This is a genomic window from Clostridium sp. (genome assembly GCF_036569345.1).
Lineage (GTDB): Bacteria > Bacillota > Clostridia > Clostridiales > Clostridiaceae > Clostridium_AD.
The window spans coordinates 1-42,671 of sequence record NZ_DATCQT010000162.1; the positions used below are offsets into that span (position 1 = coordinate 1).

Sequence of the window (42,671 nt, forward strand, 5' to 3'; positions counted from 1 at the left end):
TTTTCCATTATTAGAACCAACTATTAATGTTAGTTTGTTCTATAGGTGATTCAAATATGATGTGAAGAGCCGTATGCCTTAATAGGGCAAGTACGGTTCCGTCGAGGAGCATGGGCGGTAACGCCTGTGTTTACTTAAGAATTAAGTGTATTGGATATCATATAATACATTAATGGGAAAATAATAAAGGTGGAAAAATAAAATTGAAAACACAGAATAAAAAAATTAAAAGGAGCGACTATTTATGAATAAATTACTAGTTGCAAAAAAAGAGATTGAGATTAATGCTGATGTTTCTAAGGTTTGGAAAGCCCTAATAAATCCAGAATTAATAAAACAATATTTATTTGGCACTGAAGCTGTTTCGCAGTGGAAAATTGGAAGTTCTATAATCTTTAAAGGATCATGGGAAGGTAATCCATATGAGGATAAAGGTTTAATTTTAAAATTAGAAAAGAATAAAACTTTTAAGTATTCTTACTGGACTTCTTTTTCTGGTTTGGAAGATAAACCTGAAAATTATGCTAATATTACTTATGATTTAATTGTAAAAGGGAGAAATACTTTACTATCAATCACACAAGACAACATTGAGACTCAAGAAGAATTTAAAGGGGCTTCCTCAAATTGGGAAACTATCCTAAAACGGTTAAAAAAAATAGTAGAAGAGAATACTATTAATGATTAAGTATAGATTTTAATTAATAGGAGGTAAACTAACATGAAAATATTTGGCAATATATTCTCTGGTCAACCTAAATCAATTTATAGATTTATTGATGAAGGTAACATAGATGAAATCAAAAACTATTTGAATGTAACTAAGGATTTAAATTCTAACTTAAAACTTGATATACTTTATTACGCTATTGATAATTGTCAAAATAATTATTTTAAAACAATTGAACTTTTAATAAATACCGGTGTTGATATTAACAATCATCATAGTGAATTCTTAGAGACCCCTCTTCATAAACTTTGTGCAAGAATAAAACCTCAGCTAGATGTAATAACTTTGTTACTTAAAAAAGGTGCGCAGGTTAATGCAATCAATATTTCTGGTAAGACTCCTGTATTTTACTGCAGCTTTAATTATTCTGTGGAGCTTTTGAATCTTCTTGTAAAATATGGAGCGGATATAAATATAGTGGATAAATATACAAATACACTCCTTCACGATGATTATATCAACTGTTATGATGAACATTTTGAAGATTTTTTAAAAGTTCTTTTAAGTTTAGGCTTTGACATAAACTCAACAAATTCTTCAGGATTAACCCCTTTAGATTTTTGTGAAAACAAAAAAATTAAAGATATTTTAATAAAATACGGTGGAAATAAATAAACCCTCCTCCGTATCTTTATTATATTCTTTGCGCTTATATAATGTTTTGTAAGTTTGGATCTATTCCCACAAATCTTCAGTTAATTTTTCAATATCTATACGTCTTTTTTTAGTTTTCTCTAAATCAATAGTAATATTACCATTATCAATACACAGTATATCTCCCTCCTTAGCTTCATTAGGTAATTTACTTCTTTCAATATCAATTGAAACTCTATCTTCTTTTTCACATACTGCATAATTTCCTTCAAATCTATCAATTATTACATTCATTTAATTACCTCCAGCTTTAGTATTAAATGTTATGTTTTTACCATCTGATGTTGCAACAATTGTACCGTTCTCATCTGTTCTGTACACTTTAATACCTTTAGCTTTCAGTTTTACCATTGTAGACTTATGAGGATGCCCATAACTATTATCTTTTCCCACTGAAATAACAGCATATTTTGGATTCACTTTATCTAAAAAAGCATCAGTAGTTGAAGAGCTAGACCCATGATGCCCGATCTTAAGCACATCAGCACTTACATCAAAACCCTTTGATAACATTTCATTCTCAGATATATCCTCTGCATCTCCCTCAAACATAAAGCTATTATTCCCAAAGGTTAATCTAATTACAATTGAAAAATTATTTAAATCTTTATAACCGCTACCATTCGGTGCCAGAATTGTAGCTACTGCATTCCCTACTTTAAAAGTTTCCCCCACTTTAGGTACCGTAGCTTTCATTCCCTTAGCTTTAATCGCACTTACTACATCTTGAAAGGTTTTAGTATTAGATATAGCCTTTGGCATATAAATTTTACCTACTTGAAAACTGTTTATTATATAGTCGAGTCCTCCTATGTGATCTTCGTGAGGATGAGTACCTACTATATAATCAAGCTTTGTAATCCCTTGACGAGATATATAATTTTTTACAGTATCTGAGTCTTCATTATTTCCTGCATCTATTAACATTGAGCTTGAACCTTGCTCTATTAAAATACTATCTGCTTGTCCAACATCTATATAATGAACTATTAATTTACCACGTGTTTCCTTTTTATCATCAACTGATATTGTATTTATATTCGGTTGGGTTACTTCCTTAGTTATATTCTGATTTGACTTTATTGATTGAGATAACACTGTCTTTGAAGTATTTTCAGATATACTTGAGCATCCAGTCAAACTGAAAATAAGTATTAGTCCCAAAAGAGAACTTAGATACCTTATCATATTTCTCATTTTAATCTCCTTTGCTCTATGAAATCATTCTTTTTACTTTTTTCAACAATAACACCCATTTAAATTTCCTCCCCTGTTTCATATAATAAAATTTTAATTAAATTATCGATACTATAATACTATTATATAACTAAATTTGACGTTTTATAGTTTTTTATTCATCAACATCTCATCAATTCATAAAATTGATAGTAACCAATTTCTGCTTCTTAATAACTTCCATCATGTTTTCTTTAATCTACCTACTATTCCATTAAATATTTTTATTAATTTTTTTTATTAATAAGATAAATTAACGTGTTGATGAATATTATAATAAGGAAATTATAAGAAGGGATTGAATATTTTATGAGATTTAATTTAAATAAACCCAAAGTACGAGTTACCATAACACTAACTGTGATAGCTTTCGTAGTTATTTTAGTATTAACAACCAATTTTATAAAAAACAATGTAACGGTTAATAAGATTCGTGAAAACATTGAACAGGGCTCAAATAATTTAGCTTTAGGAAAAGTCAATAAAGCAAAGGAATGCTTTGAACAAGCAATTTCCCTTCAGAAAGAAAAAAAAGAAACATATATTCTTATTAAGGATGAATACTTAAAGTCAGAGAGATTAGATGATGCGCTGTCAATTTTAAAACAAGGAAAAAATAATAAGGTAACTGGCCTTGAGACTTTGATTGAGGAGATAAAGCAAAAGTTTGAGGTTACAAATTTGGAAGAATCAGTCTATCAAAATGAATCATATACTTTGCCTAAAAAAGCCGTGATAAAAATAAATAATGAGGATATCAATGCACTGCTTAAATGGAAAGATGCATTGATGGAAACTAATAAAATAGGAGACCTTGTTTTTGAAGGTGTGGCGGAGAATTATGAAAGGTCAGTAAAATTAACTGTTCATATAATTCCTAAAATTGTATCAATAAAAGAAATAAGCGTTTCTATTATAAAAGGACAAGAATACAACTTACCTTTAAAGGTTACTACCACTTTTAGTGACAAAATCATTAGGGAAGTTGATGTAAAATGGTCTCCAAACAAAGTAGATAGTGTAACTGTAGGATCACAAAATTTTCTTGGAACTATTCAAAATTATGAAAAAAAAATAAAAATGCAAGTGATTGTTAAACCTAAGCCAATAGTAAAATCGAAACAAATTGGTTATATATCTATGGTATATGAAGAAGGTGGCAAGAAATATTTGAAATTTGATGATGTAAAATTTCTAACTGGAAATGCAGCGATAGAAGCAGCTAAAAAAGATGGGGATGCCGTATATGAAAACGGTAAATATTTTGTATATGATGATTACTATATTGTTAATAGTAGTAAGGTGGTAAAAAGCTATGTTATAGCTGATAATGCCTCACTAAACCTTCTAGGATGTTGGATAGATTTAATTAGCAGTGATATTAATAACCATTCTGTTTCCTATGATAATTTTAAAAGTGTTTCTAGTAAGCGTGAGTATATGCTATGTTATATCTATACTGAAAATGATGTAGTTGTAAAAGTAGAAGGACAATTCACACCTTAGATGTATAGAAGCTGGTGAAGTAATTCACCGGCACTTTTTTGTTATTCAATTTATTTTTACATGTCTCTAACGTTCTTTCGTTTTTAAAAATTTACAAAAAATACACAAAAGAAATAAATTATACATAATGTTGACACACCTTTGACATTATCACTGGGCATAACTAAACCATAGAAATAACAAAAATAAATGAATGAGGAGAGATTAATATGAAAAATATATCTTTAAAAACCCAAATACTAACAGGATTACTAACAGGAGGTTTGTTTTTATCATCAATTAGTACAACTTTTGCAGCCACTACTAAACCATTAACCACTGATGCAAATATAGCTGTGAAAAATGAGTGTAGACAAAAAGGTATTAAAAGACAACAAGCTTTTGATACAAATTTAAAGAACCTTGTAGCAGACAAGAGTTTAACTCAAGATCAAGCAAATAAAATTAAAGCTGTAATAGTTAAAGCTAGAGCTGCAAAGAAAGCAAATTTTGAAAAGACTAAAACCATGACTAAGGAACAACGAAAAGCATATATGAATAGTAAAAAAATCAATCATATAAGTCCTTTAAAACCCCTTATAGAAAATGGCACTATAACTCAAGCCCAAGCTGATAAAGTAGATCTTGGTGGTCATCATGGCTCCAGACATAAGTCAGGTCAAAAGGTTAAATAACTCTTAATTTTCAATAATAAAAGGGTCTATCTCTTAAAATGATTTTTATTAATCATTTTGAGATAGACCCTTTTTTAACTAACATCGGTAATATATTCTATGTTGAATTATTCGGTATTTAATTTTTAATTGTTTTATTATTTAGGCTCGTTTTTTTGAATTATACTATGATATCTACCATACATGAAATAAATAACTATTCCAATTAATAACCAAATTACAAATCTAATCCATGTTATTAAAGGTAGCGCTGTCATTAGATAAATACAAGCCACTGAAGCAAGAATAGGTAGAATTGGTACAAATGGACATCTAAATCTTCTTTCAACATTTGGCATAGTTTTTCTTAGTACAATAACTCCTACTGACACAAGAATGAATGCAAATAATGTACCTATATTACATAGTTTTATTATCTCATCTAAAGGCAAAAATCCAGCCATTACAGCAGCAATAGTACCAGTAATTATTGTACAAAGAGTAGGCGTTTTATGAACTGGGTGTACTTTTGAAAACACCTTTGGTAATAGACCATCTCTTGACATAACCATAAATATTCTTATCTGTCCATATAGCATTACAATTAAAGTGGAAATCATGCCTATTACTGCACCGGTTCCAACTAGAGCTGCTCCCCAGTTTATACCAAACCGAGCTAGTGCACCTGGAACAGCATTGTTTTCACTTATTTCTTTAAAAGGAACCATTCCTGTTATAGTAATTGCCACTGTAACGTAAAGTACAATAACTACTGCTAGGCAAATACCAAGTCCACGAGGTACATCTCTCTTTGGGTTTATAGTTTCTTCCGCAGCCGTTGAAACTGCATCAAATCCAATATAAGCAAAGAAAATAATTGAAGCACCTGCCATGACACCACTCCATCCAAATGGAGCAAATGGTTTATAATTAGCTATATTAATATGAAATACACCAAGTGCTATAAATAAAAGAATTACACCAATTTTTACCAAAACTATTTTATTGTTCAATTTTGCACTTTCTTTAATTCCTATAAGTAATACCCATGTAACAAATATTACTATAAGAATAGCTGGCAAGTCAATAATTCCACCTCCAGCAGGGGTGCTAGTTATTGCTATAGGTAAATTAATGTTCGCAGACTTTAGTAATCCTACAAAGGTTCCTGACCACCCAGATGCAACTGCTGCTGACGAAACTAAATACTCAAGCATTAGGTCCCATCCTATAATCCAAGCTATTAATTCCCCAAAAGCAACATAGGAATATGCATAAGTACTACCCGCAACTGGAAACATTGTAGCAAGTTCAGCATAAGTAAGGGCACAAAGTCCGCTTACTACTGCGGCTACTATGAATGACAAAACAACAGCAGGTCCAGCTAAATGGGCTCCAACACCTGTTGACACAAAAATTCCTGTTCCTACTACTGCACCTATTCCAAGTGCAGCAAGATCAAATGCTGTAAGATTCTTTTTAAGATCTGATTTTTCTGCTGAATGTAACATCTGTTGTAGGGTTTTCTTTTTCCATATATCCATATTTTTTTTCCTTCTTTCAAATTAATCTTTAGTTTTGTTTGAATTGTTTTAATTACCATAAAAGACTTATATTATATATTTAGTAGTATTTCTATTCCCTTATTTGTTTTATCCCTTTTTATGGTTAAAGTTGTTGAAAAAATTAAAGCTAATACAGTTTTAAATAATAAACTGTATTAGCGTATATTATATTGAATATTTCGAATAATTGAAAGAGCGATAATTTGGCGTTTTAAGCAAACTATAGTCATAAAACGTAGAATGCTATACAATTGTATTGTTTCCTAAGTTTTGCAAGGTAGGTTTATTATTGACAAAATAATATTACATTAAATTTCTTTATTACTTAATTTCAGTATAATATTCCTTAATTTTTACTCTTTTATTATATATGGCACCGTAAGCACTGCTACATTTCTGTTTTTATATAACATACTTTTTATAAAATATCCTGTTTGGTTATGTAGTATATTATGCCACCACTTTGTAATAACAAATTGTGTTATTACTACAGTTACCGTTTCTCCATGTTTTGAAGCACGGCCTTCCGATTCTATAAATTTCATTAATGGCCCCATTATATCTCTATATGAAGAATGTTCTATTATTAATGGAATTCCAGCATTATACTCTTGCCATTTTTTTTCTAGTTTTTCAGTAGCTACCGCGTCAGTTGATACATGAAAAGCAACTACGTTTTTTGATAAGCATCTAGCACAGTTTAATGCCTTTAAAAACGATTTATTTAATGTATCTACAAGTATTATTACATGTTGACCATTATTCGTTACCGCACCTTCCTTAGGTCTTTGATCTAAGGTTAACTTAATTTGAAGCGCTACCTCGGTATAATGTTTCTTAATTTTAACCATGAAATAAACAAGTAAAGGGACTACAATAAAAACTAACCACGCTCCATGAAAAAACTTTGTTATACCGATGAGTATTACTGTAATAAAAGTTACAATAGCACCTGTTCCATTTATTGCAGCCTTGTGTTTCCAACCAGGTGTTCTACTTCTTTCCCACCTTAAGAACATTCCAACCTGTGAAAGTGTAAAAGATAAAAATACACCTACTGCATATAATGGTAAAAGCAAATGTGTATCGCCTTTAAATACAACAATTAACACACCAGCAGCAGCAGCAAGTACTATTATACCATTTGAAAAACTGAGTCTTTTTCCTCTTTGTGAAAATTGCCTTGGAACATATCCATCCTTTGCCATTATAGAAAGTAACAAAGGTAACCCTGCATAGGCTGTATTTGCAGCCATTACTAAAACAAATGCAGTGGCAATTTGCATAATATAAAATAGTATTCCCTTTCCAAAAACTTGCTGAGCAATTTGAGCAAATACTGTCACATCCATTTCAGGACGAGGATGATAAATTGTTGCTAAAAAAGATAACCCGCCAAAAATAAACAGAACTAGACATGCTAGCAATGCCAAAACAGCTTTTGCATTTTTTTGTGATGGTTCTTTAAAGTTAGGTATCCCATTGCTTACTGCTTCAACTCCTGATAATGCTGTACACCCTGAAGCGAAAGCCCTGAGAAACAGGAACAATGTAATGTCCCCCATTGTTTTTGGAATTGGGTACATTGGTACTGGTGAATATCCAAAAACAAAATGCCTTATAACCCCAGATATAATAAGCACAATACAAGAAACTATAAATAAATATGTTGGAACTCCAAAGATTTTAGATGATTCCTTCGTTCCTCTTAAATTACCAATTGTTAATATTAATAACATTATAAGTGCTATAGCTACTTTATGATTAAGCAGGGATGGTATAGCCGAAGTTATTGCAGCGGTTCCAGCACTTATACTAACAGCAACTGTCAGTACATAATCTACAGTAAGTGAAGCACCAGCTGTAAGTCCAGGAAGTATACCTAAATTATCCTTTGCAACTATATATGACCCACCACCACTCGGGTAGCTATCAATAGTTTGCCTGTAGGATAACACAAGTAGAATTAATAGTACAACAACACATAATGCGGCATAAAACATATATTTATATGCCAAAATACCTAAAACTCCAATTAAAACATATAAAATTTCTTCCCCTGCATATGCAACTGAAGAAACGGCATCACTAGATAATATAGGTAATCCCCAAAAAACATTTAATTTTTCGCCTTCTAGTTCTTCAGTTTTTAATGTCTTACCTATTAGTAGTTCTCTTAATTTTGAAAACATAAATCCACCTCTATAATAGAATTTATCATTACAATATTTTTATATTATATAGGATTATTTGAATAAATTCAATTTGAGATTCGTTTATTTAAGCCACAATACAACTAAATTCGCCAATTTATTTGTGAAAATATGATGTAGTGTTTCTCATAGTTTAGTATACTTACTGTAGCTACGTTTTAGTAGTAATTTAAATTGTTTCAATATTACAACTTTCGATATTACCTACCATATTCTACTCATTCCATACTTATTTTATACTCATTATCCAAAACAAGAAATTCTGAATCCTCATAAGTAGATATAAAAAGTTACCTTTAAGATAATAAAAAATACCACACTATTTGAATAATGTGGCATTTTTTATTATCTTAATGATAAAACTATTTCTTCTGTAGTTCTAAGTTTTCCAATTCTAGGAAATATATATTTGCATTCATAGTCATGTTCTTCTTTTGTAGAAGCTGTCATTGCATCAGTTGAAAAAATCTGGTTATAACCATGCTGAAAAGCTTCTCTTGCTGTAGTGTCTACGCCAATGTTAGTAGAAATACCACATAACACGATAGTATTAATTCCGCGACGCCTTAGCTGCAAATCAAGATCAGTGCCATAAAATGCTCCCCACTGTCTTTTAATAATATGATGAACATTTTTAACATTTATTAGTTCAGGTACAAAACTATCAAAACCCTCCGGTAATTGTCTTAAACTAGCTTTTGAATCAGTATTTGGATTTAGAATATCCTTTCCATCTACAGATGAAACTTTTACAAGAACTACAAAAGCCCCCTTCTCAGTAAATGCATTAATTAATTTACTTGCATTTCGAACAACTTCCTCACCAGTAAAAGGGGAAGCTTCCCTATTTGCAATACCCATTTGTAAATCTATAACTACAAGAGCAGTCCTCTCAGTATTAATGAATTTTGTTTCCCTTATTCCCTCTAAGTTTTCCATTTTCATTTCTCCTTTATTGATTTAATTTTGTAGTATATTTACTTTTTTATACACTTTAAAATAGACCCAGATTGCATTTAAAAAGAGTAAACTGCTTGTTATAAAAAATAAATATTTTAAACCTAAATGAGCTGCTATTTGTCCACCAAGCACAGATCCGACAAAAGTTCCTAGGTAAAATGCAGACATATTAAAGCCAAATATTCTACCTGTAAGGACATCTGGTGTTATCTTTTTAAGTAGTGTATTAATTGATGGAGCAAGGCCCGCTGTTGCAAATCCAAGTAAAAATCTCAATCCCATTAATTGCCATGGGTTTTTTACGAATGCCTGAGGTATAAATAAAACCCCTGCTATAATAAGTGCTACAAGCATAACTTTCTGTGGTCCAATCTTATCTGACAATTTTCCAAGCCTAGGAGCAGCTATTATAGATGCAAGTCCAGAAGCTGAAAATGCCATACCAGAAATAAGTGCAATATGAGTCATATTAGTTGATAACTGAGTTATATATACAGTAATTATAGGTTCAATGGAATAGTATGCAAGTTGCAATACAAAGGAAGTTACAAACATAGTTATAATAAGGCTAGAATTAGGTAACTGTTTCCATACTTCTTTCATACTTAAAACCTTTTTCTCTTCTCGTACAAACTCCTCTTTAACAAATAACAAAGTTGCAATGAATGCAACTAACATTAGTCCCCCAGTTAAAAAAAACGCAAATTTTAGCCCTAAAATTTCATCTAAATATCCGCCAATTAATGGTCCAAGAAGCGAACCTGTAATAGAGGCTGTTGAAAGTACCCCTAGTGCCCACCCTGCATGTTCTTTTTCTGTTTGAGTTGCTATAAGTGTAATACAAGCTGTAGTATACCCGGCTATAACTCCTTGGAGTATTCGAAGTCCAATCAATTGATATACATTTTGTGCAAGTCCCATACTTCCAATTACAACAGCCATCCCAAGGCTTGCCCGCAGTAGCATAGGTTTACGTCCAAACTTGTCTGCTGCATAACCCCATATTGGTGAAAATATTGCTGAAACAATGAATGTTGATCCAAAAGCAATTCCTGATATCTGCTCAATTGCAGATATATTGTGGATTCCTAACTGTCTTATATAAAGAGGCATAATAGGAGCTATTTGACTCAGACCTATTGCTGTAACAAGTGTTCCAAACCAACATACATATAAATTTCTTTTCCATAGCTTCAATATTTCTTCCCTCTTTCATAATTTTAAATTATTCACTAATTATAATCTTTAAAAGGTATTAATTCCATGTAATATTTTAAAATAAGTAATAAATTATAATATAAAATCATAATTTTATTATGCAATGATAATAAATGGAGGCTATAAATGGATTTATCGAAACTTAGTTACACAGTTCAGAAGAAAACCTATAAGTTACTTGAGTTAAAAGAAAAAGTTGATAAAAAGCGTACTTCATTGAAGTTACCTTCTGCAATAAGTTGTTTACTAGTTTTTTATGTATTCTTATATAATGATAGATACATTTCCTACGCAACAGCTGTCTTTGACAATAATAACTCGGAAAGCACTGTAAAAGGATTTGATTTATTTGTACTTGTAATCGCCGCGGCTACAATATTTATTCTTTATATTTTATTTGATGAATTTAAAAAGGTGAAAAACAAATATGATGAGCTTAGAAAAGACTTGATAAAAACTATTAATAATGAATTTTGTTCTTGTAAAAATTCTAGTAATTGTAATTGCAAAGATGAGTATATTAAAGATATGGAAGAGAAAAATATAGATTTAATTTTTGATAAGTAGTATATTTTATTAAACTAATTCCCCAATATTAAATAAATAAAACAGTAGAGTTGATATTTCTAAACAACTCTACTTAGGCAGTACTTATAAACTATCCATTAAATTTAATTAACACGTTTTAATTTTATGTCATACTTATTTTTATACTTTGCCATCCGAGGATCATTTTTAAAATAACTCTCGTATATACCTTTAGCTACATATGCGGCATCAGAACCATAACCTCCATCAAAAACAACTACAGATATTGCAATTTCAGGATTTTCAGCAGGTGCGTAGCCTACATACCAAGCATAATCTCCTCTACCAATCTTATTTTGCAGTTCAGAGTTATTAAACTGTGCTGTACCAGTTTTACCACCTGTAGGTATTGGAAAATCACCAAGTGCTGCAGCCGCTGTACCATCAGCTCTACCACCTGTACCTGTAACGTCATTCATTCCTTGCATAACTAGATCTCTGGTTGTTGCACTCATCTCTGCTTTGTTTAAAACTACAGGTTTAGTTTGAGATAATAACTTTCCATTAGAGTTTTTAATGTTATCCACCAAATTAACTTTATATCTTGTTCCACCATTTGCAATGGTTGCTATATAATTTGCCATTTGAAGGGGTGTGAAATTATCCATACCTTGACCTATAGATGCTACAAGCATATTGTATGGTAAACTTAAAGAACCATGCCCTGTCTGAACTGCTCTATAGTACACATTACTTACAATTGCTTGTATATTAGCATCAGTAAACTTTTCGTTTTTATACAAAGGATTGGTATCTATTAATTGCTTAAATAAATTTTGATAGTTATTTTTTGAATAAGTTCCACTTTTTACAGAGTTTCTTATGGCATTTTTAATCTCAAGTTTTATTTCTGAAAGTTTTTTATCATTAGAAACAATAAGATTATCTCCATCTCTATCATATAAATCTATTGAGGGGAACTTCATTCCTGTACCCCCAACTCCAAGAATTAAATCTTCTTCAATAGTATAAATGTATAGCGATGCTGATATGCTTTTCTGGGATACTGTATTATAAACTTGCCCAAAATTTTCATTTATTTCTATCCCGGTACCAGGGTTAACTGATTTGGGATTTGCTCCTAGTCCAAACATCCATGCATATTTAGCTAAAATATCATCACCATATTTTTCTCTCAATTTCTGTCCTACATTCATAAAAAATGGGTTACTTGATTTTTCTATTGCTCTAACTACGCTTACAACACCATTTGAACCATCTGATTTGAAACTATTCCAATATTTACCATTTATTTCATTTTGACCAGTCATATCATAACCACCTCTATCATCGTAAGTCGAACTAGCATTTATAACTCCAGTTTCAAGACCTACGATAGCAGTCATTGGTTTAAAAGTTGAACCAGAGGGAATAAGAGACATAGTCGCATAATTATACAAGTATTTTGGATAATAATCATATTTATCCATCCTAATTGTAGTATTCCCCTTTATGTTTTTGTTTATTGGGAACATAAAATCAATTAGACTTTGTGGGATTTTATCAGCTTTTGCAAGTTTTTCATAGTCTGGATTAAAATACTTTTCTGATTTAGCCTGAGTTAATCCCTGTGATATAGAAAAATCATTTGGATTGTAACCTGGCAAGCTAACAAGTGCTAGTATGTTACCAGTATGAATATCTTCTACAACTGCTGCACCTCTTGTTGCATTTGTTACATCTAAGCCATTGTTTGTCACCTTATTTCGTATTACTTTCATTTCACTATTTAAAGCGTTTTCTGTGGCATATTGCAAGTTTGCATCTATTGTAAGTTGAACATTATTTCCTGGAATTGCTTTTTTGATAGAAGCTTCATTCTTCACACTAGCCTTCTCATCAACAATCACCTCTTCTTCGCCATTAGCACCTTTAAGACTACTCTCCATTACTGCTTCAATACCAGAAGTCCCCACATAATCTACACTCGTATCATAACCCTTTGCTGTATATTTAACCTTTTCAGCAGGGCTTATTTTGCTTATGTATCCCAAAATTGACGAAGCAAGCTCTCCATAGGGATATTGCCTCATAGGTTGATATTCTACTTTAAATCCAGGTAGTGCTGAAATACTTTGCTCTAATATAAGTGACGTATCTTTCTTTATATTAGTTGCTATGCTAATTGATTTGTATTGAGTAAAATAATTCATTTTTATTGCATCTTTTACAATCAAATATCTTCTTACTACATCTGGAGTTGCCTTTATGTTCAAACTTGAGACTCCATTTGCTACGCTATATTCATCAAGAAGGTATTTATATATTTGTTCTGGGGTAAATTTCAAAAGTTCATTATTAAGCTCAGTAACTTCAGATTTAGTTAAATCTTCTTCTCTTTTATTTTCAAATTTCGTCTTTAATATATTACCTTGAAGCCCTCTATCTTTTAGAAATCTTAACAACATGGTTTGTATTGATTTAGGATCACTTGAACTAAATTCAAATCTATAAGGATTAATTTTCAAGGGAAAACTATCTGTCTGGATTTCTCCATTTTCATCCAAAATTTTAAATACTTCTTGTAGCATTATAAATATCTGTGTGTTTGATTTAACAGTATCTGTATATGTAAGATTATAACCTGGCACTTCATTTGCAAGGTTTATTCCATTTTTATCTGTTATAAGACCTCTTGGTGCCTCTATTGTAATCTTATGGGTATTAGCAGCCACTGTTGCTAAGTCCTTGTAATATTGTCCATTAAATACTTGTAAATAATATAACTTTGCACCTATGGTTAAAAATATCACTGCCATAATTATGAGTAGGGCATTAGTCCTATTCGATTTCTTTTTTCTCATTTCATCACCACTTTAAACTTTCATTTTTTTATTATATATATAATACAATTCATTATATTTTCATTTAAATCAACTCTATAAATTCTACCCCCTTAAAAAATAACTTTATACATATTATACATTGTATTCAATTAAAGTAAAATTAAATATATTCAAAAGTAAAAAGTACTATTTTGGATTATTATACTATTTGTTCTCTAATTCTTATACAATTATCGTTATTCATAAATCTTTGCACACTTTAATCTAATTTGAATATTCTTATTAGAAAAGCAGAATACAAGACCTTCAAACTACATTTTTATGCTTATTATTTATGTAACATTTTTATAATAAGCATAATATAATATACTAACAAATGAAGTATTAATGGGACAAACTTAAGAAATAAATATAATAAAAAAATATTTGCCTTAAAGAGGGGTGAAATATATATGTGTTGTTGGTGGATACTATTATTATTACTATTTGACGATAACGATTGTTGTTGTAACAATAATCGTTGTGATAATCATCGTGATAATTGTTGTAACAAACATCATTGTGATAATGATTTTAATAATTCCTCTGATCCTTGGTGTGAACCTTGGTGTGATCCATGTCATAATAATCTACATCATCATGATGATTGTTGTCATAAAAAACAAGATCATTAACATTAAATAAAGAAAATTATGAGGGTACAAGCAGAGTTGATGTTTCTTAACAGCTCTGCTTTTTTAATTTCAGCATTATTTAATTATCTATTTATGCTTTAATTTATTTTGTCTTCGATTAAAACTTTTAAGGTTCTGCTGTCTTCTAAAATTGGATCTAAATGGAGTGATTTTTCTATATACTCCAAAGCTTTATCAACTTGGCTTAGATTATAATAACAAATCGCAATTTTATAATAGATTTCAGCACTAGCACCATATAATTCATAAGAATATTCAAAATATCTTAGTGCCTCAAGATCATTTTCAATATAACTAAATATTAATCCTATATAATATGCTAAATCCCCCTCCTCACCAATAGGAAAATAATGATCCCAAACTTGATTCATGACGATAATCAGTTCTTCTAGTGGAAAATTTTCCTCAGTATCTATTTGTTATAACATTCTTGAAAGCTTCTTGCGTCCCAAACAGTAAAGCGAAGAAAGGTTAGAATCTGTTTAAAAATCAGTTACTATATATTTAAACTTCAGTCCTTTCAGTGAAGAGTTTTCAATTATATGTAGAAATCTTTTAAGAAAGGTATAAGTAAATCGTCCTACTCCTGAAGCAAGCTCCATTATGTAAACGGTAGAGTTTCAGCCATAATCTGTTCTTGAAACATAGTCTCTGCAATACCCAAATATAATTTTAGCATATAAGTTTGCTATATAAGGATTAGTTGTTATATATTGAGGTACAATTCCGCGAGTCCATGCTTCTGGGCCCTGGTTTGCAAAAAAATCCTTCTGTAGGTTCCATAACATGGATTGTGATAATTTCATTTCGCTCTCAACTATAACTTCAGTGCCTCCTTTGATTGATGTCTTAATGTCTCTACTATCATTGTTTTGTTTAACTTTTTCTGGCAAAGAAATTCCTCCTTATTAAAATAAAATGATTTTATAAAAAATATAATGTATTTTATTATTTACTATAATACCATTATTCTACAAATAAGTTTAATTTCCTTTAAGGCTCTTTTTAACCTTATCTTAATATCTCTACCATCATTGCATAAACAATAAAAAAAGTAGCCTTGGTACAAATCAATGTATCAAGGCTACTTTTATAAAACATATCTGATTTTTACAGTTTAAACTTAGATATTACATCTTTTAATCTATCAGAACTTTCATTCGATTTTAATGTCCATTTTAATACCTCATCTGACCCTAAAGTTATATCACCTATTTTTTGTGCTATATCTGTTGTTCCCTTTGCTCCTTGATTAGAGGCTTGTGCTACAGTGTCAACAACAGTTATAATCTCTTGTATAGAGGCTAATAATTGTTCTGAGGTTGCACTAAAATCTGATACCAAACCATCTACGAAATGACTGTCCGTACTGTAAGCATCTGCAACTGTCAACATTTTTCTATAATCAGTATAAACACCTTTTGATACAAACTCTAATAACTTGTTTGAACTGATTGATAAATCCATAACTGACTTAGTAACCTTTGTAGTTATATCCTGTATTTTAAATACAGTGTTCTTAGATTCTTCTGCCAAATTTCTTACTTCATCTGCAACAACTGAAAATCCTCTTCCAGCTTCTCCCGCCCTAGCCGCTTCAATTGCCGCATTTAACGCTAGTAAATTAGTTTGTTCTGTTATCTTCATTATTGAATCTGTTAAATTATTTATCTCTGATACAACCTTAGAATTTTCTATTGCTATTTTTAATTCCTTCTCTGTATCTGCCAATAAACTCATAGTTTTGGTTTGTGATGTACCCATACTACGTTTTATTGCTATTGCTCTCTTACTTATCACTACGGCTTTAATGGAACCTTCTTGTGAACTAACTGCGATTGAACTTATAGCTTTCTCAATCTCTAAAGAACCATTATGCATTTCATCAGAAGATGCCGCAGTTTCTTCCATATTTGCTGCTAATTCCTCTGTATTTGCAGATATAGTTTCTATATTTATATTCAGCTCTACAATGCTATTTTTTTGTTTTTTCCGTAAAATCTTTTATGTTGGATGACTCCTCACTTATTTTTTGAATAATTGCTCTAAAAGATTCATTCATTGAATTTATCATTTTTGCAATTCCACCTAACTCATTCTCAGAGCTAATCATTTTTTCTTTGAATTTACCAGTTAAATCACCACCATCTATTACCTCACAATATCTTTTAATTTCTTTGAGTTCATACTTCAATCTTCTTAATGTTAACACAAAAATTGCAATTAAAACTAAAGCAGAAATTATAGAAATTATTATAAAATTAACTATATCCTTCGTTACTATACTGTCAATTTGTGTGTCCATATCTGATGCAGATGCTAAATCCGATTTTAATATATCATCACACTTAATTAATAAATTTTCTCCAATAACCCTTGCACTATCTCTTTCGGCTACTGCATACTTGTTAGTTGTATTGCTTTCACTAACCAATTTAGTTATTGCTACTTCATAATTATTTATTAATCCTTTTAAATCCGCTAATTGTTTTATCTCATCGGCTTCCTCCATGTTTGCCTTAGAATATGAGCTTAAGTTTGTGTTTAGTCTACTAATTGAGTCTTTTACTAGTTTATCTAATTCCACAGTGTAACCAGAATCCATTACTTTAGTATAATTTAATCTCAATAATAAATACTCAGATTTAACACTTGATATATCCTTAATTGGTATTAATTTGTCATGATATATTATAGCCTCTTGTCCTTTTACAAATTTAATCTCGCTTATTCCTCTAAAGCTTACTATAAATAATGCAATTATCCCTATAAATATAACTAATATAAATGATTGATATATTTTTAATTTTCTCATTATGTATTTATTCCCCCCAAAATTATTTAAATTAAGACAACATCAATTTACTAAATAGGATTTTAAAATTATAGAATATGAATAAACTATTTTCATCTTCAATAACTAATTTATTAGTAACTTCACAATTACAATCACTAAATGTAAAGTTATAGTTATAATATCGTCTTAAAAAACTTATACTTTACAAAAAAAGTTGATATGATTTTGTAATTACTCAACTATGGGTTAGGCTGAAGATACAATAATATAAGAAATATGATATGGTTTTCATAAAGTTAATGATATTAGTAAAATATTGCGTAAATTTAGAGTATAATTTTAGTAGGCAACTGTAGTAGCAATTACTATTAATTTTTAAATAATAATGAACTAACTTCAAAGGAGATGTAAAATATGGAACACTATTATCTTAGTTTTGATGCCGGAACACAAAGTGTAAAAGTGGCTGTATACAATGAAAATATGAAATGTATGGCAAATTCATCAAATCAGACAACCCTTAAATATCCCCATCCAGGATGGGTTGAGATGGATGCTAATGAATATTTATCGCTTACAAAGCTAGGCATTAGACAGTGCATCCAGCAATTAAAAAAACAGGGAATCGATCCTACTTTAATTAAAGCAATTATGGGCGATGGGATTATCTGCGGAATTGTCGGTATAGACGAGAGCGGAAAAGCAATCACACCTTATATAAACTATTTAGATTCAAGAACACAAAGTGACGTTGAATTACTTAAAAAATTGGATCTGGACATTTGGGGAAAAGAAACGGGAAATGCGGAGCCAAGCTGCATGTTCCCCGCATTACATGCAAGATGGTTGCTTGCCAATGATAAAAATTTTCAAGAAAGAGGAAAAAAATTTGTTCACAATGCCCCTTATATTCTACTAAATCTTGCAGGCTTAGATAGCAATGATGCTTTTATTGACTGGGGGGCAATGTCTGGCTGGGGTCTTGGATACCATGTATTCGAAAAGGAATGGTCTGATGAGCAGCTTCTAATATTAGGAATCAATAAAAATTATCTTCCTAAAATTGTAAAGCCTTGGGATATTATTGGAACTTTATCACAAGAAGTATCAAATGAAACTGGATGCCCGGTGGGTATTCCGATTTGTGCAGGTGCAGGTGACACAATGCAGTCCATACTAGGAAGTGGAATCTTTGAAGCAAATAAGGCCGTGGATGTTGCTGGAACATGCTCTATGTTCTGTGTTTCTACAAATGGCGTTATTCCGGAACTGAGTAAAAAAGGAAGCGGACTAATTTTCAATAGCGGTACTTTGGAAAATACTTATTTTTACTGGGGATTTGTCAGAACGGGTGGTCTATCATTGCGTTGGTTTAAGGATAACATTTGTCAAAAATCCGATGATGATAGTTATTATAAGTTATTAAGCAAAGAAGCAACAAAAGTTGCCCCGGGATGTAATGATGTGCTCTTTTTGCCGTACTTAACAGGCGGATATGGTGAATTTTCAAACGTCAAAGGTTGTTTTATGAACATGACTTTGGATACAGACCAGTTTGTTTTATGGAGAGCAGTTCTTGAGGCAATTGCCTATGATTATATGGAAATCACAGATACTTATCGAAAAGCTGGTATCGAAATAAACAGAATTACCATTACCGAGGGTGGTAGCCGCGATGATCTGTGGAATCAAATAAAAGCAGACGTTATGAAAAGTGAGACAATAACATTAGAAATTTCAGGTGGCGCTATGCTGACAAATTCTATTATAGCTGCATATGCAACCGGCGCTATAAAGGATTTAACACATGCACTTAGCAGTAATTTGAAAATTACTAATACATATAGTCCAAACAGCAATAATTCAAAAATATATAGAAATCAATATAGACTTCAAAAGGATATATTAAAAAAATTGGGCCACTAATTTTATAAAAAAACCATGCTATTCAAATTTGAATGGCATGGTTTTTTAAACAAGTTTAATTAATAAAAAATAACTTTTACTTTAATGCTTGATTAATTCCATCTGCCAATCCCTGCGCTAACTTCTCCTGGTAAGAACCAGTTGTAAGTAACTTGTCTTCTCGTGCGTTAGATTGAAAACCCATTTCCACCAAAATAACAGGAACATCAGACCAATTGAAGCCCGTCATATCACTTCTTTCCACAACACCTCTATTGTTCATCCCAACATCTTTAATCAAATTATTAAAAACTATTTGCCCATATTTTTTACTTACTTTATATATATCATCTGTATATTTAGCATCTGCAGGTACAAGCATTGATGCTCCATTAACAGATAAATTATTATTTCCATCCGCATGAATTCTAATAACTAAAGCTGCATGAGCTGCATTCCCGATTGCAGCTCTTTCCTTACTTCCCATAAGTACGCTATTCTGTGTTTTAGTCATTTCTACCTTATATCCCTTTGCTTGCAACAAACTTTTAAGTTTAAGTGCTACTGCCATATTGACCACGTATTCAGGAGTTTTTGTATTAATACCCTGCCCACCACCTGGTTCAATTATTTTCATTATACTTGAAACTGGATCTCGATGCTCTGTTTTGCTGCTAGTAACACTACCATGTCCTGGATCTATAACAATAATCTTCTGAGAATTTTCACTCGTATTTTTCTTTTTTTTCTCAATTCTAACCAATGCTTTTTTCTCTGCAAGAGTTTTTGTCGTTAATATCGCTTTTGTAGCTGCATATATCTTTGCTTTTGACTCTTCTTGTTTCACTTTTATAACTTGTGCTAATTCCTTTTGTTGTTTTTTTGTGGTATAGTTTGTACCATATAATGCACCACCAATTACAACTAGAAGCACAAAAACTAATATAAAATTTTTCTTTTTCAACATTTTAATCCCCCTGAATTTTTTCCACAAATAATAACTACTATTATTGCTTGCTCACTTCTTTCTTTACCCCATAATATATTTTTATTGTTTTAACTTACTTTAACTATATCATCTTTTCTCTATTTTTAAGCATTTTTTTACCTAAATAATATAATTAATTTTTCATAAATGTCATGAAATTTATTAATATTAACCTAAAAGAACCCGCTTCACAGCGAGTCCTTTATTTTACGTAACGCAATAAAAAGTATCACTTTCTATTAATCCTCATATTATAAACTGTCGAAGGATAAGGAGAGATGTTAATGTCAAAGGATTGTTGTAAAAAAGAAAAGCAGTTTCACGACCATGAATTCTTAGGAAGTGTCAGATTAGCTGAATTAGGTAGCGATGATGCTCATAATCATAGATTTGCTGGAGTATCCGGTCCTGCAATACCCGTTGAAGGTGGACATGTTCATAAAGTTAAGTCAAGAACAGATTTTTTTGATCACTTTCATGAATTTGAAGCAGTTACAGGTCTACCAATACCTGTAGGTGATGGTAGACATGTCCATTTTGTAGAAGCTGAAACTAATGTTGTTGATGACCATTACCATGAATTAATATTTGCCACGCTTATAAATGCTCCAATATTTGAAGAAGAGGCTTAATGTAAATGTAGTTGGATTAAGGCATTGCTGTAAAGGCAGTGCCTTCTTTTAAATATTAGTTTATATTGTCTAAGTAAACCAAACATCATTAAGTATCTTTATCCCTTGAACAATATCGTTTTCGGGTATCTCTCCAAACCCAAGCATAATCATATTATTAGAATATTTATCAGACCTCATCCAAAATATTGATACAGGATTAACTAATACACCACAATTTTTAGCTCTTATTATAATCTCATCTTCACTTAATCCATTTTTAAATTCCAATAAAATATGCAAGCCAGCATTTTTACCATGAATAATTACTTTATCACCCATTACTTCATTAATTGTATGAATTAATATATCATGTTTTCTTTTATTTGCTAAACATATTTTTCGTAAATGGCTTTCAAAGTGTCCCAGATACATAAATTGTTGAATTACCTTTTGTTGAATTAATGGAACAGGCGTTTGATATGTGCTAAAAACTTTACCATATCTTTCTAACCATTCTTCTGGTAATACCATATAATTCATACGCAGGCTAGGTGACAAAGCTTTTGAAAATGTACCTATTTATACAACATTTTCTTTTGTAGCTATACTTTGTATTGATGGAATAGGCCTGGAATTATATCGAAGTTCACTGTCATAATCATCCTCAATTATAATTCCATTTTTTCTCATAGCCCAATCTAATAGCTTTAATCTCTTTTGAATTGGCATTACTGACCCAGTTGGAAATTGATGTGAAGGTGTTATATATATTATTTTAGCCTCGCTATTCTCCAATTGATTAAGATCTATCCCATCTGCTTCTAAATTAATTGGAATAACTTTATACCTAATAAAAATATTACGTGCACCATAGTGCCCTGGGTCCTCCAATGCTATTTGCTCAAAATCCTTTCTAAATAGTTGGCATAACAAGCTTAAACAGTATTCAAGCCCTGTGGAGATAATAACTTGCTCAGGATTACAAGAAAAGCCTCTTGATTTATTTAAATATTTCATAATTTCTATTTGCAAGTTCCGTTCACCTTTATTGTCACTATATGAAGCCATATCTTGAGCAGTTAGTGCTGCTAAACATTGGTTTGAAATTTTACGCCATATACGTAAAGGAAAATTAGGAGCACTTATATTTCCATATATAAAATTATATTTATAGGTATAATAATTTACTTCTGGTGATTTTTCTGTATATTCCTTGAAATTATTAAATCTATCCCTCTTTAGTTTTGATATCATCAAGGTATCTAATTTTAAAACAAAAAACCCACTACCTACTTTGCTTTCAATATATCCTTCTGAGCAAAGTTGAAGATATGCACTTTCAACTGTATTTCTACTGACATTTAATGTTGTTGCCAGGGCCCGAGTTGAAGTAAGCTTATTACCTTGTGAAAATTTCTCTGAAATTATTTCTACCTTTAGCTGTTAATAAATTTGCAAATACAGAGGAATACTTAAATCACAGTCTACTATAATCATATTAATATCACCCTCTCGTAACTGTATCCTATAAACTAAACAAAATTGGCACTTTTAATGATTCCAATTTAATTGTATAATTATTTTATTGAAAGGTCAATATATAGAAAGGACTTTCAAACGAGGAGGAATTTAAATGTTAAATGAAAAATTACTTGAAGTTATTTCATATGAAGGAGTCGTTGCTATCGTTACTTGTGCTAATAACGAATCACATGTAGTTAATACTTGGAATTCATATGTTAATGCTACTGAGGATGGTAGATTATTAATACCAGCTGCTGGAATGATAAAAACTCAAAAAAACATAGAACAAAATAATAAGGTTAAGTTGACTATAGGTACTAAAGAGGTTATGGGCTATAGATCTTTGGGAACTGGTTTTTTAATTGAAGGAACTGCAAAATTCATCAAATCTGGTTCAGAATTTGATATGATGAAAGAAAAATTTTCATTCCTTAATAGAGTGTTAGAAATAACAGTTACATCAGCAAAGCAAACACTTTAAGTAATGAACAGCGATAATACATATTGGGCAACTAAAACAGTAGAGTTGATATTTATAATCAACTCTACTGTTTTAATTTTAATAGTTTTATTTTATTATAACAAACAATAACATTTCTTAACATATTCATTGCAATAAATATATTGTATAAAAGTTAATAATAGTATAATCTTATATAAGATTATACATAATTGTTTATTTTTCGGGGGGAAGATCTATGAAGTGGTTTAATAACTTAAAAATGGTTCAAAAACTAGTACCAGCATTTATCTTAGTTGCATTGTTTATAGGTATTGTCGGGTTTGTTGGGCAGTTTAACATGAATGATATTAACAACGATCTTAAACTTATCTATAATAATGATATGGTAGCTGCTAATACTATTGATAAAATTAACTCAAATTTATTGAATGTTAGAGGCGATGTATTATTAATTCTTGATCCAAAGAATAAAAACGATCTACAAAAAAATAAAGACGCTATTGTAAGTTTAACAAATAAAAATGATGTTTTAATTGTGGCCTACAAGAAAACTACGATTATAACCGATGTAGATGAAAGGCAACAAACTATGCAACAGGCTAACCAACAATTTACAAAATTCGAGAATTCACTTGTGATTTATCGTAATTCCAGAAATGAATTAATTAAACAAGTTGATGAAGGTAACTATGCCGAAGCAAATACACTATTGCATGGTTTCACTAATGTTACAAATGATATGTTTATAGTTCAAGATAAACTATTAAAATTAACTACAGATATGCTGAAAATTGATTATGATGAGAGTCAATCATCATATAGTGAGGTTTATCTTAAAATTATTGTAATAATTGTTCTAGGATTATTTGTTGCTATTACACTCGGTTTAATAATTGCTTTAGGAATTTCGATGCAAATAAAAAAAGTTGTATCTGTAGCTGAAGCTCTTGGAGAAAATGATTTATCAAAAACTGTTGAAATAGATAATAAAAGTGAGATTGGAAGTTTGGCTAAAGCAATAAATAAAGCTGTAACAAACTTAAAAACATTAATTATAGAAATATCAGAAAGTGCTAAAGATATTAGCGGTACCAGTGAAGAACTATCTGCTACAACTCAGGAAATATCAGCAAAAATGGAGATTGTCAATGAATCAGTAAGACAAGTATCCTTAGGCGCAGAGCTGTTAAGTGCTACAACGCAGGAAGTTACTGCAACCACAGAAAGTATTGCAGTTAATGTAGCTGATGTGACTTTAAGCGCAAATAATGGAATTAGCATTTCAAATGATATAGAGTTAAAAGCAAACATAGTTAAAATAAATGCTGAAAATAATGCTAATAGCGCAAATAAATTATATTTGGAAAAGCAAGAAAGTATACTAAAAGCTATAGCAGAAGGCAAGGTCGTTAGTCAAGTTAAAATAATGGCAGATGAAATAGGAAATATAGCAAGTCAAACAAATCTTCTCGCACTTAATGCAGCTATTGAAGCAGCAAGAGCAGGAGAACATGGTAAGGGTTTCGCTGTGGTTGCTGATGAAGTTAGAAAATTAGCTGAAGATTCATCTAATACAGTTCAAAGTATTCAAGAGGTAACACTTAAAGTTGAACAAGCATTCCAAAATCTTTCCAGCAACGCTCATGATGTATTGAGTTTTATTGATAATAAAGTTAAACCTGATTATGATTTGTTTGTAGATACAGGTAAGCAATACGGTGAGGATGCTGTAGTATTTAATAAGCTATCCGCAGGAATTGGGGCTTCTATGAATATAGTCAATGAAACTGTATCAGAAATTCATAAAGCAATTGAAAACGTATCTGCTACAGCTGAGGAATCAGTTGCTAGAACAGAGGAAATATTATCAAGTGTTAATGAATCCGTTATGGCAATTCAAGAAATAACAAAAGCTTCTCAAAATCAAGCAATCCTCGCCGAGAAACTTAATGTTATGGTTCAAAAGTTTAAGTTGTAAAATAAATATTCAAAATAAAATCTGTTTGCTTAAAGAAAATTGCAGAAATTTGTAAAATGATTATTGTTAAATAAAACACAATTTTACAAAATTTTGAAATTATTTGTGGTATAATTAAATATGTTGAGATTAGGATTTTACCTTTATATGTAGAATACCTAACATACTATTTTATATTACATAAAAGGGAGATGGATATATGGAATTGAATATATTAGAAAGCGAGATGCTAATTGACATTTACGACGCTGATATGTTACCAGGAATGGCGTTTGAAATTGAAAATTATAGATTAACAGAGGAAGATAAAAAAGGTCGGCAACAAGAATTTGCTTTTTATTTAGAAAAATTAAAAAGATTAGGTTTTGTAAAATATGAAGAAAAAGAAGCCTTTTTAAAAGTTGGAAATGTTAACTCTAAATATAATAATAATGTAGCTATGATTTTCGGAGATAAAATACACATTGATTCAAAGGGGATAAAATTAGTAGAGAGATATAATTACAGTAATTCTGAAATTAAAAGAAAAATATCATAAGCTAAAAAAAAGAATTCCACAATGGAATTCTTTTTTCATTACATCATTCTCATGTTAATAAAAAATGAAAGTTTTTACTTTTAATTTATTTATTAAATTGAAAACCTCCAAGAGTAAATCCACTACCGCTATGATCTAGAGAATCAAATAACTCCTCACATTTACTTAAATCATTAATAGCTTCTTTGTAAATTCTTAAAACTTTTTCTAGCTTACTTATATCATAGTGGCAACCATCAATTCTAAAATGAGTTACGCCTATATCATTAAGCTCTTTCAAAAAAGGAAGATAACAAAGCTCTTTATAAAACGTCATATGATTTCTGCCGTAGTTATCTCGATATACTGGGTGTTCATTTTCTTTTTCATCAACTAAAACTAATACATTGTTAGGAACGTAAGAATTATCTTCACTACTGGTAGGTTCTAAGACTTTTGTATTCTCATATAAATCATGACTCATATACATAACGGTTGGAGTACCATGAACTAAAATTTCAATAGGAATTGGCGATTTAGTGATGACATCCATAGCATCTAGCACTGGTGTCTCCACGGAAAGAGTAGCAATGGATAAACCTTGCTTTTCATAAAAACTTGCAGCTTTATAATTATAAATGTTTAAAGTGTAATCTCCAATAAGCTCAAGTCCTAAAGATTTATATTTATGAATAGCTCCTAAATTGGTTACTATTAAACCATCTAAACCTAAGTTGTTTTCCTTAAGTAAGTGACTGTATTTTGAAAAATCCTCTTCAAACATCATTTTTGGAAAACCAAGATAAATCTTAGTATTTTTCTTGTCACCTGTTAATTTAAGTATTTCAACTTTGCTAAAAGGGTGATTTGGCTCAAAAACTTCTCCAGATAAATAAATTGCGTCTACTCCCACCTTTAATGCGACCATAGCTTGTGCGCAGGAATCTACTTTTACACTTAACTTAGGTTTCTGTGCTAATGAAGGTGTTACATTTAGAAGATTCTTTATCTCTCCAATCCTATTTTTTCTAATTTCAGTTTCTTTTATAGGATTACTAAAAACTTTACCAAAACCTTTGTTATCATTACCTTCAAATCGCCTATTTATATATGAGAGACCTGGTCTTCCAAATGCACTACAGGTAGATAAATCTCTCTTCCGATCTTCATAAATAGTTTGTGCCTCTTTTTTTCTGTCATAACAAATAGGATCATCAATATATCTATCTATAGCATCGCTATAGTAATTAATCATTGTAACTAGAAAATCTGCATCTCTCATTCTTCCCTCTATTTTAAAAGATACGACACCTGCTTCAATCATCTCAGGTAGATGCTCATACATATACATATCTTTACAAGCCATTGGAAATTCTGTTGGATAAACATGTCCATCTTTTTTTGTTGTATAATGCCATCGACATGGCTTCATGCAAAGTCCCCTATTACCACTCTTCCCCAAGAGTAACCCGCTATACAAGCAATGACCACCGTGGGAAATACACATATCTCCATGAACAAAACATTCAAATTCCATGTCAGTTTGGTTATGGAGATTTTTTATGGTTTGCAAATCCATGTCCCTTGACGCAACAATTCTAGTAATTCCACATTCTCTAAGGGCTTTAATAGTTTCTAGGTTGTGGACATTCATCATTACAGATGAGTGGAGAATTAAATTTAGCTTTAAACTATTGATTAATTCTAATATACTAATATTTTGAATAATTAAACCATCTGGCTGAACTTTTTCTAAGAATTTTAGATATTCCTCAGCATCTTTTATATCTTCCTTACTTAAAAGATTGTTTACTGTTATATAAACTTTTTTGTTTAAGGAATGAGCAATAGCGATTGCTTTTTCAACTTCTTCATTTGATAAGTTAAAATCCTTCCTGTGCAACCGCATATTTAATTTTTTGCCACCTAAATATACAGCATCTGCACCGCTTCGAATAACCTTTTCAAAAATTTCAAAAGTTCCCGCAGGCGCTAATAACTCAATTTCTTTGTTATTAAAAAATCTACTCATATTAAGACACCTTTCTTTTATATTTTAACATCATGTAATATTATTTTATAAATGAACTATTTGATAAATCTTTTAATGTATAGCTATTAGTAGTCAGTTTTTTTGCTTTAAGCCATGTTATAACTTCCTGTAACTCTTTTTCTGACGACATAGAAGCCACTGAATAGTTTGTAACAACTAGTGTATTTTTAACAGTAGGCGGGAATCCAGCATCTTTAATAACAAAATCAATATAGGTTGCAGACTTTTCTTTTTTCAAATATTCAACAGCTTTATTATACGCTCTATAAAATGCTTTTATCTCTTCAGGTTTTGAGGATATTGCATCCTTTGTGAATAACATTACACCAGGGTTTATACCTAGTTTATCAGAACTGCTCAAAACCTTGCCACCAGCTGCAATCGCAGAACTTGCAAGAGGTTCTGGTAATGTAGCCATATCTAATTTTCCATTTGTTAACATCTCAAGTCTAGTAGGTATCTGTGGAATAGCAATTTTTTTTGGTGAGTTAATATCTATTTTTGCACTTTCCATAATTCTATCTGTTAAGTATTCAATAATAGTATTTTTAGAAATCCCAATTGATTTTCCAGCAGATTGGTCGACTTTAGTTACATTGGAATTCTTTCCAGCGATCAACTTAAAGCTACCTTCTGTTTTTGATGTGATCTTCACGTCAAATTTATTGTCAGTAAAAAATACTACAGAAAGCATATCAGATATTGCTCCATTAATTTTACCGGTTTGTAGTGCTGCGTCCCTATCTGATGCACTTTTAAAATGCTCTAATTTGACATCTAGACCTTCCTGCTTAAAATATCCATTGTGACTTGCTATAATGAGTGGAAGCGAGTCCAAATCCGGCATAACACCAACAGTAAGCGTTTTCAATGCTACAGGACTCGGGCTTGTCTCTTTCTTTGCATTGCTAGAACAACCAACAACACTTATACTCATGATTACTACTAATAAGACTGCTAAAAGATTTTTTTTCATAATATACCCCCAATGATAATTTTTTTCATTCTTATGTAAATTTCTTGAAACTAAATTGAACGTCGATGATTATTTATTTTCAATTTCGTTAAAATTTTATCACATTAGCCTTGGTAATACCAATAAAAAAACGTTTTGGTCATTAATATTCTATTTTGTTAATTTAATTCATACAACTATTTTTTTGATTAAATTAACAGCTATATTCTTAACTGCAAACTTATGACTTAAAACTTTCTCTAATAAGCATTATATAATTTATATCTACTAATAGAATTCGACAAATTTCCATAACTATCCTTTAAAATACGCATAAAAAAATAGTAGCTCTTATCCCAATACTTTTTCATATTTTACAACATAATCATGAAAATTATAAATTAACGAAAATAAGCATTTACATAAAATCCATATCTTTAGTGTATAATCACTATAAAAATAAGTTTGTAGGTGATTATTATGTCTGAATCCACAATAACAGAAAAGGCTCTTGCCTTATCCCTAAAGCAGTTAATGAAAACAATTCCTTTATCAAAAGTTTCTATTCAAAACATTGTTGACAACTGTAAACTTAATAGACAAACATTTTATTATCATTTTAAAGATAAATTCAACCTTGTGAATTGGATTTATCACACTGAAGTAACTGAATGCATTGCTAACTGTAGACATTATGACAATTGGACTGATGGCATGTATAGGACCTTGTGCTATTTAATGGAGAATAATTCATTTTATATTAATGCTCTTAACACACCTGGTCAAAATTCTTTTGATGGATATTTCTTTGAATTTAGTTGTGAGCTTATTATGGGCGTTGTTAATGACTTATCCTTTGGCAGAAATATTCCTGATGTTGATAAAAAATTTATTGCGGATTTTTATACCCATGCTTTTGTGGGCGTAATTGTTCAGTGGATTAAAACCGGCATGAAAGACTCACCACAAATCATGGTAGAAAAGATGGAAAATGTCGCTTACGGCAGTATGATTGGTGCTTTATCTAGATATTAATAAGGACGGTCTTCCAAATTTGTTTGAATAAACAAATGGAGGCCCGCCCTATTAATTAGCTTTCTTCGAAGCTATTAATCAGCTTCTTCGAAGTTGCAATATTATAACTTATTTAAGTAGCATATATTTGAGTGCGTTTATTTCTTCACTTAGGTTATCATCCTTCATAAGTTCCATTGCAGAATTAATTAGCACGCGAACATCATGTTGTCCTTTATAAATAGGGGTAAGCCTTTTATTTAAATTTAGGAATTTATAAACGGCAATTTGTGCACTTCTTACAGAATAATCCATAGTAAATACTACATCATCTTCTATTTCACAGAATTGTCCAAGTAATGCTAAATTAGTTGAACCTTCTGGAATAACTTGTGGTCTATCACCCTTTGCCCGAGTTAAAAATTGTGCTGTTGTAAAAGGCAATATACATGGTATACAAATAGATGTCTTAATAATCTTCTCCATATCTTCTTTGAAGTTTAGGTGATATATTACCTCAGATAATATTTCCTCACCAGTACAATCTACCATCCTCTTCTTTATAAAATCACCTTTTGCGTATGGGAACAAAGAGTACCCCCATATAATTTCTATATTATCAGGTTGACTAAGAAAATGTGGTTGATTATGCAGAACTATTGTCATGAGCCATGCAGAATCTCTAAATGTCATATGAGCCCCAGTTCCTGGTTGATTACCTGAGTATTCTATTATTCTCTTATACATTGTTGGGTCTTTAAGAGTAACTGTAAAGGATTCCCACATTGATTCTTCAACACGTTCATCAAAAACCTTTGGATTTCCAAATTCAGGACGCCCCTTTGCGATTTTCTCCCAAAGATCCCACGCTCCTCCTACATGTTTGTCATTAATCTTAGCTGCAGTATTCATTGAGCCAAGGCTTGTACCAGCTGTTAAAGAACCGATAGTAGCAAAAGCAAAATCTCCCTGGTCAAGCTCTATTCTGGTTTCTTCTCCATTTTTTATGCATTTGAATGCAGTAACTGTAGTTTCAGTATCTGATGGTTTAAATTCTAAATCAGTTACTCTGCAATCTAATTCAAAATTAACACCTTGTGATTCTAACCATTTTGTCATAGGTAATAACATTGAATCATATTGATTGTATGGTGTACGACGTATCCCAGATAAATCTTTTAAACGTGGTAATTCTTGGATAAATCTATGAAGATATCTCTTAAGTTCTTTAGCACTGTGCCAAGTCTCAAATGCAAAGAGTGTAGTCCACTGTAGCCAGAAATTTGTTTTAAAAAATGCTTCTTCGAAACACTCCCTAATAGTTTTCGTTCCCAAAGAATCTTCAGAGTTAATTAGTATATCCATTAACGCCATTCTATCAGCTCGAACAAGTCCCAAAGTTGATACATCAGTGATTTTAGCATCATTATCTATTAATCTAGCTTTCGCATGGGTATGAATTTTTTTATTAAAAGCATTAAATTCATCAAGTATTGAAACTTTAGGATCAGTTAATGAAGGAATACTTTCCATTATTCCAAAAGTACATGCATAAGCCTCCCTATCAAACATTCTTCCACCACGGATTACATAACCATTCTCAGGATTACCATTTCCATCCATGCTGCCACCTGTGATGTTTAATTCTTCATATATATGAATGTTTTTTCCTGGTACATGTCCATCTCTAATTAAAAATACCGCAGCAGAAAGTGATGCGATTCCAGCACCAACCATATAAGCATTTGTTTTTTCTACATCAATAGTTTGATCAAAATTAAATCTCATTTTAAACCCTCCGTTTGAAAAATTATTCCACTTGCATGCTTCTGCAATCACTTGCATGCTTCTGCAAACACTTGCTATAGGTTTAATATAAATCCAAACAGAAGAATATCCTACAATCAAATTTGCCAAACAGTCTGAAAAACATACATATGTCTTATACTGTCTAAATAATTTTTAGCGATTTTACCTATTGACAAAAAATTATTCATCTTGTACTATTGATTTGGCATATATACACTCTAAAAGTTAAAATAAAATATACGAGGAGTGTTAAATAAATGAATTCATTGTCTGAACAAATTAAAAGTGCAGCACTGAATATGGGATATGAAAAATGCGGTATTATTAAAATATCTGATATGTCTGGTTATGAGGAAAAGATTAATGAAAAAATAAAGAATAATCCAAAAGTAAAGTCTCAATACGAAGGTTTTTACCGTTTTGTTCATTTACAGGATGTATATCCTTGGGCAAAATCCATTGTTATATGTGTAAGACAATACGGAAAATATCATGTTCCAGAGCACCTAAAAGGATTAATTGCCAAATATTATTTATTTGATAGTAGAACAGATAAACAATCTAAAGGCTTCAAAGATAGTTTTAAATTTGAAAAATATATTCAAGAATTAGGACTTAAAACGAAAACTGAGCGGAAATTTGGTATCACTGCATTGCGTTGGGCAGCATTAAAAGCTGGACTTGGAATAGTTCGAAAAAATAATTTCTTTTATACTGAATCAGGTTCATGGGTACATTGGGAAGCATGGCTAATTGACAAGGAGTTGGAATCCATAGAAATTCCAACGCTAAAAGAGTGTCCTAAAAACTGTGATTTGTGCATTAAATCATGCCCAACATCTTCTTTATCAGAGCCTTTCACTATGAATTACTCATCATGTATCTCTTGCCTTACAACCTTCGAAGGGAGAGATTTACCTCATGAAAAATATAATACACAAATGGGAAGTTGGGTTTTCGGGTGTGATGCGTGTCAGGATATTTGCCCAATGAATAAAAATTGCTGGAATGCAACAGAAGAATTTCCAGCTTTAAATGAATTGAGTAAGCAAATATCTCTAGAAAAAATTCTTGAAATGGACTATGACTTTTTAGAACAGGAAATGCAACCTAAGTTTTGGTATATAAAGAAACTAGATGTTTGGAAATTTAAAACCAATGCCATCAACTCAATGGTAAATGAATACAAAGGACAATATAAAAAATATATTTATGATTCATGTAATGACAGCAATGAAAAGGTAAGAGAAATGGCTGAGTGGGCAATTAAAAGATTGAAAATATAAATTAATTGGAATAGGTTTCGCTACAGTGAATAAAATTCTCAAAATAGTCTATAATTTAAATACCATTCCTTTTTTAAAATAATAACTAACAAGAATAATACTGCACTGGGCTCACCCTTAGTGCAGTATTTTTACTTTGTATCAATTCTTAAATTTTTAATGATGTTCACTTAATTTAATCTAACAAAAATGTATTTTATTCTTTTTCACAAGTAGCTAGAGCATATAAGTGGACTGCATATTTATAACCTGTTATTATTTTACTATCTATTTTGTTATAATGATTGGTATTCGAAGTTGAATAAATACCACTTTTAGCTATAATTCCATTATTTGAGCTAATTGTATTATTGGTAATTGTTATATAGGATCAGCTACTCCAGACCAGTCAAGTAATATTCCATTACCACTCTCGGGTTTATTAATATCATTTTGTCTATTTGTATCAGTAATATTATTAGATGATATATCGCAATTTGAAGTACCTGCAATTATAGCAATACCATTACTTTGCGCGGACAATACCTTATTACTTGTGACAGTTGTGCCCGTCGTATCAAATAAACATATTGCTGCCAAATTTCTATAATTTTTTATTGATTCATCCACAATGTTATTCTTAACAATATTATTATCGGACTGCCTAACTTCTATTTGATCTAGTCTATTATTTTTACTTGTGTTATTAATAATAGAATTCCCACTGCTAAGCTTATTGCTGCCACCATAGATTATAATGCCTTCCCGGCCATTGCCTTCACATTTATTATTGCTTACTACTGAATTAGTCGTACCTTTGCCCGTTGTTGAATTATAACCGAAGATTACACCTTGCCCACCGCTGTTTTTTAAAATATTGTTTATAACAGAGATTTTTGTTCCATTCATGCAGTAAATATGACCACCTATTTGTGTGTTGTTATTGCCATCAAAAACTTTAGCATTTTCAAAATTATTATAGTCTATTGTAATATTAGAACTATCTTTATCAATTAAAACCCCAAATTTGTGTAAATCGTAAAAATATGAATATTTAACATAGCAATTACTCGCTCCATAAAGATTAATTGCTGCATAAGTAATATTATTTATGAAACCGCAACTTATAACGTTAAGTCCTTTTTTATATAATACGTTTATTGCTGTTGCGCAATTTTGAAACTCTATCCCTTGGAAGGTGTTATCATTACCAGTCCAAAATAAGGTGTTATAACCTATGCCTTTAATTTTTACATTATTATTATAGGCAATTAATTTTATGCCGTCTTTTAATATAACGCTACTCGAAAATTTATATATACCTTTTGGTAGTATTAGTGTACTGCCACTAGGCAGAGAATCCACCATTTTTTGAAATTGTACTGAGGTATCTGATACCCCCGTTACATCCAAGTTATATTTTCCAGCATCTATTATAGTAGAATTAGAAGTTGTAGAAGTTAAAGCTTCTAGAGTAGAAGCCTTCACAATAGTTACAAAGGGACTAATATTTGTTAAAAAAAATAATATAACTATCGCAGATATCCCTTTTTTAAGATTATATTTTAAAATTTTAATTCACTCCTTTAAGTCGTAGACTAGACAATCAGACCATCATCTATACTCCACAAGTTGCTAGAGCATCTAAGTGGATTGCATATGCATAACCCATTATTATGTTGCTATCTATTTTGTTATTGTATTGGTGTCTAGAGTAACCGCACCATTCCGTGCCAGCAACTGTCCTCGAACCTTCGCACCGGTATTCGCTGTAATTGATGTAAGTGCTACAATATGTCCCACTATAGAAGAGTTTGTTCCGAGTGTTGCTGAGCTTCCAACCTTCCAAAAAGCTTGACACGTCTGTGAACTATGAATTGGGGTAACACTACTACCAGATGCCGTTACAAGCGTTGAGGCGGTCTTAAATATAAAAACGGCATTGGGATCGCCTTGTGCGTCCAGCGTTAAATTGCCGGTTATTTCGAAAGTGCCTGAAGCTGAATCGTAAGTGCCAGGAGTAAGTGTAGTACCACCAAGCTCAGTAGGAATGCGAGTTACATTTACTCTTTCATCGGCATCGTCATATGCAGTTATAAGGTCATTTTTAGCCTTAAGTGCTGCTGCCTTAGCTAATTGCTTATCACCGTTTACTGTTGCACTCTCTTGCCCCGTGAACGCAGTACCTGGAAACAGACCTACGCTTCCATCAATTGAGGTAGTTCCGGTATTAGTAATTGTCGTTCCAGCTAAAACTGCAAAATTGTAGGTTGTTCCAACTTTAACTCGCGGTTGGGCTACTACACTTGTTGTTGGTATTGCCACCATAGCTAACAGTAATGGCATTAGTAATAAAAATTTGAATCGCATCTCAGTAAGTATCATTTTAAATTTAAGTATTTTCATAAATTTATTTAATCCTCCTATTAAATTGTATTTTTTAACTGTATTATGGTAAAATTACATTAAACGTAAAAAACTTAATTAGAATTAAATCATATAAATATTTGTATTAATGTATAACGTTAGTTTAGAGTGGAAACGCTAATCTTTAGGTAGGTTTTATAAGTGATGTTGGTTGTCCTCTTGTGTGAGAGTTTTAGTTGAGAATGCATATATATGCATCATAAGATTGCTACTTATCATTTATAATCTTATGTTACATCTTTTAAAAAAACAATGCAACATAATATTGTTAAAAATGTTACATGTATGTAAAGACATATTTAACATTGATAGGAGTCAAAAATGAAATTTTTAACCAATGGGGAAAAGCTAAAAAATTTAAGAAAATATTTAAAAATGAAACAAGAGGACTTAGTTGATGAAAATCTCACTAGAGGACTCATTAGTATGATCGAGATAGGTAAAAGAGAAATAAGTAATAATGTCGCTATAAAAATATATAATAAATTTGAACAAAAGGCGAAAATACTTAATATTGAATTAAAAATAGATAGTAACTTTTTATTACGTTCTCCATGTGAGGATGCAGAATTATATTGTTTGAAAAAACTTAAAGAAATAAATAAAGATGAAGATATTGAAGAAATTATTGAAATAACAAATAAGTTTAATTTATTAAAGGTTAAAGCTATGGCATATAGTAAACTGGGTGAGCTTTCTTTTAATAAAAAGGATTATAATAAAGCTTTTATCAATTATAATTATGCTATAGATATTTTTAAAGGTATCAAATGATACTTTCTCGGTAAATTTAAAATACAAATTTGAGTTATTGTAATTTCGTAATAAGGATATTATTTTAATGTTGACGGATATTACATACCTTCTTCATTATATCTACACAATTCTATGTTATTATATTATTATAGATTGATTAATGATTAAAGCGAAGTCCCCCTTTACTTTAATAATAAAAACTGTGAAGTAACCCTTCACAGCTTTTTCTTATACTATTTAATTTTTTATTAATATTTTATATGCTCACAATATTTATCATTTTGCAACTCTAACCTTGCTCTATTATTTCTAACTAAATATATCAGCTTCTTTACTTTTTGATCGATTAATTCTTGAAAAATCCACCCTTGAGAAAACATAAGTTGATAATAATAAAAATATAATCCCAAATATGATTACAATCACCATGCTTATAACCGGCGTAATTATAAAACTTCCTATTTTAAAAGCAAGCTGTTCTGTAATCAATTGATTCGTTGTTAAAGACGTCTTTTCCAGTATGATGGTTCTAAAAAACGCTGTTGTATATGTCATGGGATTAAGATAAGCAATATATTGCAATACTTTTGGTAACATTGAAAGCGGTATATATGCGCCACAAAGAAATGTAAGGGGCATTGTAATTGCCGTTATTACAACTTGAAATGTTTGTGAATTCTTAACCAGAGTTGCTATAAACAATCCAAGCCCGGAAAATACAAGTCCAACCACAATCATAACAGCGATTACCTCAAATGGTGTTATCCATGATGTAAACTTAAGTCCTATAAAATAACCAATGAATAAAATAATAATACCCTGCAAAGTTGCTATTGTTGCTGCTGATAATAGCTGACCTGCAGCAATCTGGATTCGTTTAACTGGGCTTACAAGAACTTCCTTCATAAACCCCGAAACAATATCTTCAATTGTACTTGTGGCAACGGTAAGGGCAGTTTGGAAGACGGTGGTTATCACAATACCTGCCAACATATAGTTTACTGGATTTTCAATATTTTGATTTTTAAATACTGAACTAAATACAAATAAAAAAAAGAATGGCATGATAATCGTAAAAATAAGCTGAACACGATTCCTAGCAAAAATTTTAATGTTTCTAAACCATAAAGCTACTATAATATCCATAAATCCCTCACTTTCTTATATCTTTTCCCGTAATTTCTAAAAATACATCATTCAATGTGCCTTTTTTAATTTCCAAATCTGTTATCTCTGCTTTATGCTCACTTATTATCTCCATAAGTTTTGCTAAATCATTAACTTCAACTGAGTAATAACCTGTTTTTTTCATGTATTTAAACCCTGCCGCGTCTAGCAGTACCTCCAGACCTTGCTCATCTAGGGTTGTAATATTTGCTTTATCCTTTGTATATTGCTGTTTCAAATGATAAGGAGTGTCTATTGCAACAATTTTACCGGCATCCATAATTGCAACTTTACTGCAAATCTCGGCCTCTTCCATATAATGTGTTGTTAGAAAAATGGTAATATTCTTCTCCTTTTGTAGCTTTACAATATATTCCCACATGTGAGCCCTTGTTTGAGGGTCAAGACCTGTGGTTGGCTCATCTAAGAACAATACTTTTGGGTAGTGCAGCAATGCTCTGGCTATTTCCACACGCCGTTTCATCCCACCGGACAGACTGCTTACCATTGATTTTTTCCAATCCAGTAAATCCACTAAATTTAAAACAAATTGGATACGCTCGCCTGATTCACTTTTGGGAATACTATAAAAATGGCAATGCATAATTAAATTTTCTAGAACAGTCATTTTATTATCTAATGTCGGTTCCTGAAAAACAACCCCAATAACACTTCTAACTGCATCCTTTTCTTTCGAAACGTCTTTTCCGTCAATGGTCAGGGTTCCTGAGGTCTTATCAAATATTGTACACAATGTATTTATAGTTGTGCTTTTACCTGCTCCATTTGGGCCTAAGAATGCAAAAATACTACCTTCTTCTACTTCAAATGAAACATTGTCCACTGCTGTAAATTTATCATATTTCTTTACAAAATCCTTAACTTCTATTATGTTTCTCATGGTATCACTCCTTTCAACTGTTATCTAAATTTTCGTGACCACGCTATAGTCGTGACCACGCTGTAGATCACGTAAGTGAAGTTTGTTTCGCTTACGTGATCAGCTTTCCTATGTAAAATTATACCGATAATTTACCTGAATACAACTTATTTAATAATAAGTATGCCCCTTACCCAATAGACTAGACACTCTAACCTCGTATTATCGCTTGTTTCCATAGAATAACTTAATATTTAATTTTATGCTACTTTAGTTATAAATTTAGTAGACCTGTATCAAACATTGTATTTAAGGAAAAAGTATTTGTACGCGAACTTTTTGGAGTAATTATAACTTTAAAATATAAAAAACAGAATCAGCTTTTGATTCTGTTTTTTGTCTTTAATATTCATTATTTACCAATAAAAGTAGCCTTTCCATTATCACCACTGTAAGGAGGAGCTCCTTTAACTGTTACATAACAAATTATTAGCATATACTCTGCTCCACTAGGAATTGCTCGATTGAAAGTTAATATAAATGTTTTTGCTGAGCCATTTTTGGAATCTATTCTAACCTTGCTACCTGTAAGTGAATTTCCAGCATTCACGCTATCATTTCTACCAAGCGTAGCGATACCTTGAGGGATAACATTCATTGTATCCTTGATCCAGTAATTAGTCGGTTTCATTCCTTTCATAACATCTACATCTCTGTCGTAGCTAATTTGAATTTGAGTGGGTGCAAGCTGTTCCAATTTCGCTAGCATTGGGATATTATTTTTTTCTTCGTGATAAAATCTTTCGCCAGTTTTACTATTGTAATAAACCCTGAGCCTTCTTCCATCACTTGGGTCTATAGTTATCTCCTGGGTTTTCTCAAATCCTTCCGGAACATCCAATCCATGATTCTTTCTATACCTCTTATCCCAAATTACAAAGGCTATTATAGCGAAAATAACTAAGCAAATCTGGACAAGAATATAGAAACTAACAAATTTCCCCATAGTCTTTAATCCTTATCAATTACTACAGCAGTACCATAGGCTAATACTTCACTCATGGTTTGTCCAATTTCACTCGAATCAAATCTCATCATTACAATTGCATTGGCACCCATAGCAGCTGCATTTACGACCAAACGGTCGATTGCTTGTTTACGAGCATCTTCAAGCATAGATGTATATTCGTGGATTTCTCCACCGACTAAACTTCTTAAGCTAGCCATCAAGGTACCGCCAAGACCCCTGCTTCTTACGACTAATCCAAAAACTTGACCTTTTACTTCTTTTACATTGTATCCAGTAATGTTTTCAGTGGTAACTATTATCATTTTATTTACCTCCCTAAATAAAAATCTCTTATATTTATTATATGCAATATACTTCTAAAGATTAAATTAATTTATATTACATTGATTTAACGAAAGATAATATAAAAAGTTCATTATTTTATTATCTTTCTTTTGATAATTCTACAATTCTTTGGTTAGCATTTTCGTTATATAGACCACCATGATAACAAATTACTGTTTCTATATCATATTCTGTTAATTTTTTTAAAGATTTTATACTAATGTCTGTATCAAAATTAGTAGAAGGATCTGCTTTTATAAGCTTCCCACCCTCAACGTGCAAAATATCTCCAGCTATGAGCGTTTTACTCTGCCTATGATATAAGCATATATGTCCAAGAGTATGCCCTGGAGTAAAAATGACCTTGATTCCTCCACAATATGGGAGTTCATCATCAATTAGCGTTTTATCTACGTTAACTTTACAGTTTTGAAAAGCAACTTTAATTTTTTCATACATTACTTTCATTTTCTCAGGCAATGAAACCAGATTAGCTTCAAGCTTCGCTACCTTAAGTGGAACTTTCTCGCCAGTTATATATGGTTTTTCTTCTTCATGGGCAAGTACAATAACATTATCAGAAATTTCTTTTAGAATAGCTGATAAACTTCCAATATGATCAATATCATGATGAGTAAGAATCACCATGTTTAGTTTATCAAAAACTACGCCTGCTTTCTCAATTGCCTCACGTATTTGAGGTAATTGTCCAGGGAATCCAGCATCTACTAGAATTACTATATCTTTATCCCAAATCAAGGTTGGATTAATGACACTTGAATTTCCCATAATACTAGACGATATCTCAAGCATTTCAACTCCATTTGCTATTTTCATTTAATAAATACCTCCTTGCGCTTTCTCTATAATAGATATTATATTTACTATTTTATTTTACTTCTTCTTCCTTTTAAAATAATTGATAACAATCTTTATTCTATAAAATAAAACAAAACCCTTTATTTCACGGTACTTAAATTATTTGAAATTGACAAGACATGCCCTTAGAATGTAATCTATAGTTATGATATATTTGCAGGGAGGATTATTATGATATTTTCATTTAAAAAATCAATCATAAAATGTACTATAGCCGTTCTTGCCTTGACACTTGTCGTAGGGTGTTCAAAGAACACTCCACTCACCAAAGCGGACACTGGTAAGAATCAAACCAGCAACACTAATACCAGTCAACAGAGCAATGGCACAAGTAATTCTACCTCATCATCACCTGTTGTTGCCAACTTAATTGTGTACAAAAATACCGAATATGGTTTTAATTTTTCATTACCCAAGAGTTGGAAAGATTATTCAATTATCACTGGCAAATGGAAGGGCTTAGATATAAAATCCGGTAATATTATTGAGACCGGTCTGATGTATTCTATCAGACACCCTAAATGGTCTTCTATAAAACCACGACAAGATATACCCATTATGGTATTCACTATTCCTCAATGGGAGTTAATTCAGCAGGAAAAATTGTCTGTTAGTGCTGCACCTATCGGACCAAGTGAGCTTGGACGAAATAGCAACTATGTTTTTGCTCTTCCTGCACGTTACAATTTTGCATACCCATTGGGATATGAAGAAGTAGAACAGATTTTTAAAAACAAACCTTTGAAGGCAACTAGTGCTATCGATAAATCTACAGCACTACTGCTAAAAATTATACAATTAGCTAAGCAGGGCAAGGTCATTAACTCTTCCTTCCCAGTGAAAACAACAACTATTAAAGCCGTCGAGCAATCCTTGGGGCAACCTAATCAAACTGACATTATAGCATCTAAAGGCACCTATGCTACCTTTTCTAAATATAATGTGGTATTTGGCTTTAATAAGTCGGGACAAATATTTGAAGTTAGATCACTTTCTAGTAGTCAATTTATAAACATAACCCTCTCCAAAGTTAAAAAAGTTTTGGGAACTCCTACGTCCGATATAAAATACAAGGGTCAAGAAATTATAGGGTGCGAGGAAGGACCCGGGTTTAAAATTGAAATGGTCTTCCCAATATCCACAACCAACACACCTAATCCATCGATGGATCATTATAATATTGTTTATCCAAAGGGGTACTAGTGACATGTTGAGGATAGACGTTATTTAAATAGTAATGAAAAAACAAAGTACCCTATAAAGTAGTTTTATTTCTACTTTATAGGGTACTTCAACTACAACCTATATTAAATTATTTATTGCATATGCTATGCCAGACTCATCATTTGACCTAGTTATATGCTTTGCATGTAGTTTAAGTTCCTCTACGGAATTTCCCATTGCTATGGGCATGCCAACACATTGAAGCATATCTATATCATTATAATTATCCCCAAAAGCAATAACCTGATTTAGGTCTACCTCTAACTTCTCTGATAATATTTTTAGTGCATTACCTTTAGATATATCTAAAGCCATTATATCCAGAAGTCCACTCATGGAACTCAATGCTGTAAGCTTATCAGAACTTAAAAAATGTTCTTCTAAAGATTTTACATGTTTTTGATCACTACATACTAATAAAATTTTCAAAGCATTTATGTCATTAATATTTTCTATTATTTTATTATCTACATACTTAATAGGTACTTGTAAATTCTTTGGTAGCACTTCATTAAGATTTTCAAATTTAACGGCCCTAGGGTTATTTTTATTAGACAAAACAACATCAGTAGTATATATTAGAAAATCTATATTATACTCAAAACAATAAGTTATTATTTCTTTTACGCTGACTTTATCCATCACCTTTGAATAAAGTATTTCTCCTGTTTCTATATCTCTAATTAAGCCACCATTACAAGATATAACATATCCTTTTAAATCTAACTGTTTTATAAAAGGCTTTAACATTAGATCAACTCTTCCTGAAGCAATAATTACTTCTAATCCACTTTGTTGAAGTTTTTTTAAGGCTGTTTCATTTTCCTTTGATATGACATCATCTGAATTTAACAATGTTCCATCCATATCACATACACACCATTTATATTTAAGCATTTGTACCTTCTCCTTTTATATCTTCAATTATTACTTTATTTTAAATTTAATAGTTTTAATTATATCATATACCTCATGAAAAATAATTGGTGTATACAGTTTATTTCAACTATATACACCAATTATTCAATTATGCTATAAACGTATTTAGAATTAGTACACCAGCTAGTCCTATGAATGAAATAATCGTAACCATTACTGTCCATGTTTTTAGTGTTTTACCTATTGTAATGTTAAAATACTCTTTAAATATCCAGAAACCTGCATCGTTAACATGTGAGAATATTAAGCTTCCTGCTCCTGTTGCAATAACCATAAGCTCTGGACTTACACCAGTAATTCCTATAAGTGGTCCTGCAATACCTGCTGCTGTCATACCTGCTACAGTAGCAGAACCAAGA

At 31.1% G+C, this 42,671-nt stretch carries 40 protein-coding genes and 2 pseudogenes; 15 read left to right on the forward strand and 27 right to left on the reverse strand.

Annotated features, from left to right (window positions below):
- Positions 1 to 244 precede the first annotated feature (244 nt).
- A complete protein-coding gene (locus tag VIM70_RS15975; protein ID WP_331946770.1) occupies positions 245 to 688 on the forward strand; it encodes an SRPBCC family protein in 444 nt (147 codons plus the stop codon).
- 33 nt (positions 689 to 721) lie between these two features.
- A complete protein-coding gene (locus tag VIM70_RS15980; RefSeq protein WP_331946771.1) occupies positions 722 to 1,345 on the forward strand; it encodes an ankyrin repeat domain-containing protein in 624 nt (207 codons plus the stop codon).
- Between the two features lie 60 nt (positions 1,346 to 1,405).
- On the opposite strand, the gene VIM70_RS15985 is transcribed toward VIM70_RS15980, so the two are convergent.
- Both VIM70_RS15985 and VIM70_RS15990 read right to left on the reverse strand, forming a co-directional pair.
- On the reverse strand, positions 1,406 to 1,618 hold the full coding sequence (locus VIM70_RS15985; RefSeq protein ID WP_331946772.1) for a DUF3006 domain-containing protein: 213 nt from the start codon (positions 1,616 to 1,618) through the stop codon (positions 1,406 to 1,408).
- A complete protein-coding gene (locus tag VIM70_RS15990; protein ID WP_331946773.1) occupies positions 1,619 to 2,581 on the reverse strand; it encodes a ComEC/Rec2 family competence protein in 963 nt (320 codons plus the stop codon).
- A gap of 348 nt (positions 2,582 to 2,929) precedes the next feature.
- Between VIM70_RS15990 and VIM70_RS15995 the strand changes: the two genes are divergently transcribed.
- Positions 2,930 to 4,126, forward strand: a complete 1,197-nt coding sequence (locus VIM70_RS15995; protein ID WP_331946774.1) for an Ig-like domain-containing protein — start codon at positions 2,930 to 2,932, stop codon at positions 4,124 to 4,126.
- 209 nt (positions 4,127 to 4,335) lie between these two features.
- Positions 4,336 to 4,800, forward strand: a complete 465-nt coding sequence (locus VIM70_RS16000; protein WP_331946775.1) for a hypothetical protein — start codon at positions 4,336 to 4,338, stop codon at positions 4,798 to 4,800.
- A gap of 137 nt (positions 4,801 to 4,937) precedes the next feature.
- Here VIM70_RS16000 and VIM70_RS16005 read toward each other — a convergent pair whose 3' ends face one another.
- The 4 genes from VIM70_RS16005 to VIM70_RS16020 form a co-directional block, all read right to left on the reverse strand.
- Positions 4,938 to 6,323 (reverse strand): amino acid permease, encoded by a 1,386-nt coding sequence (locus VIM70_RS16005; RefSeq protein ID WP_331946776.1) that lies wholly within the window; start codon positions 6,321 to 6,323, stop codon positions 4,938 to 4,940.
- A gap of 374 nt (positions 6,324 to 6,697) precedes the next feature.
- Positions 6,698 to 8,536, reverse strand: a complete 1,839-nt coding sequence (locus VIM70_RS16010) for an APC family permease (protein WP_331946777.1) — start codon at positions 8,534 to 8,536, stop codon at positions 6,698 to 6,700.
- Between the two features lie 366 nt (positions 8,537 to 8,902).
- A complete protein-coding gene (locus VIM70_RS16015) occupies positions 8,903 to 9,496 on the reverse strand; it encodes a hydrolase (protein WP_331946778.1) in 594 nt (197 codons plus the stop codon).
- A 21-nt stretch (positions 9,497 to 9,517) separates the two neighbouring features.
- The gene (locus tag VIM70_RS16020; RefSeq protein WP_331946779.1) at positions 9,518 to 10,714 is read right to left on the reverse strand and encodes a multidrug efflux MFS transporter; all 1,197 of its coding nucleotides are present in this window, start codon (positions 10,712 to 10,714) and stop codon (positions 9,518 to 9,520) included.
- Between the two features lie 147 nt (positions 10,715 to 10,861).
- Between VIM70_RS16020 and VIM70_RS16025 the strand changes: the two genes are divergently transcribed.
- On the forward strand, positions 10,862 to 11,302 hold the full coding sequence (locus tag VIM70_RS16025) for a hypothetical protein (RefSeq protein WP_331946780.1): 441 nt from the start codon (positions 10,862 to 10,864) through the stop codon (positions 11,300 to 11,302).
- Between the two features lie 104 nt (positions 11,303 to 11,406).
- Here VIM70_RS16025 and VIM70_RS16030 read toward each other — a convergent pair whose 3' ends face one another.
- Positions 11,407 to 14,127 (reverse strand): peptidoglycan D,D-transpeptidase FtsI family protein, encoded by a 2,721-nt coding sequence (locus VIM70_RS16030; protein WP_331946781.1) that lies wholly within the window; start codon positions 14,125 to 14,127, stop codon positions 11,407 to 11,409.
- A gap of 434 nt (positions 14,128 to 14,561) precedes the next feature.
- Here VIM70_RS16030 and VIM70_RS16035 point away from each other — a divergent pair, with 434 nt between their 5' ends.
- Positions 14,562 to 14,783: a hypothetical protein gene (locus tag VIM70_RS16035; RefSeq protein WP_331946782.1), complete on the forward strand. Its 222-nt coding sequence runs from the start codon at positions 14,562 to 14,564 to the stop codon at positions 14,781 to 14,783.
- Between the two features lie 98 nt (positions 14,784 to 14,881).
- Here VIM70_RS16035 and VIM70_RS16040 read toward each other — a convergent pair whose 3' ends face one another.
- From VIM70_RS16040 to VIM70_RS16055, 4 genes are all read right to left on the reverse strand, one after another.
- On the reverse strand, positions 14,882 to 15,175 hold the full coding sequence (locus VIM70_RS16040; protein ID WP_331946783.1) for a tetratricopeptide repeat protein: 294 nt from the start codon (positions 15,173 to 15,175) through the stop codon (positions 14,882 to 14,884).
- Positions 15,176 to 15,424: 249 nt separating this feature from the next.
- The gene (locus tag VIM70_RS16045; RefSeq protein WP_331946784.1) at positions 15,425 to 15,697 is read right to left on the reverse strand and encodes a hypothetical protein; all 273 of its coding nucleotides are present in this window, start codon (positions 15,695 to 15,697) and stop codon (positions 15,425 to 15,427) included.
- 217 nt (positions 15,698 to 15,914) lie between these two features.
- Entirely contained in the window at positions 15,915 to 16,715 is an 801-nt protein-coding gene (locus VIM70_RS16050; protein ID WP_331946785.1) for a methyl-accepting chemotaxis protein, read from the reverse strand.
- A 64-nt stretch (positions 16,716 to 16,779) separates the two neighbouring features.
- A complete protein-coding gene (locus VIM70_RS16055; RefSeq protein ID WP_331946786.1) occupies positions 16,780 to 17,619 on the reverse strand; it encodes an MCP four helix bundle domain-containing protein in 840 nt (279 codons plus the stop codon).
- A gap of 396 nt (positions 17,620 to 18,015) precedes the next feature.
- On the opposite strand from VIM70_RS16055, the gene VIM70_RS16060 reads away from it, so the two are divergent.
- Positions 18,016 to 19,527 (forward strand): FGGY-family carbohydrate kinase, encoded by a 1,512-nt coding sequence (locus VIM70_RS16060; protein ID WP_331946787.1) that lies wholly within the window; start codon positions 18,016 to 18,018, stop codon positions 19,525 to 19,527.
- A gap of 76 nt (positions 19,528 to 19,603) precedes the next feature.
- Here VIM70_RS16060 and VIM70_RS16065 read toward each other — a convergent pair whose 3' ends face one another.
- Positions 19,604 to 20,473, reverse strand: coding sequence for an N-acetylmuramoyl-L-alanine amidase (locus VIM70_RS16065; protein WP_331946788.1), 870 nt, complete (start codon positions 20,471 to 20,473; stop codon positions 19,604 to 19,606).
- Between the two features lie 305 nt (positions 20,474 to 20,778).
- Between VIM70_RS16065 and VIM70_RS16070 the strand changes: the two genes are divergently transcribed.
- On the forward strand, positions 20,779 to 21,126 hold the full coding sequence (locus VIM70_RS16070; RefSeq protein ID WP_331946789.1) for a YmaF family protein: 348 nt from the start codon (positions 20,779 to 20,781) through the stop codon (positions 21,124 to 21,126).
- Positions 21,127 to 21,195: 69 nt separating this feature from the next.
- Here VIM70_RS16070 and VIM70_RS16075 read toward each other — a convergent pair whose 3' ends face one another.
- The 3 genes and pseudogenes from VIM70_RS16075 to VIM70_RS16085 all read right to left on the reverse strand — a co-directional run.
- On the reverse strand, positions 21,196 to 21,639 hold the full coding sequence (locus VIM70_RS16075; protein WP_331946790.1) for a hypothetical protein: 444 nt from the start codon (positions 21,637 to 21,639) through the stop codon (positions 21,196 to 21,198).
- A 48-nt stretch (positions 21,640 to 21,687) separates the two neighbouring features.
- The gene (locus VIM70_RS16080; protein ID WP_331946791.1) at positions 21,688 to 22,362 is read right to left on the reverse strand and encodes a PLP-dependent aminotransferase family protein; all 675 of its coding nucleotides are present in this window, start codon (positions 22,360 to 22,362) and stop codon (positions 21,688 to 21,690) included.
- A gap of 30 nt (positions 22,363 to 22,392) precedes the next feature.
- Positions 22,393 to 22,536, reverse strand: a pseudogene (locus tag VIM70_RS16085) (GntR family transcriptional regulator); the annotation flags it as partial.
- 205 nt (positions 22,537 to 22,741) lie between these two features.
- On the opposite strand from VIM70_RS16085, the gene VIM70_RS16090 reads away from it, so the two are divergent.
- The 3 genes from VIM70_RS16090 to VIM70_RS16100 all read left to right on the forward strand — a co-directional run bounded on the left by VIM70_RS16090 (position 22,742) and on the right by VIM70_RS16100 (position 25,611).
- Positions 22,742 to 23,113: a pyridoxamine 5'-phosphate oxidase family protein gene (locus VIM70_RS16090; protein WP_331946792.1), complete on the forward strand. Its 372-nt coding sequence runs from the start codon at positions 22,742 to 22,744 to the stop codon at positions 23,111 to 23,113.
- 217 nt (positions 23,114 to 23,330) lie between these two features.
- Positions 23,331 to 25,073, forward strand: coding sequence for a methyl-accepting chemotaxis protein (locus tag VIM70_RS16095; protein ID WP_331946793.1), 1,743 nt, complete (start codon positions 23,331 to 23,333; stop codon positions 25,071 to 25,073).
- A gap of 199 nt (positions 25,074 to 25,272) precedes the next feature.
- Positions 25,273 to 25,611 (forward strand): hypothetical protein, encoded by a 339-nt coding sequence (locus VIM70_RS16100; RefSeq protein WP_331946794.1) that lies wholly within the window; start codon positions 25,273 to 25,275, stop codon positions 25,609 to 25,611.
- Positions 25,612 to 25,696: 85 nt separating this feature from the next.
- Here the strand turns inward: VIM70_RS16100 and VIM70_RS16105 are convergent, their stop codons facing one another.
- Together VIM70_RS16105 and VIM70_RS16110 are read right to left on the reverse strand one after the other, a co-directional pair.
- The gene (locus tag VIM70_RS16105) at positions 25,697 to 27,622 is read right to left on the reverse strand and encodes a U32 family peptidase (RefSeq protein ID WP_331946795.1); all 1,926 of its coding nucleotides are present in this window, start codon (positions 27,620 to 27,622) and stop codon (positions 25,697 to 25,699) included.
- Positions 27,623 to 27,662: 40 nt separating this feature from the next.
- Positions 27,663 to 28,619, reverse strand: a complete 957-nt coding sequence (locus tag VIM70_RS16110; protein WP_331946796.1) for an ABC transporter substrate-binding protein — start codon at positions 28,617 to 28,619, stop codon at positions 27,663 to 27,665.
- A 459-nt stretch (positions 28,620 to 29,078) separates the two neighbouring features.
- Here VIM70_RS16110 and dhaS point away from each other — a divergent pair, with 459 nt between their 5' ends.
- Positions 29,079 to 29,633, forward strand: a complete 555-nt coding sequence (gene dhaS / locus VIM70_RS16115) for a dihydroxyacetone kinase transcriptional activator DhaS (RefSeq protein ID WP_331946798.1) — start codon at positions 29,079 to 29,081, stop codon at positions 29,631 to 29,633.
- Positions 29,634 to 29,741: 108 nt separating this feature from the next.
- On the opposite strand, the gene VIM70_RS16120 is transcribed toward dhaS, so the two are convergent.
- Positions 29,742 to 31,457, reverse strand: coding sequence for an oleate hydratase (locus tag VIM70_RS16120; protein ID WP_331946810.1), 1,716 nt, complete (start codon positions 31,455 to 31,457; stop codon positions 29,742 to 29,744).
- A 221-nt stretch (positions 31,458 to 31,678) separates the two neighbouring features.
- On the opposite strand from VIM70_RS16120, the gene VIM70_RS16125 reads away from it, so the two are divergent.
- A complete protein-coding gene (locus tag VIM70_RS16125; RefSeq protein ID WP_331946799.1) occupies positions 31,679 to 32,707 on the forward strand; it encodes an epoxyqueuosine reductase in 1,029 nt (342 codons plus the stop codon).
- A 360-nt stretch (positions 32,708 to 33,067) separates the two neighbouring features.
- Here the strand turns inward: VIM70_RS16125 and VIM70_RS16130 are convergent, their stop codons facing one another.
- Together VIM70_RS16130 and VIM70_RS16135 are read right to left on the reverse strand one after the other, a co-directional pair.
- Positions 33,068 to 34,174, reverse strand: a complete 1,107-nt coding sequence (locus tag VIM70_RS16130) for a right-handed parallel beta-helix repeat-containing protein (RefSeq protein WP_331946800.1) — start codon at positions 34,172 to 34,174, stop codon at positions 33,068 to 33,070.
- 198 nt (positions 34,175 to 34,372) lie between these two features.
- Positions 34,373 to 35,056, reverse strand: a complete 684-nt coding sequence (locus tag VIM70_RS16135) for an ice-binding family protein (RefSeq protein WP_331946801.1) — start codon at positions 35,054 to 35,056, stop codon at positions 34,373 to 34,375.
- Positions 35,057 to 35,434: 378 nt separating this feature from the next.
- On the opposite strand from VIM70_RS16135, the gene VIM70_RS16140 reads away from it, so the two are divergent.
- On the forward strand, positions 35,435 to 35,887 hold the full coding sequence (locus VIM70_RS16140) for a helix-turn-helix transcriptional regulator (protein ID WP_331946802.1): 453 nt from the start codon (positions 35,435 to 35,437) through the stop codon (positions 35,885 to 35,887).
- A gap of 291 nt (positions 35,888 to 36,178) precedes the next feature.
- On the opposite strand, the gene VIM70_RS16145 is transcribed toward VIM70_RS16140, so the two are convergent.
- The 5 genes from VIM70_RS16145 to VIM70_RS16165 all read right to left on the reverse strand — a co-directional run bounded on the left by VIM70_RS16145 (position 36,179) and on the right by VIM70_RS16165 (position 40,107).
- Positions 36,179 to 37,015, reverse strand: coding sequence for an ABC transporter permease (locus VIM70_RS16145; RefSeq protein WP_331946803.1), 837 nt, complete (start codon positions 37,013 to 37,015; stop codon positions 36,179 to 36,181).
- 7 nt (positions 37,016 to 37,022) lie between these two features.
- Positions 37,023 to 37,937, reverse strand: coding sequence for an ATP-binding cassette domain-containing protein (locus VIM70_RS16150; RefSeq protein WP_331946804.1), 915 nt, complete (start codon positions 37,935 to 37,937; stop codon positions 37,023 to 37,025).
- Between the two features lie 391 nt (positions 37,938 to 38,328).
- Positions 38,329 to 38,922 (reverse strand): hypothetical protein, encoded by a 594-nt coding sequence (locus VIM70_RS16155; RefSeq protein ID WP_331946805.1) that lies wholly within the window; start codon positions 38,920 to 38,922, stop codon positions 38,329 to 38,331.
- 5 nt (positions 38,923 to 38,927) lie between these two features.
- Complete coding sequence (locus tag VIM70_RS16160) at positions 38,928 to 39,248, reverse strand: YbjQ family protein (protein ID WP_331946806.1); 321 nt, start codon at positions 39,246 to 39,248, stop codon at positions 38,928 to 38,930.
- Between the two features lie 121 nt (positions 39,249 to 39,369).
- A complete protein-coding gene (locus VIM70_RS16165) occupies positions 39,370 to 40,107 on the reverse strand; it encodes an MBL fold metallo-hydrolase (protein ID WP_331946807.1) in 738 nt (245 codons plus the stop codon).
- A gap of 213 nt (positions 40,108 to 40,320) precedes the next feature.
- On the opposite strand from VIM70_RS16165, the gene VIM70_RS16170 reads away from it, so the two are divergent.
- Complete coding sequence (locus VIM70_RS16170; RefSeq protein WP_331946808.1) at positions 40,321 to 41,352, forward strand: YjgB family protein; 1,032 nt, start codon at positions 40,321 to 40,323, stop codon at positions 41,350 to 41,352.
- A 99-nt stretch (positions 41,353 to 41,451) separates the two neighbouring features.
- Here VIM70_RS16170 and VIM70_RS16175 read toward each other — a convergent pair whose 3' ends face one another.
- On the reverse strand, positions 41,452 to 42,270 hold the full coding sequence (locus VIM70_RS16175) for an HAD family hydrolase (RefSeq protein WP_331946809.1): 819 nt from the start codon (positions 42,268 to 42,270) through the stop codon (positions 41,452 to 41,454).
- Between the two features lie 130 nt (positions 42,271 to 42,400).
- Positions 42,401 to 42,671: pseudogene (locus VIM70_RS16180) on the reverse strand (gluconate transporter); the annotation flags it as partial.

Coding starts and splice junctions, on each gene's coding strand:
- VIM70_RS16145 (WP_331946803.1), bottom strand. CDS start 37,015: ATGGATATTATAGTAGCTTTATGGTTTAGAAACATTAAAATTTTTGCT.
- VIM70_RS16035 (WP_331946782.1), top strand. CDS start 14,562: ATGTGTTGTTGGTGGATACTATTATTATTACTATTTGACGATAACGAT.
- VIM70_RS16015 (WP_331946778.1), bottom strand. CDS start 9,496: ATGGAAAACTTAGAGGGAATAAGGGAAACAAAATTCATTAATACTGAG.
- VIM70_RS16135 (WP_331946801.1), bottom strand. CDS start 35,056: ATGCGATTCAAATTTTTATTACTAATGCCATTACTGTTAGCTATGGTG.
- VIM70_RS16065 (WP_331946788.1), bottom strand. CDS start 20,473: ATGTTGAAAAAGAAAAATTTTATATTAGTTTTTGTGCTTCTAGTTGTA.
- VIM70_RS16120 (WP_331946810.1), bottom strand. CDS start 31,457: ATGCAAGTGATTGCAGAAGCATGCAAGTGGAATAATTTTTCAAACGGA.
- VIM70_RS16090 (WP_331946792.1), top strand. CDS start 22,742: ATGTTAAATGAAAAATTACTTGAAGTTATTTCATATGAAGGAGTCGTT.
- VIM70_RS16010 (WP_331946777.1), bottom strand. CDS start 8,536: ATGTTTTCAAAATTAAGAGAACTACTAATAGGTAAGACATTAAAAACT.
- VIM70_RS16095 (WP_331946793.1), top strand. CDS start 23,331: ATGAAGTGGTTTAATAACTTAAAAATGGTTCAAAAACTAGTACCAGCA.
- VIM70_RS16060 (WP_331946787.1), top strand. CDS start 18,016: ATGGAACACTATTATCTTAGTTTTGATGCCGGAACACAAAGTGTAAAA.
- VIM70_RS16160 (WP_331946806.1), bottom strand. CDS start 39,248: ATGATAATAGTTACCACTGAAAACATTACTGGATACAATGTAAAAGAA.
- VIM70_RS16055 (WP_331946786.1), bottom strand. CDS start 17,619: ATGAGAAAATTAAAAATATATCAATCATTTATATTAGTTATATTTATA.
- VIM70_RS16005 (WP_331946776.1), bottom strand. CDS start 6,323: ATGGATATATGGAAAAAGAAAACCCTACAACAGATGTTACATTCAGCA.
- VIM70_RS16050 (WP_331946785.1), bottom strand. CDS start 16,715: ATGGAAGAAACTGCGGCATCTTCTGATGAAATGCATAATGGTTCTTTA.
- dhaS (WP_331946798.1), top strand. CDS start 29,079: ATGTCTGAATCCACAATAACAGAAAAGGCTCTTGCCTTATCCCTAAAG.
- VIM70_RS16030 (WP_331946781.1), bottom strand. CDS start 14,127: ATGAGAAAAAAGAAATCGAATAGGACTAATGCCCTACTCATAATTATG.
- VIM70_RS15985 (WP_331946772.1), bottom strand. CDS start 1,618: ATGAATGTAATAATTGATAGATTTGAAGGAAATTATGCAGTATGTGAA.
- VIM70_RS16080 (WP_331946791.1), bottom strand. CDS start 22,362: ATGATATCAAAACTAAAGAGGGATAGATTTAATAATTTCAAGGAATAT.
- VIM70_RS16150 (WP_331946804.1), bottom strand. CDS start 37,937: ATGAGAAACATAATAGAAGTTAAGGATTTTGTAAAGAAATATGATAAA.
- VIM70_RS16140 (WP_331946802.1), top strand. CDS start 35,435: ATGAAATTTTTAACCAATGGGGAAAAGCTAAAAAATTTAAGAAAATAT.
- VIM70_RS15990 (WP_331946773.1), bottom strand. CDS start 2,581: ATGAGAAATATGATAAGGTATCTAAGTTCTCTTTTGGGACTAATACTT.
- VIM70_RS16040 (WP_331946783.1), bottom strand. CDS start 15,175: ATGAATCAAGTTTGGGATCATTATTTTCCTATTGGTGAGGAGGGGGAT.
- VIM70_RS15975 (WP_331946770.1), top strand. CDS start 245: ATGAATAAATTACTAGTTGCAAAAAAAGAGATTGAGATTAATGCTGAT.
- VIM70_RS16175 (WP_331946809.1), bottom strand. CDS start 42,270: ATGCTTAAATATAAATGGTGTGTATGTGATATGGATGGAACATTGTTA.
- VIM70_RS16165 (WP_331946807.1), bottom strand. CDS start 40,107: ATGAAAATAGCAAATGGAGTTGAAATGCTTGAGATATCGTCTAGTATT.
- VIM70_RS16100 (WP_331946794.1), top strand. CDS start 25,273: ATGGAATTGAATATATTAGAAAGCGAGATGCTAATTGACATTTACGAC.
- VIM70_RS16105 (WP_331946795.1), bottom strand. CDS start 27,622: ATGAGTAGATTTTTTAATAACAAAGAAATTGAGTTATTAGCGCCTGCG.
- VIM70_RS16170 (WP_331946808.1), top strand. CDS start 40,321: ATGATATTTTCATTTAAAAAATCAATCATAAAATGTACTATAGCCGTT.
- VIM70_RS16125 (WP_331946799.1), top strand. CDS start 31,679: ATGAATTCATTGTCTGAACAAATTAAAAGTGCAGCACTGAATATGGGA.
- VIM70_RS16070 (WP_331946789.1), top strand. CDS start 20,779: ATGTCAAAGGATTGTTGTAAAAAAGAAAAGCAGTTTCACGACCATGAA.
- VIM70_RS16110 (WP_331946796.1), bottom strand. CDS start 28,619: ATGAAAAAAAATCTTTTAGCAGTCTTATTAGTAGTAATCATGAGTATA.
- VIM70_RS16000 (WP_331946775.1), top strand. CDS start 4,336: ATGAAAAATATATCTTTAAAAACCCAAATACTAACAGGATTACTAACA.
- VIM70_RS16025 (WP_331946780.1), top strand. CDS start 10,862: ATGGATTTATCGAAACTTAGTTACACAGTTCAGAAGAAAACCTATAAG.
- VIM70_RS15995 (WP_331946774.1), top strand. CDS start 2,930: ATGAGATTTAATTTAAATAAACCCAAAGTACGAGTTACCATAACACTA.
- VIM70_RS16155 (WP_331946805.1), bottom strand. CDS start 38,922: ATGGGGAAATTTGTTAGTTTCTATATTCTTGTCCAGATTTGCTTAGTT.
- VIM70_RS15980 (WP_331946771.1), top strand. CDS start 722: ATGAAAATATTTGGCAATATATTCTCTGGTCAACCTAAATCAATTTAT.
- VIM70_RS16075 (WP_331946790.1), bottom strand. CDS start 21,639: ATGGTATTACCAGAAGAATGGTTAGAAAGATATGGTAAAGTTTTTAGC.